Raw genomic sequence first — 56695 nt, 5'->3', positions numbered from 1 at the left:
CCGGTGGCAAAATGGTTCTAGTGTGGCGATAGGCCTGGATGCGGCAGTGAGTCGCAGTCGGTGAATGTGCGAGGAGTGAATTATGAGCGCAATCAAAGAGCCCAGTTTCCGTGAATCTGTTGATCTGATGTTCAACCGCGCTGTGGCGCTGATGGACCTGCCGCCCGGACTTGAGGAGAAGATCCGAGTCTGCAACGCGACCTATACGGTGCGCTTTGGTGTGCGACTGCGGGGGGAGATCAAAACTTTCACCGGTTATCGGTCTGTGCATTCGGAGCATATGGAGCCGGTTAAGGGCGGCATCCGGTTTGCGACTTCGGTCAATCAGGACGAGGTCGAGGCTCTTGCGGCTTTGATGACCTACAAATGTGCGCTAGTCGAAGCGCCGTTTGGTGGTTCCAAAGGCGGATTGTGCATCGATCCGCGCGAATATGAAGAACACGAAATGGAGCGCGTGACACGGCGGTTTGCCTATGAGCTGGCCAAGCGTGACCTGATCCATCCTTCGCAGAACGTACCTGCTCCCGACATGGGGACCGGCGAGCGCGAGATGGCATGGATCGCCGACCAATACGCACGGATGAATACGACCGATATCAATTCGCGCGCATGTGTAACGGGAAAGCCTCTCAATGCTGGCGGTATCTCGGGGCGTGTCGAAGCCACAGGGCGTGGCGTGCAATTTGCACTGCGCGAGTTCTTCCGTGACCCGCGTGATGTCGAGAAGGCCGGGCTTTCCGGTTCGCTGGACGGCAAGAAGGTGATTGTGCAAGGCCTTGGCAACGTGGGGTATCACGCAGCCAAGTTCCTGAGCGGTGAAGACGGAGCGGTCGTCATCGGCATCATCGAAAGGGATGGAGCCTTGGTCAATCCCGCAGGCCTGGACGTCGATGCGGTGCAGCAGTGGTTGTTCGCCAATGGCGGAGTAAAAGGCTTTCCGGATGCCACCTATGTCGAGGATGGTTCGAAGGTTCTAGAGGAGCCGTGCGACATTCTCGTGCCGGCAGCGCTGGAAGGCGTGATCAACCTGTCGAATGCGGCGAACGTGAAGGCGCCTTTGATTATCGAGGCGGCAAACGGGCCGATCACTGCCGGTGCGGATGAAATCCTGCGGAACATGGGCACAGTGATCATTCCGGACATGTATGCCAACGCAGGCGGTGTGACGGTATCCTATTTTGAGTGGGTCAAGAACCTCAGCCACATACGCTTTGGACGGATGCAACGGCGTCAGGAAGAAAGCCGTCACCAACTGGTGGTGGACGAGCTGGAAAAAATCAGTGCTGCGATGGGAGACCAATATAGTCTGACCGACAGCTTCAAGCAGAAGTACTTGCGTGGTGCAGGCGAGTTGGAACTCGTGAGGTCGGGTCTCGACGACACCATGCGCATTGCCTATCAATCGATGCGAGACGTCTGGCATGAACGCGCGGACGTAGAGGATCTGCGGACCGCGGCCTATCTGGTGTCGATTGACAAGGTGGCGGCCAGCTACAGGGCGAAAGGGCTTTGAGACATGGCCAAAACAGATATTGCGATAGCTTGCCGCTGCGGTGAGTTTGGCGCAGTTCTGAAAGATGCGAGCCCGAAAACGGGCTCGCATGTGCAGTGCTACTGCAAGGATTGTCAGGCAGGTGCCAAAGTTGTCGGTGCCGAAGACACGCTTATGCCGAGAGGCGGCACAGATATTTTCCAGACGCTTCCCGCCGGTATAGAAATCACCAAAGGCGCGGAGAAACTGGCGGCCTTCAGATTGTCGCCGCGGGGGCTTATCCGGTGGTACGCGGGGTGTTGTAGCACGCCTGTTTTCAACACGCTGGGCAACACCAAACTGTCTTTCGTAGGGCTGTTTGTGAACACGATGCAAGGCGAGGATGTCGGGAAATCAATTGGCAAAGTTATTGCTGTCAATTCCGTGGACGGGGCACGGCCCGGACCCGAAAAACTCAAGGAATATGGTTTCAATAAAGCCGGTTTCAATATTGTGGCCAGGCACTTTGGCGCACTTCTGCGGGGGGATGCCAAGAAAGGTCCCTTTTTTGATGACGCTGGGCAACCGGTGGTGGAACCACGGGTGCTGAGCAAGGAAGAACGGAAAGCCGCGACGCCTTAACAATTGAAAAGCCTTTTTTGTGTGATCCTGATCGGGAGGGATCGCGTAAGACGTGTAGGACCAGCACAGAAGGGAACCAACAGTGTTCAAGAAACTCGCCGCAGTTATGGTGTTTGCCGCTTTTTCGGCGCCAGCCGTCGCACAAACTTCCGGAGCACCGGATGGATGGGTCTTTCGGTTTGAAGGCGCCTATTTCCATCAGCAAAACGCCGATCTGAACACGGGTGGTCAGTTCAGCGTAGATCGCACTTATGGGCAATTTACCGCGGTCAACCGCAACCCGGACGGGATCAGTTTTGGCGTTTCTGCCAGCTTGGGGCAGTCGGATTATGACTTTGGCGGCGGCGGCCCTTGGGGAACGGTAAAGGAAAACTCGATTGCCCTGTCGTTCAGCGGTCAGATGGGGAACGGTGGGCGCTGGTTTGTCGCGCCGTCGGTACGTAGCCGGTATGACCGCGGCGCGTCCTCCAGTGATGGCAGGAGCGCCGGTTTGTTCGCCGGCATCAGTTGGCGGATCAACGACAACCTGATCATCGGCCCTGCCTTTGGTGCCTTTGAAGGGCTTGGAGGCGACAAGTATGATATTTTCCCGGCCTTGCTTCTGGATTGGCGGATATCGGATCGATGGAGCCTGACCACAGGCCCTACAATCGGCGCCAGCCAGGGGCCGGGTCTTTCACTGCGGTATGATGTGGCGCCGGACTGGGGACTCACCCTGTCTGCGCGGAGCGAGAAGAACCGCTTTGCACTTGCGGGCGGTGGCGTTGGCCAGGACAGTTCGATCCCAGTGGTTTTGAGCGTGAGCTATGATCCGAACCCGGGCATGAGCTTTGCGGTTTTCGCCGGTGCAGAGTTTGACGGGGTTTTGCAGGTGGAGACAGCAACCGGGGTGACCACCGGCAAGAGCCGCTATGACACGGCGCCGCTGATGGGCGTTGCTTTCTCGCTCTCTTTCTAAGCCAGTGATTGCAAAAAGCCCCTTTGCGACGCAGTCTGTCGCGGAGGGGCTATTCTTTGTCGAAAAACCGCAGAAGCCTGCGTAGGAGTGGCCCTAGCTTTTTTGTGACAGCGGGGCAGAGTCCTGCAAGCAGCAAAGGATAGAGCATGCGGTTTTCCGGCCTGAAGATTCTGGCGGAGGGATTGACCGGCAACAAGGGGTGGACGGCGCATTGGCGCGATGCCCAGCCCAAGCCGGAATATGACATGGTCATCATTGGTGGTGGCGGACACGGTCTTTCCACTGCCTATTACCTCGCCAAGAACCACGGCATGACCAACATCGCCGTGCTTGAAAAAGGGTATCTGGGTGGCGGTAATGTGGGGCGGAACACCACGATCGTGCGCGCCAACTACTTCCTGCAAGGCAACTCCGAGTTCTATTCCCATTCGTTGAAGCTCTGGGAGGGACTGGAAGAAGACCTCAACTACAATGTGATGCACTCCCAACGCGGGTTGATCAATCTGTTCCACAGCGACGGCCAACGCGACGCTTTTGCGAGACGCGGAAACATGATGATCAATCAGGGCGACGATGCGATCCTTCTGGATCGCGAAGGTGTTCGAAAACACCTGCCGTACCTTGATTTCGAGCAGACGCGCTTTCCAATTTATGGCGGTTTGTACCATCCGCGCGGTGGAACCGCGCGGCATGACGCCGTGGCTTGGGGCTACGCAAGGGGGGCGTCGGACAGGGGCGTCGACCTTGTTCAGAATTGCGAAGTGACGGGGATCGACATCGAAGCTGGCGTAGTGAAAGGCGTGCAAACCACCAAAGGGTCGATCCGGGCTAAGAAAGTCGGGATCATCGTCGCCGGCCGTTCGGGGCTCGTCGCCGGCATGGCTGGACGGAGGCTGCCGATTGAAAGCCATGTGCTTCAGGCATTTGTCACCGAAGGCCTGAAACCGGTTATCGACCATGTGATCAGTTTCGGCATGGGGCATTTTTATATCAGCCAGTCCGATAAGGGGGGGCTGGTCTTCGGGGGAGACCTCGATTTCTACGCATCCTACGCCCAGCGGGGGAATCTGCCCATGAAAGAACATGTCATGGAGGCAGGCATGACGCTTATGCCGATGATCGGCAAAGCGAAGGTCCTGCGTTCTTGGGGTGGGATCATGGACATGACGCCCGATGGCAGCCCGGTGATCGACAAGATGGAAGGAATTGACGGGCTGTTTATCGACTGTGGCTGGAACTACGGAGGGTTCAAGGCTGTGCCCGCTTCGGGTTGGTGTATGGCCCATCTGATGGCGACAGATCAGCATCATGACTACGCCGCCAAGTTCCGACTGGACCGTTTCCGGACAGGCGTCGGCATCATGGACGAAGAGGGCACCGGCTCTCAACACAATCTGCACTAGGGGGGGCGCCGTGAAACGAACTGCATTATCCGTTTTGTTTGTCGCGCTGGGCTCGAGCGTCTTGGCGGAGGGGCCGGATGCAGGTTGCTATGCGCGGGATTACAGCGCGGCGCATTTGGCAAAGCACCCCAAACAGGTGGTCGATGACGTGGTCCTGTGGATTTACGAAGACGAGCTTGGCAACAAGTTGGCCGACATGGACGTGACTTTTGCCAAGCAGGGGCATGTTGCAGCGAGCATGTTCGCTGGGCAAACCCTGAACCAGTTCCTGCTGTGTTTTGACAGCCGCGGTCGAGCAGGATGTGCCGTGGAATGTGACGGTGGCGCCTTTGTGGTCGTGAAAGATACGCCGGAGGCCATGACAATCGAAACGGAGTTCCTATTGGTAGGGGACACGGAAGAATGCGGCGGGGCCGTGGATATGGCTGAGGTTCCGGGCAAGGCGGTACGGTACCGGTTGAACAGGGTTGCGGCCTCACAATGCGAGGGCCTTGGTCAGCCGTTCCTCGCCACTGAGCCAAATGCGGACATCGAAGGGGACGAGGACAAATGAGGATCACCTGTCCGATATGTGGCGAAAGAGACCGCCGCGAGTTTTACTATGTGGGTGATGCCGTGGCTTTGCAGCGCCCGGACCCGGATGCGAGCGATGTTGTTTGGGACGACTACGTTCACAACCGTGACAACCCGGCGGGTGTTACACGCGATCTTTGGTATCACGAAGGTGGGTGCGGTGCGTGGATTGTAGTAACGCGCAACACGCTGACGCACGAGATTTCCAAGACGGAACTGGCTTCCAAGGTGAAGGAGGCGGGCAGATGAGACTTGCAGGATTGGGGCTCGTGGATCGTAGCCAGCCCGTCACTTTCACTTTTGACGGTCAGCCGGTTCAGGGCTTTGCCGGCGACACTGTGGCTTCGGCATTGCTGGCCAATGATGTCCGGTTGGTGGCGCGGTCGTTCAAATATCACCGACCACGCGGCGTGATGGGCGCGGGATCTGAGGAACCCAACGCATTGGTCACCGTGGGACGTGGCGCGCAGCAGGATCCGAACATTCGCGCCACTGTGCAGGAAATCTACGGCGGGCTTGAGGTGCAGAGCCAGAACCGCTGGCCATCGCTTGAGTTTGATGTTCTGGCTGCGAATGACTTTGCGGCGCCGTTTCTGGGCTCAGGGTTCTATTACAAGACCTTTATGTGGCCCAAAGCCTTTTGGGAAAAACTCTATGAGCCGGTCATTCGGCGTGCGGCAGGCTTGGGAGCATTGAGCAAGCAGCACAATCCGGATGCCTATGAAAAGGCTTTTGCGTTTTGCGATGTGTTGGTGATCGGCGCGGGACCGTCGGGATTGATGGCGGCTCTGACCGCGGCGCGTGCCGGCGCGGATGTTATTCTTGCGGACGAAGATAGCGTCATGGGCGGGCGCCTGAACAACGACTCTGTTGAAGTCGACGGTTTGAGTGGCGCAGGGTGGGCTGCGCAAGCTGTTGCCGAACTGACCGCGATGCCCAACGTACGGTTGATGCCAAGGACCACCGTGACTGGCGCCTATGATCAGGGCACATATGGAGCCTTGGAACGCGTCAGTCATCATCTGGCTCATGCGGGCGGGCGCCCGAAAGAGTGTTTCTGGCGCATCGTTGCCAAGCGTTCGATTTTGTGCGCGGGAGCGATTGAACGACCGATTGCTTTTGAAAACAATGATCGTCCTGGTGTGATGACCGCGAGCGCGGTGCGGACATATGTAAACCGGTATGGCGTGGCTCCCGGTAAATCGGTGACCGTGTTCACCAACAACGACAGCGGCCATCAAACCGCGCGGGATTTGATCGCCGCCGGTGTGCATGTGGCTCTGGTTATGGACAGTCGGAGAGATGCGCCGGATAGCGGTGACTACCGGATGGTCAAAGGGGCCGAAGTTTGCAACGCGGGAGGGCGCAAGGCGCTCGAGAGCGTGACGTTTCGGACGATGAGTGGTGAGGAAAAGGTCCAGACCGATTGCCTCGCCGTCTCCGGCGGGTGGAACCCGACAGTACACCTGACGTGCCACATGAACGGTCGTCCAGTTTGGCGCGAGGATATTCAGAGCTTTGTGCCAGTCGAAGGCATGATCCCCGGCATGACAACCGCGGGAGCGTGCCAAGGCACGTTTTCGACACATGGTGCATTGAGCGAAGGCGCACACGCAGCCGGCAAAGTGCTGGAAACCTTGGGCATGTCGTCAGGGTCGCCGGAGTTACCTGTTGCCGAAGATGCGCCTTATCGGATGTCGCCTTTGTGGGCGGTAGGAGGACATGGGCGCGCGTGGCTGGATTTTCAGAATGACGTGACCGTCAAGGATGTGAAGCAAGCGGCCAAGGAGAACTTCCGCTCTGTGGAACATATGAAGCGCTACACAACGCAGGGCATGTCTCCGGATCAGGGAAAGAACTCCAACGTGGCCGCACTTGCGGTTTTGGCAGACGCGACCGGACGCGGAATTCCCGAAACCGGCACCACGACATTCCGGCCGCCTTTTGTGCCTGTGAGTATTGCCGCCATGGGGGCGGGTGCTCAGGGCGACGGGTTTGCACCGCAACGCTTTACTACGAGCCACAGGGCAAGTGTGGATGCAGGGGCTCCGATGATCGAGGCCGGCCTTTGGTACCGGCCGAGCTACTATCCTGCAGCGGGGGAAACCACGTGGCGTCAGAGCTGCGACCGTGAAGTCAACATGGTGCGGGAAGCGGTCGGCATCTGTGATGTCTCGACTCTTGGCAAGATCGATGTTCAAGGGCCGGACGCGGCCGAGTTTCTGGATTTCGTGTATTCAAACATGTTCAGCACGCTAAAGGTCGGGCGGGTGCGCTATGGCCTGATGCTGCGCGAGGACGGTACGGTCATGGATGACGGCACCACGGCGCGCTGGGCAGAGAACCACTTTGTCATGACCACAACGACGGCGGCGGCCGGTCCGGTTATGCGGCATTTGGAGTATGTGTCGCAATGCCTGCGACCAGAGTTGAATGTCGCATTGATCTCCACGACCGAACAGTGGGCGCAATTTGCTGTTGCCGGTCCCAAGTCACGGGATCTGTTGAAAACGCTTGTCGATGAAGAGATCGACGATGACAGCTTTCCTTTCATGGCCTGCGGCGAGGTCACAGTGCAGGGCGTCAAGGGTCGGCTCTTCCGAATTTCATTCTCGGGCGAGCACGCGTACGAAATTGCTGTGCCGGCACGATATGGCGACAGCCTTTATCGCCAGATGGTTGCCAAGGCCGAGTCGATGGGTGGAGGTGCCTACGGCATGGAGGCTCTCAATGTGCTGCGAATTGAAAAAGGCTTTATCACTCACGCGGAAATCCACGGACGCACGACGGCCTTTGACATTGGTATGGGGCGGATGGTGAGCGCCAAAAAAGACTGTGTCGGTAAGACGATGAGTGAACGACCCGGTCTGAATGGAGACGAGCGTGAACAGCTTGTCGGCCTCAAACCGGTGGGGCCGGTCAAGCAGCTGACTGCCGGGGCACATCTCTTCTCGGTTGGCGATGAGCCGACCCGTGAAAACGAACAGGGCTACACCACATCAGTGGGATTTTCGCCGACTTTGGAAAGCTTCCTTGGACTTGCTTTCTTAAGAAACGGGCGTGCGCGCCATGGTGAGGAGGTGGTGATGGTAGATCATTTGCGTGGCATCACAACGCGATGCGAGGTTTGTGACCCCGTGTTCTTTGATCCTGAGGGAGGGCGAGTTCGTGGCTGAACTGATTGCTAAGTCACCCTGCGAGGGTTTGCTTCCGGTGCGGGCAGGTGACGTCACTCTAATCGAGCTGGACGCCGGTGCGATGACGTCGATTGCTCCATTCAAGGGGCAGGAAAAGGCCGTGTCCGATGCGCTCAAATCCGCACACGGAATGGCGTTTCCTGCGGCAAATCGAGCGACTGGAAAGGAAGGCGCTCGCGCGATCTGGTTCGGGCAGGGTCAGGCGATTTTGGTTGGTCCGGAAGCGGACGCATCACTTGGAGCGATGGCCGCAATGACAGATCAAAGTGATGCATGGGCTGTGGTTCGGCTGGAAGGCGAGGGGGCGGAAGACGTGCTCGCGCGGCTGGTGCCCGTAGATTTGCGGTCGAGCGTGTTCAAACGGGGTCACACAGCGCGGTCGATGTTGCAGCATATGATGGTGTCGATCACACGCGTGGGCGACAACGCATTTCAGATCATGGCTTTCCGGTCGATGGCTCGGACGTTGGTTCACGAGTTGGAGATCGCGATGAAAGGGGTTGCGGCCCGCGGTGCGGACTGACATTTTTGCAGCGCAACGACCTGAGGGGATGACCATGTCTGTTTCTGTTTTTCTGCGCGGTGTGACGGCTTTGGCGCTGGGCGTAACTCTGGTGATGCCGGCTTCGGCAGGCGAAAAAGAGGATACCTGTAAGCTGCAAGGCGAAGTTATGGGCGCGGTGCAGCAGGCGCGGCTTGAGCGCGTTAAGCAAGGCGATGTCGTCGACACCGTTATGGCAGCCAATCCCGATTGGCCTGCATCGATGGCCGCTGCGATGCCGCAGGTTGTTGATTTCGTTTATAGCCAGAAGCGCAAAGATCTAAAAAAGGTCGATCTGTCGCAAACCGCTGAGGCGCAGTGCCTTGAGAGTTGGGATCAGATCAAGCAGATGCAAGGCGGCTGATCTCCGCCGCATAGTCCGCATTTTTCTGAATTCAGGCGCGGCCGGGTCCATGGACTTTGGCCGTGCTGGCTATCTATACTAAGCGCCATGAGCCTGCCTCCCGGATTTCTTGATGAGCTTCGCAGCCGCACCAGCCTGACGCAGGTGGTGGGTCGCAAAGTCATGTGGGATCAACGCAAGTCCAATCAGGGCAAAGGCGACATGTGGGCCCCGTGCCCCTTCCATCACGAAAAAACCGCTTCGTTCCATGTGGATGACCGCAAAGGGTTTTACTACTGCTTTGGATGCCACGCCAAAGGGGACGCCATCAATTTTGTGAAGGAAACGGAAAACGTCGAATTCATGGAAGCCGTACGCATTCTGGCTGACGAAGCCGGATTGCAGATGCCGGAGCGTGATCCACAGGCCCAGCAGAAAGCCGACAAACGTACAAAATTGGCTGAGGTCATGGAGATGGCTGTCCAGCATTTCCGCCTGATGCTCAATACCGGCGCCGGCGGCCCCGCGCGAGACTACCTAGACAGGCGCGGCCTAAAGCAAGAAACGCGCGACCGTTTTGAAATCGGGTTTGCACCAGACGGCTGGCAGGGACTTTGGGATCATCTCACAGGCAAGGGGGTGGCGCCGGACCTTATTTTGGGCGCGGGACTTGCGAAGCCATCGAGCAAAGGTGGCAAACCTTACGACGTATTCCGCAACCGGATCATGTTCCCGATCCGTGATGCTCGGGGCGGATGCGTGGCCTTTGGCGGCCGTGCAATGGACCCCGATGACAACGCCAAATACCTGAACTCTCCTGAAACCGAACTTTTCGACAAGGGGCGCAACCTTTACCACCATGGCCCTGCGCGAGAGGCTGCCGGCAAGGGTCAGCCGCTTATTGTCGCTGAAGGGTACATGGATGTCATTGCCCTCGCCGAGGCAGGCTTTGGAGCTTCTGTTGCGCCGCTCGGCACAGCGGTCACGGACAACCAGTTGCAGCTTTTGTGGCGCATAGCTGACGAGCCGATTATCGCCCTGGACGGAGACAAGGCTGGCATCCGCGCGGCGATGCGTGTGATCGACCTCGCTTTGCCGGTGCTGGAAGCGGGAAAATCGTTGCGTTTTGCAATTATGCCTGAGGGGCAGGATCCTGACGATCTTATTCGCGCGAAGGGGCCGGGCGCAGTTCAGAAGGTGCTGGACGAGGCCGTACCAATGGTCAGCCTGCTTTGGCAAAGGGAGATCGAGGGCAAGGTTTTTGACAGTCCGGAACGCAAGGCTGCGCTCGACAAGGCCCTGCGAGAGAAGATCAAGCAGATCAAAGATCCGTCAATTCGCCAGCACTACGGTGACGCAATCAAGGATATGCGCTGGCAGCTTTTTCGGGGGCAGCGGAGCAGTGGCGCAGGTGGACGCACATTCAAGCGCGACGGCGGACGCTGGAAAGCCGGTCCCACGGTGCAGGCCCACACCAAAGCTTCGATGTTGGCGGGCGGGCAGGGCGCGGTGGAGCATCGCGTCCGTGAAGCCGTCGTACTTGCGGTGGCTTTGGTCACGCCCGAGGTTCTGGATGACTTTGATTATGCGATTGAAACGATGGAGTGTCTGGATGAAGGCAATGCCCGAATGCGGGACGTTTTGATGCGCAATGCCAACACTCCCGATCCGAGATCGGCAGTTGAGAACGCTTTGGGTCTGGAAGCCGTTGAAAACCTGTTGCGCCAACCCTATGTCGCGATCACCCCTGCCGTGCGAAACCCTGGCGACATGGAGCTTGCGCGCCTGACGCTGACCGAGGAGCTGGCCAAGCTCAAGACCGAGCGGGGGTTGAATGCAGAGATCGCAGAGGCCGAAGAAGACCTGTTGGGAGTGGCCGACGAGGCTGTGACCTGGAGATTGGGGCAAGCTGCGGAAGCCCGCAACAACGCGCTGATCAGCCGTCAGGAGGAGGGCGGAGATTTCGCTGTGGGGGCCAATGGAGCCCCTATTGATAAGGACGAACGCGCAGCGCTGGACGCGCTAAGAGACACGATAGATTTCTCCAGAGGCGGGCGACCGCGTCGCTCATAAGCCGCACTGGGGTAACACACATAGACGACTCAGTTGAAACGGGGTTGCGAATCACCTCGCAGCGGGGTTGATTCGGTAAAAACGAATCACTCCCAGCCCGCACTTGCAGGAGCACTACATGGCCGCCAAAGACACCGACGACCAGAAGCCCGCCGATCAGGACGCCGAAATTTCGCTCGACATGAGCCAAGCGGCCGTCAAAAAGATGATCGCTGAGGCCCGGGAGAAGGGCTACATTACCTATGATCAGTTGAACCAGGTTCTTCCGCCTGATCAGGTGAGTTCCGAACAGATCGAAGACGTGATGTCGATGCTTTCCGAAATGGGCATCAATATCATCGAAGACGAGGAAGCCGAGGAAGAAGAACAGAAGTCGACAGCCGTTGTGGACACGTCGTCCGCAAATCGTGGCGTGGCGCTGTCTTCCGGTGGCACCGAGAAGCTGGACCGTACAGACGATCCGGTGCGCATGTACCTTCGCGAAATGGGGTCGGTGGAACTCCTGAGCCGCGAAGGCGAGATCGCAATCGCGAAGCGCATTGAAGCCGGTCGGAACACAATGATTTCCGGGCTTTGCGAAAGCCCGTTGACGTTCCAAGCGATTACGATCTGGCGCGACGAACTTCTTTCCGAAGAGATTCTGCTGCGGGATGTGATTGATCTCGAAACCACGTTCGGCAACCAGATGGGCGACGATGAGGAAGAAGAAACTCCCGTTGCTGAAGCTGCCAATGTGACCTCTGCTCCAAAAAAGGAAGAAGAGACGCAAGAGCTTGATGCCGACGGCAATCCGATTGCCAAGGATGATGATGACGACGAAGACGAGCAGGCGAACATGTCGCTGGCCGCAATGGAAGCTGCGCTGAAGCCGCGGGTTCTGGAAACGCTCGATGTCATTGCCCGCGACTTTGCCATGTTGTCGGAAATGCAGGACGCTCGTATTTCGGCGACTTTGAACGAGGACGGCAGCTTCTCTGAAAAGGACGAGTCGACGTACCAAAAGCTACGCTCCGAGATTGTCGAACTGGTGAACGAGCTTCACCTGCACAACAACCGTATCGAGGCACTGATCGACCAGCTTTATGGCATCAACCGTCGCGTCATGCAGATCGACTCCGCGATGGTGAAGCTCGCTGACCAAGCGCGTATAAACCGTCGCGAATTCATCGAAGCCTATCGCGGTCGCGAGCTCGACCCGACGTGGCTGGAAGACATGAGCCAGAAAGCCGGTCGTGGCTGGCAGATGTTCATGGAGCGCTCAGTCGACAAAGTTGAAGAACTGCGCGCGGATATGGCTCAGGTCGGTCAATACGTCGGCTTGGACATCCCTGAATTCCGTCGCATCGTTCAGCAGGTTCAGAAGGGTGAAAAAGAAGCCCGCCAGGCGAAGAAAGAGATGGTCGAAGCCAACCTGCGCCTCGTGATCTCGATCGCGAAGAAATACACCAACCGCGGCCTCCAGTTCCTTGATTTGATTCAGGAAGGCAACATCGGCCTGATGAAGGCAGTGGATAAGTTCGAATACCGCCGCGGTTACAAGTTCTCGACTTATGCGACATGGTGGATCCGTCAGGCGATCACTCGCTCTATTGCCGATCAGGCCCGTACGATCCGTATTCCGGTGCACATGATCGAAACGATCAACAAACTGGTCCGTACCGGACGTCAGATGCTGCACGAAATTGGCCGTGAACCCACACCGGAAGAATTGGCTGAAAAGCTTCAGATGCCGTTGGAGAAAGTGCGCAAGGTGATGAAAATCGCCAAGGAGCCAATTTCTCTGGAGACTCCGATCGGGGATGAGGAAGACAGCCAGCTGGGTGATTTCATCGAGGACAAGAATGCGGTGCTGCCTTTGGACAGCGCCATTCAGGAGAACCTCAAGGAAACCACGACCCGGGTTCTCGCGAGCCTCACACCGCGTGAGGAGCGTGTCCTACGGATGCGCTTTGGCATTGGTATGAATACGGACCACACTCTTGAAGAAGTGGGACAACAATTCAGCGTGACCCGCGAGCGTATCCGCCAGATCGAGGCAAAGGCGCTGCGCAAGTTGAAACATCCGAGCCGCAGCCGAAAGCTGCGCAGCTTCCTGGATCAGTAAGCACGCAAAAAAGTTGATGGATCTGGGGGCTTCGGCCCCCTTTTTCGTGCGCGCTTCTCCGCCTAGGTCACGGAATTCTGACAAGCTGTTCATGGCGAACGGACGGTTGTGCGCGTAAAATCAGATCATTCACAGTTTTGTGGGGGCGTCATCCGCTTTAGTCGGGAAGACGTAACCTGAACTCAGGAGGATTTGAGAAATGAAAACTCGGCAGGTGATTTCAGTCGTCGTGGCTTTGGCCATCGCATCGCCGGTTCTGGCCCAGCGTTCGGCCTACAAGAACCCCGTCGTCGACTCGGGTGCAGGCAATTTTGCGATCGTAAATAAGTGGAACCAGCGCGACGATGACATCTGGTGTGGCGCCGCAAAAGCCGCGAGAGAGCGGGGCGCGGCCTGGTCAGACCGTCTTTACATCACGAATTACGCAGACGCCCGTACATCTGGCAACGGCAGCGTAACCGTGTCATTCACGTTCCGCCCAACTCAAGAGCAGTTGGCGCAGGCCAAGTCCGGCCGCAGTTCAATTCGCGGCGTTGGAAACAACATGACCATCAACTCGGCCAATCGCCGCTGTGTGCGCGAGATTGATTTCATTTGAACTTTAGGACGACTAACCGAAGCTTTGTAGGAGGAAATACCAATGTGGAAAATACTTGGAATTGGCATCGTATTGAGTGTTGCATCGGCGGGGGCGTCGATGGCGCAATCATCTTTGGGACAAAACAGCCCTACGGTTGACCTTGGCCCAGGCACTTTTGCCGTTGTAGACAAGTGGAATACAATCGACGACGACCTTTGGTGTTCGGCCGCAAAAGGTGCGCTGCAGCGCGGAGCCTCGTGGCGAGACCGAATTTATGTGTCTGACGTTGCGGGGGCCGGCCAATCCCAATTTGGCGCGGAAGCCATTACTTTTACATTCCGCCCGTCGCAAGAACAGCTGGCGCAATCCAGCGTTGGCAGCGGATCCGTCCGTGGAATTGGCAACAACTTGACGCTGCGCGCTGCCAACCGCCGGTGTCGCTTGGAACTCGAGTACTACTCGAGCAAACTCTGAAGCCTTTTACTTCAAGGAAAGGGAAAGCATGTTGAGATTTATCCTGTGCCTTAGCCTAGCTGGCGCAGTGTTCTCGGCACCAGCCGTGGCACAACAAAAATCCAGCGAGCGAAATCCAGTTGCGGACAGCGGTGCTGGAACGATTGCTGTCGTCAACCAGTGGGCGTCGCGCGACGATGACATTTGGTGCGTGGCAGCCAAAGCCGCCTTGCAGCGCGGCGCGGCATGGAGAGACCGTTTGTATGTTGTCGGCGTGGCCAGTGCAGCACAATCGCAATATGGCGCCGAAACGATTACCTTCACGTTCCGCCCTTCCGCCGACCAACTGGCTCAGGCAAAGTCCGGAAGCAGCTCAGTACGCGGGATTGGCAACAATCTGTCTATCAATGCTGCCAATCGTCGCTGTCAGCGCGAGCCGGATTTCTACTGATACACAATCCATGGGGCCGCCGTTTTTGGCGGCCCTTTTTCAATAAGGTGCCGGCATGAAAACAGTGGCTATAGCGGGATTGTTTGCTCTTTCGAGCGGTACGGTTCTGGCAAATACAAATGCATTGAAGAATCCGGTAAACGGTCTACCTGAGCCGGGAAGTTTTGAGGTGGTCACCAAGTGGACAGTGAAAACTGACTATATCTGGTGCGCAGCGGCGCAGGCCGCGTTGCAACGCGGGGCCCGCTACAAAGACCGGATTTACGTTGTTCATGGTTTGGGGCCAAGTCGCACAATGCCGGGCGAAAACGCAGTGGGCTTCACTTATCGACCGGACGCAAGTTTGCGTTCCCGTGCCACTTCCGGGAGTTCCTTGCAAAGCGTAGGGAACAATATGTCCGTCAGTCAGGGCAACCGCCGCTGTGTTCGCGAGCTGGATGGCTGAAGGAAGGCTACCTTCCTGTTGCGCGGTATTGAATGGTGTCTATGGTATCGCCATGCAAACCAGTTTCGAAATGTCGACGCGCGGGCCTGGCCTGTATGAGTTTACCTCGGACGTGGTGCAGTGGGTTGATGCGATTGGTGCGGGTAGCGGTTTACTGACGCTGTTTGTTCGACACACCAGTTGTAGTCTGCTGGTTCAGGAAAATGCCGATCCAGACGTACAGAAGGACTTACAGGCGTTTTTCTCCCGACTGGTTCCTCCGACGACCGACCCTGCGATGTCCTATCTCGTCCACACATACGAGGGACCCGATGACATGCCCGCCCATATCAAAGCGGCGATGATGCCAGTCAGCCTGTCGATCCCTGTTCAGAGAGGCAGGTTGATGTTAGGCACTTGGCAGGGGATTTATTTGTTCGAGCACAGAAACGCGCCGCACCTGCGTCAGGTTGCAGCGGCTTATACGGGGAGCATCGGGTGAGATGAGTTTTTTGAAGAGGCTGTTTGGCGGGGGTGAAACAGAGGAAGCGTCGGTTTCTGCCGATAGTCTTGAGTACGAAGGCTATACGATCACTCCCTCACCGATAAAGGAAGGTGGCCAATTCCGGGTGTCTGCCAAAATCGAAGGGTATGTCGACGGGGTAGCCAAGGAACACACGTTGATCCGCGCTGACGTCATCCGCGATCATGACGAGGCAGTCGAGATGTCGGTGCGCAAAGCCAAGCAGCTGATTGATCAAATGGGCGCGGCGCTTTTCTGACGCCACTTCGCCAAAACGCAAAATAAAACACCGTCACATCGCGACTGTGACGGCGTTTCTGCATGAATTGGAGGCTTGGAGAGGCCTTTGAAATTGATATAGGTGCGGCGGGGAAAATTGTAACAGGGGAATACTTCGAAATTTTTCCCTCTATACGAATACTGGCGCCTATCTTGGGGCGCATATTTGCCTCTACCCAAAGAATTGTAGCTGCCCTATAGTGCCTGTGGATAACTGGGGAAAAACCCCAACACAGGCGATACTTGGCGGTATCAAAGAGCAGACGAACGAAGGGAAGGCCCATGCGCTGTCCGTTTTGCGGAAATATCGACACACAGGTTAAAGACTCGCGCCCTGCTGAGGATCACGTTTCGATCCGGCGGCGGCGCTTTTGCCCGGCTTGTGGAGGCAGATTCACAACCTACGAGCGGGTTCAGTTGCGCGATTTGGTGGTGGTTAAGTCCAATGGTCGCCGCGAAGACTTCGATCGCGACAAGCTCGAGCGCTCTATTCGGATTTCTATGCAGAAGCGCCCTGTGGAACCAGAACGCATTGACCAGATGATCAGCGGCATCGTGCGCCGGCTTGAAAGTATGGGCGAGACAGACATTCAAAGCCATAAGATCGGCGAGATCGTCATGGAAGCGTTGGCGCGGATCGATACGGTCGCCTACGTGCGCTTCGCCAGCGTATACAAGAACTTTCAGGCTGCGGATGATTTTGATAAATTCGTCTCAGAGTTGCGTCCGGATACTCAGCCTGAGGAGTAATTTTGTCCGACAATCGGTATATGCGGCTCGCGTTGTCTTTGGGGCGACGCGGGCAGGGGCAGTGCTGGCCCAACCCCGCAGTGGGATGCGTCATTGTGAAAGATGGCCGCGTTGTGGGGCGTGGCTGGACGCAGCCGGGCGGGCGTCCTCATGCGGAACCAGTGGCTCTTTCGCAGGCGGGTGATGCCGCCCGTGGTGCAACGGTCTATGTCACTCTGGAGCCTTGTGCGCACCATGGACAAACGCCACCCTGCGCAGAAGCTCTCATTGCCGCTCAAGTCTCGCGAGTCGTGGTCGCGGTTGAGGACAGCGATGCCCGTGTTTCGGGACGCGGTCTGGCCATGTTGCGCGACGCGGGGATCGAAGTTGAAACCGGCGTGATGGCGGATGAGGCGGCTCGCGATCTGCAGGGGTTCTTCCTGAAAACCGATCTAGGGCGGCCGTTTCTAACTCTGAAACTGGCAAGCACACTGGACGGAGCGATAGCGACCGCGACCGGAGAAAGTAAGTGGATCACGGGGCCTGAGGCGCGCCGCGAAGTCCATGCGATGCGGATGCGACATGACGCGGTCATGGTCGGCGGAGGGACGGCGCGCGCTGATGACCCGTCTCTGACCGTTCGGGAACTGGGGGGGGAGCGTCAGCCTGTGCGCGTGGTGGTATCGCGGCGACTGGATCTGCCGTTTATGGGTACTCTGGCGCGCACGGCACGAGAAACCCCGGTGTGGATTGCTCACGGTGCAGACGCCGACGCTAACCTACTGAAGGCTTGGGAAGATCTCGGAGCGGAGTTGCTGCCCTGCGACCTTCACGGGGCGCAGATTTCCCCTGTGTCATTGTTGCAAGCCCTTGGCGCAAAGGGACTGACACGCGTCTTTTGTGAGGGCGGCGGTGCGCTGGCCGCGTCTTTGTTGTCTGCGGACGTTGTGGACGAACTCATCACATTCAACGCGGGTATGGTGTTGGGCGCAGAGGGATACCCCGCAATCGGCGCGATGGGCGTTGAGCGATTGGCGGAAGCCCCTAGGTTTGACCTTGTGTCCCAGCGATCTGTCGGGCGAGACGTCATGTCGGTGTGGCATCGGATCGAGCCGCACTAAGCAGGTTAGCGCCAGATCCAGCTATAGCTCGCCAAAAGCCCCTGAAGTTTGGACAGAGTTCTGTTTGACCAGCCGGGGTGAGGGATTTCACCGGTAGAAAGGCGTTCTAGGGCCACCTCAACCGCGCAAGGGAGGCCCGTTATCGGATCTCTGTAGCGCGGGTAATCTATCAGCGTTGCGTGCACCAACCCTTGCAGGCTTGGTTCCGCTATGCGTCGGGCTGGCACGTCGCCCAAATCTGTTGTCAGGCCCCAACCGGCGTAAAAAGGTGCTCCGAAAGTGGTTACTTTCTTGCCGCGAATGAGGGCTTCAAAGCCGGACAGGGATGTCATCGTCCAGACTTCGTCGATTTTCTCGAGAAGTGACGCCATGTCTGTGTTTGGCAATGTCATGTCCGCAATGTCCTGCTCGATGGCGCCCGCACGCAGGCCTGCCTCCACGTCCGGATGAGGTTTGTAAAGAATTACCGCGTCCGGATTTGCAGCGCGCGTGGCCTGCAGGAGATCGAGATTTGTTCTGATTGCGGAAGTACCGGCAACGATCGAAGCATCATCTTCGACCTGTCCGGGAACGAGTATGCGTCGCCCCGCCGGAAGGTCTGGTGTGTCACCACCTAGATTATATTTGCTCAAGCCTAGGTCACGCAAAGACTGGATCAGCCGATCGGCTCTGAGGTCCTGATCAGGGCGAAGAGTGGCGCGCTTCGCGATCAAACGCTCCAGTCGGCTTTCACCGGATGGATCGTAGTAGATACCAAGATCGTCACATACCAGCGACAGTGGCGGAACGAGTTCAGCTCCGAGACCACGGGAGCGCAGGAAACCGTCTTCGACACGAAGTGCACCTTCGGGACCTGCCTTGCTTGCCCAAACCATGGCCGGGCGGTCATCGCGCTGACGGTTGAATACCGGCGACTTTTCCGAGCCAAAGAAACTTTGCAGGGGTTTTCGCTTCCAAAGCCGCATACCGTGTGCGGTCCATCCATGTCGGTCTTCCCGCCAGGTGCGGGCCTGTGCGGCGAGTTGCTCGATAGCATCCTCGAGCTCGCACAATTGGTCACCGTAAGGATCATACCATGTGGGATATAGGATCATCGCGGCGGCAAAAAGTTGCGCGCGCGTCAGTTGGCGATGACGGCGGGGGAGGGGGTATTCGTCCGATGTAAGGCCCCAGCCGATGTAGAAAGGCTGACCAAAAACGCGTGGTTTGTGGCCAGCAAAAATGGCTTCGAAGCCCAACTGGGAAGAGAAAGTGTATACGCCGACGGCACCTTCAAACAGCTGCCATGGGCTGACCGGTTCCGAATAAAGTGAAACTCGGTCGGTTTCATCATCAGGTCCGAAGTATCCCGAACGCGCGCCATGTTGCGTTTCCGGATGGGTTTTGATCAGGACCGGGCACCCGGGGTGTTCTTCCTGCGCCATGATCAGCATCTCCCGGAAACGGCTCTCGGCGATGCCGTCGCCAGGGGCTGATGCGGTCACTGATGCGTCTCCGCGGGTCTGGTCGATCACCAGAACATATCCGGGCGCGGGGATGTCCTGATCGGTTTCAACCGCGCAGTATTTTGTGAGATGGGCTTCTTTGATGCGTTCTATTGCTCCGCGTGCACGGTTCAAAAGCGCGGTGTCATCAAGAGGGTGGTTCGCAAGCAACCTTTCGAGATCAGACGGTGTTGATGGATCAAAATGGGGTGCCTTGGCGTCTATCATTAGACCGACAGGGGGCTCTTTTTTTACGCGACCGGGATGTAGGGACCGCAAAAGCGCGTCCTCGAAATAAAGACAGTTTGCGCCGGTGCGATCTGATACGGCTTCGCCGCGATGGCTGGTCGGGCTTTGTCCCCAGATGGCGATAAGGTCGTCTTCGTCAGGTTTGCCGAATTTCAGCTCGTAGCCTGCCAGCTCGATGATGCGGCGCAGCCGTTTTTGCTGAAAGAACCCGCCGTTGAATGCAAAAAGCCGCCGGGGGTCGTTGGCCCCGGCGGCTTGGAGTTCATTCTCGTTGTGGCCTTTATCCACCTGTGCCAAGTCCGCCCACAGCCAACAGCGTATCCGCCGAGGTGAGTGTGCCAGTGATCGAAGCGATGGTTTTGTTCCAAGTGGTGATCGGCGCCTCGGTCACATAGAGCGTGTCGCCGTCGCGTACCACGAAATCGCGAGCCATGAACATTCCGTTCGGCTGCGTGAGATCGAGCACATAGACCATACGCTGCGCGCCACTTAAGTCGCCACGACCGAGAACCTGATTGGCAACAGGCTCTGCTTCGTTTCGGAAGACAAACACGCCGGTGGGATCACTTGATGTTGGCAACAGACCGCCGACTTGCGCCAGCGCTTCGATTGCGGAGAGGTCTCTGGAAAAGAAATTCACACGACTTTGGGTGCCGGTGGCGCCCAAAGCAGTAAATGCGCGGGTGTCCTCTTCAACCAAAATGCGGTCACCCCCACGCAGGGCGATGTCGAGTTGGGGATTTTCGTAGAGGTCCTGAAACCAGATCTTGCCGGATGTGCTTCCACGCAGAACGGTGATCTGCGCGATTTCAGGAACAATCGTTACGCCACCCGCATGAGCGAGCATTGTGGAAAGTGTTCGTGTCGGGCGTTCGATAGGGTAGACGCCTTGCGCACCCACCGTTCCGACCAAGGAAACCGTGGCGCCATCACCGGCAGCACGGCGCACCTCGACTTGTGGATCGGGGGTCTGTTCTTCGAGCTTGGAAGAAATGATGCGACGGATGCCCTCGGGAGTGTTCCCTGCGGCGCGAATACGACCCGCATAAGGCACAAAGATAAATCCGGAGCCATCGACCTGAACTTCTTCAAGGATCGCAGCAACTTGACCTTCCGGTCCCAAAAGCGGTTTGTCGACGTTCTCCCAGATCGTTAGCGAGAGAATGTCGCCCGGGCGGATCGTGTCTGATCCGAGCTGTCCGGCGTTTTTGAACCCGTCTGAGAAGCCAAGGGCCGGGACAACCGCTGTTGCGCGCGTCACACGGTCGTTTACCGCAACGATAAAGGCGTCGCCCTCTTGCTGGACGGATCCGGCGTAAATTTCGCGTTTGCTGGGTCCGGATCGTGGCACGAGAGTACAGCTGGCCACTGAGCAAGATATGGCCAGCGCACAGGCGCACTTCACCCAACGATTTTGGATGGATTTCACTGCTCGGTCTCCTCGACCTGTTATTGTTCTGCCTCAGGTTTTGACCGCAACTTAGCGGAATCCAAACCAAAAATCCAGCGCTAGACCTTGTGTCGGTCAGGTCACCAGTCGCAACTGTTGCCTTGGTGCCGCTGTGCCGGCCTCAAGGGCTTCGTAAGGATCGTGGGGCGAAAGCATCATATCAACCACTTGTCGCATCAGTTGGCGGCGGCCTGCGGAGGAATAAAAGCCGCCGGGCACTTGGCTGGTTTCCAATAGGAAGCGGCGGTAGATTTTGTAGGCTTGGTTGTCCGGACGGGTCGCGCCTGCGAAAAACTCCGGAAGCGGTTGCGTGCTGACGAATTCTGGTTGGTTGTAGACGGCGTCGCCGAATACCTTGAGCGGAATCCCGCGCCAAAGCACCTGCTGTGCGGCTGTGGAATTGACGGTTACCGCAGTGCGGGCGTCATTCAGAAGCTGGGCAAGTTTGCCTCCCCTGACCCAATGAACGCGATTGGAAATACCGTGTTGTTTTGCCAGGCGTTTGATCTCTTTGCGCAAGGGAGCCCGACCATCCTCCAGTGGGTGCGCTTTGAAAACAAGGTGGTGATGCTTGGGGGCTCCCGCCGCAAAATTCTCAACCAGCAGAGCGAGAAAATCCGTCATGCTGTCGAATGGCGAGTGTTTCTGGAAGCTGCTGTCATGTTCAAGTTGCAATAGCGCCAGATGGTAGGGGAAGCCGCCGAACCGAATGCGCAGCGTCGCGAAACGGCGTTCAATCGCTTGGAAAGGCATCAGCACAAGTCGTTTGATGTAGAGGGCAAACTCTTCTGCCACCGTCAGCGAGCGGTGCGGGCGGAAGTTCCGGTAACGCCAATTCGCGAACATCACAAAGAAGTGGTAGAGGGCGCCATAAAAGACGTGTTGCCGCATATCGCCCCAATGCGCAGGTGGCATCGGCGTGTCGAGGTCCGCCCCTTCCAGCGCTTTTGTCATTTGTGCGATGTCCATCGACATCAGTCGAGAGTGGCCATTTGATCCGCCACGCTCGTAGGTCACCCAATAAGGGCGCAAATAGCCCTCCTCGAAGACATGAACACACAAACCCATTTCTCGGGCGATCTCGATCGCCTGCGCGTGAATCGGGCGGACATCGCCGTAAAGAACGATGTCGGTGACACCTTTTTCAGTGGCGAGGTTTTGAAAGTGGGCGCGCCATCCTTCGAGGGTCCCGCGGTAAGCGTGAAATGTACTGCGGCTTGGCCAGAACACGCTGTCGCCAGCGTTAAAGCCGACCCGCAACACTTCTGCGCCGGAGCGTTGCAGCATCCTGGCAAGCCTGCGGAAGAACGGCCCGTGTGGGCCTTGCAGGAACATGAATACGCGTTTTGTGTCTGCTTCTCGGGTCATTGGAGCGCCGTTATAGTGCAAGCGTTTCAAAAGCGTTACCACTTTCCTGAGGCAGAATTACGGCAGACGGACGATACGCTGCGGATCAAAGGTCACGGGTTGTGTCGCGAGACGGGCGCGAGTAGGACTTTGGGCGATTTACATATCCGAGGAGCCCCAGAATGTTCACGGGAATCATCACTGATATTGGCGAAGTGCGCGAACTGGAAAAGCGTGGTGATCTGCGTGCGCGGATTGGCACGAGCTATGACACCTCGGGTATCGATATGGGAGCGTCCATCGCGAGTGACGGGGTTTGCCTAACGGTCGTGGAACTCGGGCCTGACTGGTACGACGTCGAGATCAGCGCCGAAACCGTTTCCAAAACCAACCTTGGGGATTGGGAAGAAGGAAAACGCGTCAACCTAGAACGCGCCCTGAAAGTTGGCGACGAACTAGGTGGGCATATTGTTTCAGGCCACGTCGATGGAGTTGCAGAGCTGATTGCCATGCAGGACGAAGGTGACAGTACCCGGTTTACTTTCCGCGCTCCCGAAGCGCTGGCAAAATTTATTGCGCCAAAGGGGTCTGTCGCGCTCAATGGAACCTCGCTGACGGTAAACGAAGTCGACGGTCGCGAGTTCGGTATCAACATCATACCGCACACCAAGGAAGTCACCACCTGGGGAAAAGCCAAAGTGGGAGACGCGATCAATCTTGAGATTGATACTCTGGCGCGCTACGTGGCCCGTCTTGCGGAGATGCAGGGCTAAATCACAGGGATGGTCCCGTCGAAACGTGCAAAGGCGCAAGGTTTCCTTGCGTTTTTGAACGAAATGCCGTCGCGCACGCACTTTCAATTGGACGGGGCATGGTCTATCTCGGCCCCAACAGACGGAGACTGCCAATGTCCTTTGAAAAACCCGGCCCGGTGGAGCAGAGCCTGCGCGATGCCATCAGCCCGATAGAAGACATCATTGCCGACGCTCGCAATGGCAAGATGTACATCCTTGTTGATCACGAAGATCGCGAAAACGAGGGTGATCTGATTATTCCGGCTGAGTTCGCCGACGCCGATGCGATCAACTTCATGGCCACGCACGGTCGTGGGCTGATCTGCTTGCCGATGACAGCCGAGCGCATCGACCGGCTCGGGCTGCCGATGATGGCGGTAAACAATTCATCCCGTCACGAGACCGCATTCACCGTTTCAATTGAGGCGCGCGAGGGAGTCAGCACCGGCATTTCAGCAGCGGATCGTGCACTGACGATTGCTACGGCGATCAATGAACAGAACACAATGGCCGCAATCGCAACGCCAGGACATGTGTTTCCGTTGAGGGCAAAACGGGGTGGCGTCTTGGTGCGCGCCGGCCACACCGAGGCATCGGTTGATATTTCCCGCCTTGCGGGCTGTCACCCAAGCGCTGTGATCTGCGAAATCATGAATGACGATGGTACTATGTCGCGTTTGCCGGAGCTGGTCGCATTCGCAAAAGAGCATGGCTTGAAGATTGGCACGATCAGCGATTTGATCGCTTATCGATCCCGCAACGACAACGAAGTTGTGCAGACCAAACAGGAAATGGTGCAGTCCGAATTCGGCGGCGAATGGGACATGCGCATCTTTACGGATCAGATTCACGGCATCGAGCACGTTGTCATGATCAAAGGCGATATCACAAATGACGAACCGGTTCTGGTACGCACGCATGCATTGCACGAAGCAAGCGATATCCTCGGGCTTGGACCAAAGTCAGCGCGTGAGCTACCTGCGGCGATGAAAAAGATTGCGGCAGAGGGGCGGGGGGCTGTGTGCCTGTTCCGAGAGCCTCGCCACAGTCTCTATGCGGACGAGGACGAGGGCCCGCGCACGGTCAAACGCACCGGTCTTGGCGCACAGATTTTGTCCAACCTCGGATGTTCGGAACTGGTGTTGTTGACCGATAGTCCGCAGACCAAATATCTGGGTCTGGATGCTTACGGATTGTCGATAGTGGGCACGCGCCCGATCCTGGCGGAGGAATAGAACATGGCTGGCTCAGAAAAACACTACATCATGCCCCGGGCGGAATTTGACAAGCCGGTCAAGCTGGCGATTGTGATGTCGCCTTACTACAAGGACATTGCAGACAACATGCTGTCCGGCGCTGTCGCGGAGATTGAGGCTTGTGGGGGCTCTTACGAAGTTGTCGAAGTGCCTGGAGCCTTGGAAATCCCGACTGCAATCGGCATTGCGGAACGGATGTCCAATTTTGACGGATATGTCGCGCTGGGTTGCGTGATCCGCGGCGAGACCACGCACTATGAAACCGTCTGCAACGACAGTTCGCGAGCGATCCAGCTGCTGGGCTTGCAGGGCCTTTGCATCGGCAATGGTATCCTGACAGTCGAGAATAGAAAGCAGGCGGAAGTTCGGGCCGATCCGGCGGATCAAAACAAAGGTGGTGGCGCTGCAGCTGCGGCCTTGCATCTTGTTGCGTTGAGCCGTAAGTGGGGCGCTCAGCGCAAAGGCGTGGGGTTCGTTCCCGATGCCGAGGAATACAAACTCGCTGGTCAATCCAAGGATACACCCACCGCATGACCCTTTCCGGTAACCAGAAACGCAAGATGAAATCTGCCTCCCGCCTGTATGCGGTGCAGGCTTTGTTTCAGATGGAAACCACCGGCCAGACGGTCGATCAGGTGCGTGTGGAGTTTCTGGATTTCCGGTTTGGTGCGGAAGTTGATGACGCGACCGACATGATCGAGGGAGATCACGATCTATTCGTGAAAACTCTCGGTGACGCGGTGAATTACCAGGCGCCGATCGACCAAATGACGGACCGTGCCTTGGTGGCCAAGTGGCCGATAAACCGTATCGATCCAACCTTGCGGGCTCTTTTCCGTGCGGCTGGTGCGGAGCTGTTGCAAAGCACCACCCCGCCCAAAGTTGTCATCACCGAGTATGTTGCCATCGCAGCTGCCTTCTTTCCCGAAGGCAAGGAAGGCAAGTTCGTGAATGCCGTTCTGGATCACATGGCGCGTGAGGCGAGGCCCGAAGCCTTTTGATCTAGCGCTGTTTCGTCGCGCTGACGTGATTTTCAAATCAGCTCAGGACATACTAAGCTTTCCCATAGGGAAAGAGGTTTTGTCATGCCCAAGTTGGTTCGTCTTTACATCACACAAGTCTTGATCGGGTTTGGTGTTTCTGCGGTCTTTGTCGCTCTGCTTTTGTGGCTCGACGTTGCAAACCTCGCACATCTTGTGATGCACACTGAAGGCGGTTTCCTTGCGCTTTTTGTGTTGTGGTTCCTGAATGGCATCGTGTTTGCCAGTGTCCAGTTTGCCTATTCGATAATGCGCATGGCGCATCACGACGATGGATCCGGTGGAGGCAAACGTGATGCCCTGCCTGTTCTGCTGAGCGATCCTGTTCCGGTTCCTGCGCGGAAAGTGCGCCGGCAGTCCTGAGACCGCTGGCGCAAGAGGGCACTCACTGCATGTCGTGCAGATTGAGCAGAAAGCCGTGCCAGCCTTTGTCGAGCGCCAGCACGAGGCCGTAGCCCTCGGAATCGGTGGGCAACTCACTGTGTTCAAGCGTCAATTTGGTGCCTCCGGGCGCATCTTCCAGACGCCACTCCACCGTTGTCATCGCGCCATTCATCGGGCCAACGGTGAAGCTCCATTTCATGTAGTCATACGGCGACATTTCCTGAACGGTTCCCCAACACATCCGATCGCCATCCTTCTGCGAGGTGAGCAGATAGTCCTCGCCCTCGGCCAGATCTTTCTGCGCCGGATGGAACCATTTGTTCAGAAGATCGGCTTTGGTCAGAAACTCCCACACGCGCTTGCGGGGCGCAGGGAGGTAGACCGATTTTTGAATTGCTGTGTCAGCCATTGTCATATCCAGTGTCATTGGCAGCGTCCTTTTCAATAGCAGATTTCAAAGCTTCCAAACGGTCGTCCCAGAACCGGTCAAACCAGCCAACCCAATCAAAAACAGGGCGCAAAGCCGTTGCGTTGAGGGAATTTATTGCTTCGCGGCCGCGTTTTTCGACGTGGATCAGGCCGCCATCAGACAGAACCACGAGGTGCTTTTTCACGGCTGCTCGGGTCATGTCAAAATGCTCTGACACCTGTGCGATGGTCATTGGAGTTTCCCCCAACATGCGCAGAATGTCGCGACGAGTTGGATCGCCAAGAGCGCGGAAGACGGGTTGCAGATCGGTCATTGGGCTGGCCTTGTGGTTAAAGTAATACCATTTGGTATTGCGAATCTATAAGATACCATTTGGTGTCATGTCAAGTTGGGTTTCTGCGTTGATGGTCCGCTGAGGGTCGCATTTGGACACTCGGCATGCCGCTGAACACAGCTAAGATTCTGAAAAAGAGGAGAGAACCATTGATCACGCGCGGCTTTTGCCTCTGTAAAAAAACCACTTGGGAATACGAGGGGGAATCCACGTGGGAGTGCTTCTGCCACTGCGATGATTGCCGCCGCAATTGCTCAGCCCCTGTTGTGGCCTGGCTTGGCGTGCCGCTGAGAAACTTCCGTTGGACAGGGCAGACGCCCAAGACTCTGGAAAGCTCCAAAGGCGTGTTCCGTCACTTCTGCGCCGACTGCGGCGCACCAATGGGGTTTGAAGCCGACCACTATGCCGGCGGGATGCACCTTTATGCGGCGTCGCTGGAAGATCCGACCAAGTTCACCCCGACCTTTCACGTGAATTGGAAAGGCAAGCTGCCGTGGCTGGTGATGGAGGATGATCTGACGAAATACGACACAACGCTTCTGCACGCGCCGGAGGATTTGAGTGACTATGAGTGAGCACCTTCGCTCGCTAGGTGCAAGCGGCGGACGGCGGTATTGAGCCCAACTTGTTCATAAGTCGAACCGAAGCGGACGCCCGTTCTCTGTTTTGAGGCAAATCCAAACCGACGACCAATCGTCACTGGAAAGCTTGATCCAAAGCTGCTTCGCAGTGGACCAGGGTCGTGTCGAACACCGGAACCGAGACGTTGCCTTGATTGAGCAGCATGCCAACTTCGGTGCAGCCGAGGATCAAACAATCCGCGCCTTCGTCACCAAGGCGGCTTGCAATACGCACGTACTCAGCTTCGCTGCTGGGCGTAGTGATGTCTTTGCAGAGCTCTTCATAAATGATGCGATGCGTTTCTGCTCGGTCGGACTCGTTTGGCAAGACCGGCTCAAGACCAGCTTCTCGTAGACGTCCCGTATAAAAGTCCTGCTCCATTGTGAAGGCCGTTGCCATGAGACCGGGACGCAATAGTCCCGCATCGCGAATTGCTTTTGCCGTTGCATCAGCAATGTGAAGCAAAGGAATCCCGACACCGGACATCATCTGATCTGCGAGCTTATGCATCGTGTTGGTCGCAAGTACCAGAATATCGGCACCGCCACGCTCGAGGGCTTTGGCCTCCTCATTCAAGATGTCTCCCGCTCGCTCCCAATTGCCCTTTGCCTGAAGCACTTCGATCTCGGCAAAATCCAAGGAACGGATGATCAATTGGGGCGAATGCAGGCCGCCAAGTCTATCACGGGTGAGCCTGCAGAGTTCGGCATAGTAGAGTTGCGTAGAAGCGGCGGACATGCCGCCAAGAATACCAATCGTCTTCAAATCTGCCTCGCTGCGAGTCTGCAATTTTGTGAGCATCACGATAAAGCTAAGCGGACATCAATTGAAGCACCGCTTTGTCCCGCGACCCGAACGACTCGGTCATTCTCCGGAAGAAAAGTGGCGGGCCCGCAAACGCAGCCGTGGGGTTATCTCATTCCCGAGGACCTGTATATACAGGTGGGCGCCAGGTAACCAGGCCAGGACCAGGACAGAGCCAGCTCCCTCGGAATTGCTTAAGGCCACCGGAATGCAACCGTATCACGAGAAGGGCAGCACCCGCCGTTGTCCTATCTAAGCGTCGATGCCAGTTCGTGCAAGGCCCGAGACGCGACGAACGGCTTGCTTTTTGTTCATGAATTGTTCACGGTGCTGGCATGGAAGATACATCGCTCCTCACTCTGCAACCCGGCCAACTTCTTGCGCGTGGCGTCAGCCGTCATTTGCGCAGCCATGGCTACGTCTCAATAGAAGAGTTCGTACCCGCGCGGGGCCTACGGGTGGACGTCATGGCGTTGGGTCCGAAAGGCGAGTTGTGGGTCGTCGAGTGCAAGTCGAGCCGGGCGGATTTTCAATCCGATACCAAATGGCAAGGCTATCTCGAATGGTGCGACCGTTATTTTTGGGCGGTTGATACGGAATTTCCCACGGATCTGTTGCCCGATGGCACAGGGCTCATCATGGCAGATGCCTATGACGCTGAAATCATCCGCATGGGGCCCGAGGACAAGGTTGCACCTGCGCGTCGCAAGAAGATGATCCAGAAATTTGCCACCGACGCCGCACGGCGCTTGCAGCGCTACCGCGACCCAAAACTTGTGCCGATGCCCGACGAGGACTGACGGGTGTCTTTCCGGTTTTAAATGTCTGCAGAGATTTGGCGCATCCCAAAAGGGATTGCTACAGCATGGATTTGTCAGCCGACGGAGCGGGCCGCGGTGGCCGCCGCGCGGATTTCGTCCGCGATCTCTTCTGCTTCTTCCGGATCGAAGTCCATGGGGATTTCGACACCATTGGCCTCAACAAATATCCGCACGAATCCCTGATCGGTGGGGCCGATTTGCAGGTTGGCTTCTAAGTCGCGTTCGGTGTTGATGCCCATGGCGGTTCTCCTGTGCTGGCAAATCGGGTAGCGTGAATGCACGACGAAGGCAAGTCACGCGAGGACAGGAGGGCATCGTGCGTGAATTCGAGGGGGTCAAATTGCGTCAATTCGAGGCGCGGGATCTTGACTGGCTGGTGGAGGCGCACGCAGAGCTTTACGCCAGAACAGAAGGGTTCGACGACAGTTTTGCATTTTTGGTTTCTGCGATTTTGACGGATTTTCTCGACCGTCAGGATACCGTTTGGGAGCGCGGCTGGGTGGCCGAAAGGGATGGCTGGCGTCTGGGCAGCATTTTCTGCGTGAAATCCGAACAATCCGACATTGCCAAATTGCGTCTGTTTCTGGTGCAGCCTGAAGCACAAGGCATGGGGTTGGGCAAACACTTGCTCGAGACCTGCATGGGGTTCGCACGGGATAGAGGCTATGTGGGGATGCATCTCTGGACCCACGAAAGCCACACAGCAGCCTGCGCGCTTTATGAGGCCTATGGCTTTGAAATGACCGCTGCCGAGCCGGTGCGGAATTTCGGCGTAGATCTGGTCGAACAAACTTGGAAAATTTCATTTTAGGCGCTTGCAATCGCCGACGCAGGGCGATACATCGCCCCTCACAGTGCCGCCTTAGCTCAGTTGGTTAGAGCGCTGGATTGTGGATCCAGAGGTCCCCCGTTCAAACCGGGGAGGCGGTACCATCACTCCTCATTGGAATTTTTAACCGGCTTATTCGGCGCCTTTCAGTTGTGGTGTCCGGTGAGTTTTTTCGGTCCTCACGCAGATACCATTTGACCAAAGGGCAAACGCGCGGTCACCATGTCTCGCAGCTCTGATTTTGGGGCTATCATGGGGAGTGGTCATGCGCATCGACGGGCTGCAATATGCCAATTGGTCCGAAAAAATCTTTCGGCAGATGCGCGAAGGCGGTGTCGACGCAGTGCATGTGACAATCGCTTATCACGAGACATTCCGTGAAACGGTGTTGAATTTCGAGCGCTGGAACCGATGGTTTGAAGCCCATTCTGACCTGATCATCAAAGGTCACAGTGCTCGCGATATTGACCGCGCTCGTGAAACTGGCCGAACGGCAATTTTCTTTGGCTTTCAGAATCCGAGCCCAATCGAAGACGACATCGGACTGGTGGAAATCCTGCACACTTTGGGCGGGCGGTTCATGCAATTGACGTACAATAATCAGTCGTTGCTTGCGACCGGTTGCTACGAGACGGAAGACAGCGGGATCACCCGAATGGGGCGGCAAGTCATCAAGGAAATGAACCGGGTGGGTTTGGTCGTTGATATGAGCCATTCGGCGGACCGCTCCACCATTGAGGCCGCAGAAATTTCCCAGCGACCGATCGCGATCACGCATGCCAATCCGCACGCGTGGTTTCCTGCGCTGCGCAACAAAAAAGACGCCGTGCTCCGGGCCGTTACGGAGAACGGGGGTATGCTTGGGTTTTCTCTTTATCCGCATCACTTGCGCGGAAAATCCGACTGCACGCTCCAGGATTTCTGCGCGATGATTGCGCGAACGGCCGATACTTTCGGTGTGGCGCACCTCGGGATTGGGTCGGATTTGTGCCAAGACCAGCCCGATAGCGTGGTTGAGTGGATGAGAACAGGGCGCTGGAGCAAAGAGGTGGACTTCGGCGAGGGATCGGCATCGTCGCCGGGTTTCCCGCCAATGCCGGATTGGTTCCAAGACAACAGGGACTTTGGCAACATTGAACAGGGGCTTTATGCCGTTGGGATGAACGCCGAAGAGGTCGCAGCCGTCATGGGCGGCAACTGGTATCGGTTCTTTGACGAAAACTTCGGGCCAGATGAAGGATGAAAGATACGCTGCCGCATATCGCGCTTCGTCCGCCGGAGCAGGTCATGCGGCTGAGCCGTTTGGGAAGTTCCCATCAAACCAGACTGAGTTTTATGCGCATCCTTTTGCGTCGGTTGTCGGCCGATCGATGGTCTTTTGAGCGGCAAACGTTTGAAATAGACGATAATGGCGTGGGGCGGGCTGTGTATCTCGCGAAGGGGCCGGAGCGCACCTATGCTTTGGTAGCTTTCGCTCATGATCTGCCGGACGAGTTGCGGTCCGATCGGGTGATTGCCGAAGCCTGGGATGCTACTTTTACCCTCTTTGACGGCATCCCGACTGATACCGATCTGGAGCGGCTGGAGCGCAACGTGCCTTTGCAAGAGGCGGGACGGGTTAGCGAACGTGAATTGACGCTGTCACGCGCCAACCGGTCCGCGCGCCTTTGGGAGCACGTGGTTTCGTCTCTGGCGAACGGAAATCAACCCGAAAAGCAGGTGCTGGAGGCCGTCGGATACCTTATGCGCACAACCGCCGTGTATGGATCCGGCAAATTCGGCGCTGCAGATCGTGAAGTCATAGCGGCACGAGCCGAGACCAGAGCGCCGTTTCAAGCTGAAATGCTGACGGTCTATCTGATCAGATGGTTTGTGCGCGAACTCGTCGAACATCTCGCCAAGGCCCGTGGCGGATCAAATGCAGTGCAGTTGGCTGATGACGCCGCGAAGGCACTCGGAATCGGCAATTCGACCGGTCTTGGTATGGCTCCTTTCCTGATCAACCATCCTGTCTTGTTCAACAACTGGATTGTCGCCAGAGAGGAGGCTTTGCGTCGGGTTCGATCCCTAGAAACTGTTGAGCAGGAAGACTTTTCCCTGTTTCGAGATCGTTTGGAAAGGGTCGGTGTTCTGTTGCAATCGTGGCGCTCGGAGCATCCTCTGCAACAAGCAAAGTTTGCTCAGCTAAAGGATGATTACCGTGCGATCTGCGTCCATCTCGAAACCTTTGATTTTCGGCAAGCGCTGTCTTGGAACAGGCTGGTTCAGTGGTCCCAGCAGGCTTTGAGCGAAGAGGGCCAGGAGCTGCTCAATGCGCTCGTACTAGAGCCCTATGGCGCGTTGGTCGACGATCTCTCCAAAAGCATGTCGGACGACGAGGCTGGCGCGCGGGTTCTTGATGGCGCCATGCGGGTTGGGGAAGTCTTGATGCTGCTTGAAAGTTCCTTCGGCTGGACCTCTACGCTTGACTGGGAGCAAAGGCCAAATTGTGCACGCGCATGGTACGTGTCTGAAGAGAAGCTCGAACCGAGATTGGGCGAACGTTTTGAGGAGCCTTTGGCCGAATTCGAACAGCCTTTGTCGCCGGCTCGAGATGCGGCGGCGGCCATTGAGGCTTTGAAAGGCTGGGCCGTCGATACGCCGGTCGCGGACTTCCTTCTTGCGTGTCCGGAGCACCGGCAGTCGGTTGAACGCGCGCAACTTACCCGCGTCGCGCCATATGGAGAAATCCGGGATAACACAATCGCCGCCGATGTGATGCCAATAGACATGCTGCGCGCCAAGCTCTCTTTCTTCGGGGCAACGCGATTTGACCCAAGGTCGGACCGATGGGTGCGGATCACGATGTTTGCGGGTGCTCCGTATCCCAACGCTCTTGATGACGATTTTGCTGATGATTGGGTTTTCCCGGAGCATGTGGCGTGAGTTTCTCTCTCAACGAAGTCGAGGCAATGGCTAAAAACGCCGCTCGAGGTGGTCACTACTCATGGGCAATGGCCAAAGAGGCCGGCCGCGCAACGCGTTGGTTGTGCGCGCAGGGGCAAGATGGTTGTGGCGCGCTGGCCGGCATGCTGCGCGTCCAAGAGGCGGAAAAACTTCTGCCGCCCAGTGTTAGAGGGGAGGAGTGGCGCGCAGATACCGGAAAACTGTGCCCTCTCAGCGTTGGCACAGCCGCTTCAGATCGCGCTGCGTCTTTGACTGGTCAAGTGACAGTTGTGCATGGCGTGGTCTTTCCGCTCTTGCTTATGCCATTTTTCTCCAGCGCGTCCCGAGTTTCCGGTCAGATTGTTTTTGCGCAAGTTGATGAAGCAAAGGCCAAGGTTGCAGCCGATGGGATAAGACTACAGGGCGCGTTTCCAGACGAGGCATCCCAAGTCATTATCACCTTTGGAAGTGGCAATTTTGAACCTGCCGAGAAACACACTCGGGCAATTCCGCGAGATGAAGATTGGCTTAGTTTGAAGTTCTTTGCTCATCGCACCTACGCGCCTGCGACCGAGGAGTCGCGTCGGCTTGGCGCGGGCGAAAGTGGCGGCTCAAGAAATTGAATGGGGAGGCAGATATGCAAACAAAAACTCTGACTTTGGAAGAAATCGAAGACATCAGTTTCCGAGCACTCGTCGCTGCGGGAACGTCGCCAGAGAACGCCCGTCCTCTGGCCGTCGCCACCGCCGCGACCGAGGCCGACGGCGTGGCAAGCCACGGCATGGCATATATCCCGATCTACTGCGAGCACGTTCAGTGTGGCAAAGTGGATGGGCAGGCACACCCTGATTTGCAGGAATCAGCGCCGGGGGTTTTGACGGTAGACGCGGCAACAGGATTTGCACATTCGGCAATCGACATTGGATTTGAAAGCCTCGTGCCGATGGCTCGCTCCCAAGGCATCGCAGCTTTGGCCATTCGCAACAGTTACAATTGCGGTGTTCTTGGATACCACACCGCAAGACTGGCCCGCGACGGGCTTTTGGCCATCGGTTTTACAAATGCGCCCGCTTCCATTGCTCCCTCTGGTGGGGCCAAGCCGGTCGTCGGCACCAACCCGATATCGATCGCGGCGTCAGGGGAAGACGGTGAACCGGCAATCCTGATTGACCAAAGCGCCAGTACGATTGCCAAAAGCGAAGTCATGAAACACGCGCGGGAGGGCAAGCCCATCCCCGAGGGTTGGGCGCTTGACGCGGACGGCCGTCCTACGACAGATCCGGAAGTTGGACTTAAGGGATCGATGGCGCCATCCGGCGGGTACAAGGGGGTCGGCGCGGCAGTCCTTGTCGAGTTAATGGCCGCTGCCATGACCGGAGCCACTTTGGGGATCGACGCATCGCCCTTTGCTGGTACGGCTGGGGGACCACCAAAGACAGGGCAGTTCTTTCTAGCAATAGATCCCGCGGTCACGTCAGGTGGCGGCTATGCTGCGAACGTAGCCCGATTGGTGGGTGCGTTTCAGGAGCAGGATGGCGCGCGCCTGCCCGGAGACGGACGCAAAGCCCACAGGCTACGTGCTCGTACCGAGGGTGTTGCTGTAAATGTGGCTACACTTGAGAAAATAGAAGCGATAATAGCCGGTTAGGGTCCGGTATAGGTCCATCGGTATTTGGGCGGTGTGGGGCCTTTGTTGCGGCCTCCTTGTTGTTGCTGTTCCCAGGCATGAGCGAGGATGCCCACAGATCGGGACAAGCAGAAAAGACCACGCGCTAGTGGAGGCTCGAAACCCAGTTCCGCGTAAATCACGGCTGTGGCACCGTCTATGTTCATCGGGATCGGACGTCCTTTTCGCCTCGCCAGGGTTTCTTCAATCTCTCGACCCACGGTCGCAAATGCACCTTCGCAAGCCCCGTTTGCGACGGCTTCACTCACCATTTCCATCAGGCGCGGAGCCCGAGGGTCGGTTGGTGAATGAAATCGGTGACCGAAGCCGGGAATGATTTTTCCTCTCTCCGAGGTCCAAATGTCGAGCGCAGCCTCCGTTCCGAGAGGACTGGCTTTAACCTGATGGTAGAGCTCAACTGCCTGTTCGCCGGCGCCTCCGTGAATGTCACCGAGCATGTTCACCGCAGTTGCCATGGCATTGTTTAGCGGCAACCCGCAGGTGACCGCCATCCGCGCAGCGGCAATTGAAGGCGCTTGCGGTCCGTGGTCCACGGCCGAGACCAATGCGGCCTCAAACAGGCGTGCTTGCGCGTCGGAGGGTCGGTCGCCACGCACCATGAGCCAGATCATCTCTGCAAATGACAGGTTGCCAATGAGATCCTGAATGGGGGTGCCCCGCAGTTCAATCCGCCCAGGTTCCATGTCTATGATCGCTGTCTGCCACCAGTCTGCGACGTCGTTCATAGGATACCCTCCGTTGACAGATTGGTGATTTCCGTCTCGGAAAGTCCAAGGCTGCTCCAGATTTCGAGATTGTCCTGACCCAGTGTAGGCGGCGGCATCTTGGGAGCAGGGCGTGTGCCGTCTGCGACAATGGGACTACCAGCCAAGAGAAGATCTTCTCCGTGAGTGGTGATTGTCTGGATCAGTCCCCGCCCTGCGATTTGCTTATCCTCCAACGCATCCTCAACGGTCAGGACAGGGCCTGCCGGAACGCCGAGCGCATTGAGTTCGCTGACCCAAACAGACGCGTCTCTTGTGGTGAGAACTGTCTCGATTTGTGCCCGCAAACGATGCCGGTTGGTCTTTCGGTCTTCCCGGGTTGCATAGTCCGGATGTTCCAAGAGGTCTTCGCGGCCAAGATGACGTGCCAGTGCCTGCCATTGCTCGTCGCGATTGGCTGCGATGTTGATGGGCATGTCCGCCGTCTGGAAGGTTCCGGACGGTGCGCTGGTTGTGTTTTCGTTGCCGTGAGCCGCCGGCGTGACGCCACCGATTAGGTGGTTGGAAACAACCCAGCCCATTGTGGATATCACCGCTTCGGTCATTGAAATGTCCAGAAATGCGCCTCTTGGCGAGGCGTTCAACGCAGAAGCCACGGCGAAGGCCGCCGTCAGACCACCGACTGTGTCTGCGAGTGGATACCCGACACGATAGGGGGCCGTTTCCGGCGCGCCTGTTATTGACATAACTCCGCTGACGCCCTGCACAATCTGGTCATACGCCGGATCTTTCTTGCGAGGCCCGTCCTGTCCGAAACCGCTGATTGCACAGTAAATCAGAAGCGGATTGACCTTCTTGAGCGTGTCGTATCCAAGTCCAAGCCTATCCATCACTCCCGGCCGAAAGTTTTCGACCAAGACGTCTGCGCCTTGCACAAGCTGCTTGAAAAGCGCCTTACCAGCTTCCGCTTTCATGTCGAGAGTGACTGATTTCTTGCCAGCATTCTGAGCCAGGAAACTGATGCCCATTCCCGCCTTGTTGCGAGCTGGGTCGGCTCCCAGAACGCGGGCGAGATCACCTGTGCCGGGGCGTTCCACCTTGATCACTTCCGCGCCCATCAGCGCGAGTTGATAGCAGCAGTAAGGGCCCGCAAGCACATTCGTGAGATCAAGGATACGCACGCCCGCAAGCGGTTCAGTCGCCATCTGCAACCCCTTCCTGACGGGCGCGAGCACGTCTGGCACGATAACTTGGCACGATGACCAGCAGAATTGCGATCACAAGCAAACCAAGCGTCATCGGGCGGTCCAGTATGAAACCAATACCGTCATACAACTGCATGGAGCGAGCGAAATTGTCTTCGAGCATGCGGCCGAGGATGAAGCCGATCAACAAAGGCGCGAGCGGATAGTCCGCAAATCGCAGAATTGTCGCGCAGACACCCATTCCCACCAATAACAAGAGTTCGGTCGCATTGTTCTGACCGATGTAGCTTCCCATCAAGGTGAAGAATAAAATGAACGGGATCAGGTAGTTACGCGGAATTGCCAGAACCTTGGCAATATAGGGGATCAGCGGAAGGTTAAGAACCAGCAGAACCAGATTGCCAATGTACATGGAGATGATGACAGCCCAAAAGATCTGTGGTTCATCAATCATCAATCTGGGGCCGGGCGTTACGTTGAGGGCAATCAGTGCGCCAAGAAGGATTGCCGTGGTACCGGAGCCGGGAATGCCAAGCGTAAGAAGCGGCACGAATGAGCCCGTGCAGGCTGCGTTGTTGGCGGTTTCCGGTGCCGCAAGGCCTTTGATGGAGCCTTTGCCGAACTCTTCTTGCTCTTCCTTGGTGGCGATATTGCGTTCGACTGCGTAGCCGAGGAACGAAGCGATGGTCGCACCTGCGCCAGGCAATACGCCAATAAAGAAGCCTTGAAGGGACTGACGTCCGATCACGGGGGCAATCTTGCGTCCTTCGTCACGGGTAATGCGCAGATTGTTGATCTTGCCGCCATCCCCGCCTTGGACAGATCTGGCGGGATTGAGAACCAGGAACAGCGCTTCAGGCAGGGCGAACATCGCCATTGCCAATGTGATGAAGCTGAAACCGGATTGCAGGTCCATAAGGCCCATCGTGAAACGCGGCATGTTAAAGAGAGCACCTTCGCCGACCGTCGCCATGATGAGCCCAAGAAGCGTCATCAGCACAGCCTTTGCCACATTGCCTGTGCCGGCAAAGGCTGCAATAGCCGAGAGACCCACCACCATCAGTGCGAAATACTCTGCCGAATGGAACAGCAGGGCGACCGAAGACAGCATTGGCGCAAAGATCATCAACAAAATTGCACCGATTGTGCCGCCCCCGAAGGAGGCGATTGCGGCGATGGTGAGCGCCTTGCCTGCTTGGCCTTTGCGCGCCATAGGATAGCCGTCAAAGCTGGTCGCTACGGTGCCGGCGACCCCCGGCGCGTTCAAAAGGATGGAGGACGTGGATCCGCCGAATATCGCGCCATAGTACACACCAGCCAGGAGGATGAGCGCTGCAGACGGGTCACCGATGGTGATCGCGACGGGGATCATGATTGCGATGATGGACATCGGACCCAAACCGGGAAGCATGCCAATGAATGTCCCGATCAGACATCCGGCAATGACCATCAACAGATTTTGTAAAGAGAATGCGGCGCTGAGGCCGATCAAAAGACCTTCGATCATGTCTCAGTTCCTCAGATGAAAAACGGCCAGGGGCGTAGAAAAATACCGAGAACCTGGTCGACCAGATACCACACAGCGAAGCTTGCAATGGCCGCAACCGGTAAAAGGATATGCAGCTTGCGTTCACCCAGAATTACGGCGCCGACTGTCAGAAAACCGAAAGTCGAGAAAAGGAAACCGGCTGGGCGCAAAAGCAGGGCATAGGCAACCATCAAAGCCAGCAACAAAAGTGCATGTGCAAGGTTGTATTGGCCAAGTTTTCTGTAGTCGATGTCACCGACTCCGTCTTTGTCTTCTTCGGGCTTTTCAAGGCCCAGAAGAATAACCAGCGCGGTCAATACGGCCAAAACCGAAAGGATCTTGGGGAATGTGCTCGGCCAGATCGGGTTGCGTTGCATGAACGGCGGCAAAAGCCCGTCCATGGTGAAGAATGCGGCATAGCCATAGGCCAGTGCGACACAAAGAATGACAAAAGCAATCCAGCGATCCAGCGCCATGATCCCCTCCCGTGGATAGTAAACGACCGGCCCAAGTCAAAGGCCGGCCGCAATAGTTGGAAAGACTTAGAGGAAGCCGAGCTTCTTCATCAGGTCACCAATGACCTTTTCCTGACCTTCGAGGAAGGTGCGGAAATCGTCGCCGGAGTTATGAATGTTGACCCATCCGTTACGGGCACGCACTTCTTCCCATTCAGGAGTGTCGTACATTTTGGCGATTGCGTCTTGATACATCGCCAGCTTGTCCTCAGGCAGCCCAGGAGCCGCAAAGAAGCCGCGCCAGTTTACAAAGGTCGTGTCGATACCTTGCTCCATCATTGTCGGGGCATCCGCATAGGCGTCAACACGTGCATCGGACGTCACGCCCAGGATTTTGACTTCGCCGGCTTGCGCCAGCGCAACGGCTTCGGAGAAACCGGTGGACAGAGCCTTGATTTCGCCAGAGAGCAACGCTGCCATGGCTTTGCCGCCCGCGTCATACGGAATGTACTTCACATTCAAGGCGTCTTTTCCGGCAGCTTCCATCACCATGGCCGCTACGAGGTGGTCCATTCCGCCAGGAACAGACCCGCCGCCGATCGCAGTACCTGAAGGATCCGCATCATATGCCGCCAGAAGGTCCTCCATCGAGTTCAGCGGGCTATCTTTGCCCACAACCAGTGCAGCGTAGTCACCGATCGTGCCGGACACCAAGGTCAGGTCGCGGAAGTTGTGCGGGAACACTCCAGTCAGCGAACGGATCACAATCGGTGTGGAGTTCACCATTAGGGTGCCATGCTGGCTGTCGGCGTTTTCGATCAGGTAACCAATTGCCTTGCCGCCGCCGCCGCCAGACATGTTTTCATAGGACGCGTTGCCTACGAGGCCAGCCTTTGTAAGCGCCTCGCCTGTGCCGCGCGCTGTGCCGTCCCAGCCACCGCCGGCGCCGCCGGGGATCAGAAAGTGAATGCTGTCCATGACCTTGTGTCCGTCGGCCATTGCGGGACCGGTCAGGGCGAAAGCTGCCGCAGCAGCAAGCAGGGCGCGACGGCCCAGTTCGAATGTCATCAGATTTTCCTCCCATTTGACATTGGCGGATCGCTCCGCGCATGACAGGGGAGATTGAAGAGCAAACCTGACACGAGCCTGACACGGTCGTATCTCGGTGATGCGGGGAGAGGAACAGATGCGGTTTCTGTTGATTGAGGACACGGAAACGCTTGCGCAGGCGGTGGTCGACCGAATGTCGCTGGATGGGCATGTTGTGGATCATGCGGCTGATCTCGGCACGGCGTGGGAATTTGTTGCAACAACTTCTTACGATTTGATTTTGTTGGATATTATGCTCCCAGACGGGGACGGTAGAGCCTTTCTGGAACGACATCGAACAGCGCAGGAACGCACGCCGGTGATCGTTTTGACAGCCCGTTCAGAGGTTTCGGATCGCGTTGGCATTCTCGATCTTGGGGCAGACGACTACATGGTCAAACCGATCGATTTTTCCGAGTTGGAAGCGAGATGTCGCGCCGTATTGCGGCGACGCGGTGGTGAGGCGCACAACCTGATCCGCTATGGCGATCTGGGGTTTGATTCGCGCGCCGGCATCCTTCAAGTGGCCGGTCAGGATGTGCAATTACGCACCCGCGAACTCCGTCTTTTTGAGGTTTTTATCCACGCGCCCGGCCAGATTTTCTCCAAGGGCGCGCTGGTTGATCGGTTGTTCAGCTATGACAAAGACGTCTCGGAAAATGCAATCGAAGTCTACGTTGGGCGCTTGAGGCGGCACTTGAAACCCTCTTCTGTGAAAATCACAACAGTCCGCGGGCTCGGATACAAGTTGGAGGCTGCATGAGCGGGCCCAACCAGCAAGGATCGATACGGCGCAGGTTGCTGTTATCTTTGATGGCGGGCGCGGCTGTATTGGCAGTTGTGGTCTATTTCGTCGTTCAGTCGGTGGCACGGCAAGTGGCGCAAGAAAGTCAGGATAACGTGCTGGCCGCGTCGGCATTGTCCATTTTGGACAGCGCGCGGGTATCTGGCGGACAGGTGGGGGTCGATTTTCCCTATTCCGCACTTTCAATGCTCGATAGCGTCACTGACGAGCGGGTTTTCTACAAAATCCGACTGGAAGACACCTTTTTGAGCGGATACGCGGAATTGCCAAGTGCGCAAGGCGATGCATCAGACATACCGTCTTACCTTTCGTCCAATTTCCTTGGTGTTGATGTGCGTGTGGCAACCGTTCAACGGGCGGTCTCAACCGATGTCGGACAAAGCTTCCTGCAGGTTTCAGTGGCGCAGACACTGACTGGCCAGAAGGAGACTCTTTCACGTATTTCTCGCACTGCCTTGGCCGTGGGGATGGGGTTCTTCGTCGTTAGCGCGTTGTTGGCGGTGCTGGTGGCACAATCCGCGATCCGGCCATTGGATCGGCTGACCATTTCGGTATCGCGTCGCGGCCCAAAAGATCTTAGGCCCGTCGCCGCGCCAGTTCCAAGCGAGATGGTGCCCCTTGTCGCCTCGCTCAACAGTCTAATGGGGCGGTTGCAAAAGTCCCTGACACGTTCTGAGGAGTTTATCGCAGAAGCGGCGCATAGGGTTAGGACACCATTGGCGATTGTGAGAACGAAGGCCGAGATAATCGCGCGACGATCAGAGGACACCGCCACTCAGGAAGCGCTCTCCGAGATGATCCATGCCATTGACGATAGTTCCCGGACGGCCGGTCAGTTGTTGGACCATGCAATGGTGACTTTTCGGCTTGATCATTTGTTGAAGGAAGACATCTCGCTGCCTCAGCTGATCAAGGAAACCGTCGAGCGATTGCGGCCGGTTGCGGATATCAAAGACATCGAGCTTCGTACCGGAGAGTTGCCGGAGCTATCGGTTAAGGGAGACCGTATTTTGTTGCAAAATGCGTTGCTCAACCTGCTGGATAATGCCTTGAAATATGCGCCATCAGGTGCCGAAGTATCGGTCACTTTGGCGAGCAAAGGCTCAAATTCCGTGATTGGAATTTCCGACAGCGGGCCAGGATTTCCAAATGCGGAACTTGATCTTTTGACCGACAGGTTTGCGCGAGGTCAAAATGCACATGGCATCGTTGGCTCTGGACTTGGACTGACAATCGCGAAAGAGGTCGTGGAAGCACACTCCGGCAGTCTCACAATTTCAAACTCTACAGGAGGTGGCGCGTGCGTAACTTTGTCTTTTCCTTCGGCCTGATTTTCTGGGCTTTGGGTGCACAAGCCTTTGAAATAGAGGACAACCAGCGTTTTGGGTCCGAGGTTGCCGAGCAGGAATTGCGTATTTTGTCGACCGCTGACATCCGCTTTTTTCAGCCGGTCATCGCTGCGTTCCTTGAGGCCAATCCGGAGGCCGCGATTGACTATACCGTGGCAAGTTCGTCCGACGTTCTGGCGGCAGTTCAATCCGGTGAAGCAAGGTTTGATCTGGCGATTTCGAGCGCAATGGACTTGCAAACCAAGTTGGCAAATGACGGATGGGCCAAACAACACGTGTCAGCCACCACAGAAAACCTCCCCGAATGGGCAGTTTGGAACGATATGCTGTTTGCGTTTACGCAGGAGCCAGCAGCCATTGTTGTATCCAGAAAGGCTTTTGAGGGAAGCGCTGTTCCGCAAGGCCGGCACGATCTTATCAACCTCCTCCGCCAAGATCCGGAGCGGTTTCGGGGCCGTATAGGGACCTATGATGTGCGGCAATCCGGCCTTGGATATCTGTTTGCCACTCAAGATACTCGGGCTTCTGAGACCTATTGGCGGCTGACAGAAGTCTTTGGCAGTCTTGGTGCGCGCCTCTACTGCTGTTCCTCAGACATGATTGACGCTGTCAAAAGCGGAGAACTATTGATCGCCTACAATGTTTTGGGAAGCTACGCGGTGGCACGTGAAGACAGCGACGAATTTGCAATCGTTCTGCCAAGCGATTTCACAACAGTCATGTTGCGCACGGCGATGATACCGCAAAACGCAGAGAGCCCGGAAATGGCCGGAAGGTTCATCGATCACATGCTTGCGCGTGCGCATGGGAGAGGCGGTGCCCTGTTGACCGATCCGGTTCTCGGTATGGATGACGCGGCAACAGCGCTGAACCGTATCCGCATCGGACCTGGCTTGCTGGTTTTTCTGGATCAATTGAAGCGTCAGGCATTCCTGTCAGAGTGGGAAAGCGCGATTTTGCAGAAATAGGCGCTAAAGGTCTGCGTTCCGGATTGCCGCCAAAGCTTCCGCCTTTGCCGTGGTCCAGTCCGGTTCTTTTGCCCGTTCGACCTGACGCAGACACTCCCATTGGTTGCCAAGGCCCAGAACAGAGGCCGCTCCTACCAACATGTGTGCTTCTTGCGCGAGGTCCTCGCTTGGCGAATGCGCATCAGAAATACGCGCCTCGAAAGCTCTTAGGTCGCCTTTGAATTCGTCGAGTGCCGCGTCGTAGCGCTCTTGCCCCAGCAGCGCGATTATCTCGTCTGGTCCGGCTTTTTCCTCTTCGGACGTTGCAGAAGCAACAATAAGCTTGGCAATGGCGCGCTGCGTCAGTGGCTTGGTAATAACGCTTTCAAAACCAGCCGCTAGAATACGCTCTTTGTCTTCCGGCGCAGCGTGTGCGGTCAGGGCAACGATGCGTGTTTCCTTGTTCGGCCCATCGCCTGCGCGTATGCGCGCCAGCGCTTCCAATCCATCCACTTCCGGCATGCTGATGTCCATCAGGATCAATTCAAACGCACGCTTTTGACTCTGCTCGATGGCGTCCAATCCGCCAGTCGCCTCGAACACTTCCACGCCCCGCGACCTTAGCATGTCCGCAGCAATCATCCGGTTGATGGAATTGTCGTCGACGACAAGACAAGTGATTGCTGTGATGTCGGACTTGGCGTTGATCTCTGGTGTGGCATGGGCGCCTGCCTCTACCAGGGGTAGGGGGATTTGCATTGTAAACAGGCTGCCTTCGCCTTCGAAGCTATCTGCAAAGATTGACCCGCCCATACCGGTGACGAGCCGTTTGGTAATTGCCAGGCCCAGTCCGGTTCCGGAGTCTCGCCGCGCATAGCCGGAGTCGATCTTTACAAAGTCCTCGAATATTCTTTCGAGGTCCGCTTCCGCTATCCCTATGCCGGTGTCTGACACGCGGAACTCGACGATATCCGGGTTGGACTTCTGTCTCTCGATCTCCAGCGAAATCTCACCGTTTGTTGTGAACTTGTTCGCATTTCCAAGCAAGTTGAGCAGGCACTGCTTGAGGCGCAGTTCATCGCCGGAAACTGTGGTCAGATCATCAGAGCAAAGTGACAGGTTCAAGCTGTTCCCGCGGGTTTTGGCATTGGCCAACAAACTATCCAGAAGCGCCTGTGCCATTTTCGATAGTTCAAACGGCGCCGTTTGAGGTGCGTCGTCCATTGCATCCAGGCGTGATACGTCCAAAACGTCATTCACGTGCCCCAAAAGCAAGTCGCCGGATACTTTGATGGCCTCTAGATACCGCATCTGATCAGCGCTGAGATTGCCGCGATCGATAAGGTCCAACGAACCCAGAATACCGTTTAGCGGTGTGCGCATTTCGTGGCTCATTACTGTCAGAAGCTCGGCTTTGGCTTGCTCACCTGCCTGAGCTTCGTCGCGCGCGCGCACCAGCTCCGCTTCGTCTTCAACTTGCTTGGAGATATCTCGAAGGAAGGAGACGAGTACCGTTCGGTTTTGGTGTTCGGCGGCAGAAATCGACAATTCCACCGGAAAGATGCGACCAGACTTGTGCAAAGCTTCCAAGCGCACGCGACCGGCACCGATGACCCGTTTTTCGCCTGTTGTCAGATACCGTTGCATGCCTTTGGTATGGGCTTCGCGCAAGTGTTCCGGCACGATAAGATCAGCCATGTTTTGTCCCATGGCCTCTTCCCGTTCATAGCCGAAAACTTCGGTAGCCGCGCCATTGAAGGCGATAATTTGTCCTTTGGGGTCAATCACAAGAATGGCGTCCAGCGACGAGCTGACCATTGCCTCGAACCGGTTGCGCATCACTTCGTTCTCTTCGGCGGCTATTTTCCCGCGCCGGTACATCCGCAGAAGAATTACCGCCGTGCCCGACAGGGCTGCGATCAAAGCCAGTGTGGATAGCCCGAGTTTAATGAGGGTTGACGACATCTCGCCGCGCGTACGTTCGTCGGTCTGAGCAAATATACTGACACCCTCAAGCGCAAGCGCTCGTACATCGCGATGCAAAATGTCTGACGCCGCAAGTAGATCATCCATGCGCGTCAGGAGAATTTCGTCAGGGCCGTCCACCAACGGGATGGCTTGATCCAGATAAGCTTTGAAGTAACGAAGACGCACTTTGTTTCGCGCGTTCTCACGCAGTTCCGCATAGATTGGGCTTTGCGAAATGATGGCATGCCGGCTGTAGAAGATATCGAATCTTTTGCGCATTTCCCGCAGGGCAGGGATACCCTCGACGTTGGCCCTTTCCATGGCCAGTTGCAGTTGAAGTAGATCAACCTCAATCTGGGCAAGGTTCCACTGAACATTGTCTGTGCGCGCAGTGGCCAGTCGGTCCAATTGCTCCCGAACCACACGCCCAAGCACAATCGACTGGGTCAAAAAGACCACAACCATCGCGCCAAGGAGTATGGTTCTGAGCCAAACGGAACGTTTCGAGGGCTGTTCAGTAGCGATCGGCGTCTTCCTCACTGAGCAGGAATGACCTCGATCCGGTCAAGCTGCCAAATGCTTCGGGAATAGTAGGTTTCTGATTTGTAGCTTGGATTGGTGTCGTAAGGATAGATAATCCAAAGCGGACCCTTGTCGCGCAGCGACATTTCGGCTCCGTTGTGCAGATAAGCCACGATTGGACCGCCCTCGACAGCATCAGTCACTGGGATTTCGACGGCGTAGTCGTTCACGGCGTAAGCCTTAAGTGTGCCGGCTTCCACACCGAGCGCGGTCGTGATTTCATGCAACGGCGTGCCAACAAAGGTTTGCGAGCCTTCAGTCCAGATGGTCTCTGTTACCAACTCTACGGCCGGCAGTCCTTTGATCATAGCTAGGTCAAATTGCGCCGTACCCCCGGCATTCACCTGTGCGAGTTCACCGCTGACAGTAAGAATGACTTCATTCTCAGGTGACGCCAAAGGCGCGGCCCAAGCGGTGGTGGAAAGGCACAATGTCGCTGCGGTGAGCAACGTTCCTAAGGTTCTTTTGAACATGTTTGTCTCCCCAAAATCTTTGTCCGGCCATAGGTATATCAGCCCCTTGCATCACAATTTGCGTGCAAAGGGTCATCAAACTAACCTTTCGTATAGGACTTCTGCGCTAAGGCGTTTAACTCTGCACCATTGGGGAGGAACCCATGTCTCAAGTTCGTTTTTATCATAATTCCTCGGGGGAAATCGTATGAGGAACACCCAATGCAACCTTCGCGAGACTTTTCTAATCAGGCATCTAGCGTCAACTCCTATGCTGCCGTACACTCCAGTTCATTGATTAAAGAAACGGGACCAACTGTTATGCGGGTTCTTATTGCAGACGACCACGGAATGGTGCGGGATACGATAGCCGCATTCCTTTCGAGCGAAGGCGACGTTCAGGTTACTACAGCCCAAGACCTCGATAGCGCTTTTGAAATTTTGAAGGATCAAGGACGCTTTGATCTGGTGCTCCTGGACTTTAATATGCCGGGCATGAACGGGCTTGCGGGCTTGCAGCGCAGTACCGAGCGTTTTCCCAATCAGCCATTTGCCATATTGAGCGGTTCCGCCCCGAACCGAACCGCGCAAGAGGCGGTCAATGCCGGTGCTATGGGGTATCTGCCAAAATCCATGGGCGCCAAATCGCTTTTGAATGCGATCCGCTTCATGGCGAGCGGAGAGACATACATTCCCGCCGATTTGCTGCGGTCTGAATCGGAAACGCCGGATCATCCGCTGAAATCGCAACTTTCCAGCCGCGAGATCGAAGTACTTAACGGTTTGTGCCGTGGCCTCTCCAACAAGGAAATTGCGCGCGAACTTGATTTGCAGGAAGTCACGATCAAGCTGCATGTGCGCACGCTTTGCCGCAAGATCGAGGCCAAGAACCGCACCCACGCGGCCATGATTGCCAAGGAGGCTGGTCTGTTTTGACCAGCCTCCCAGCATTTTTCGTTTAAAACAGGATCGCATCGTACAACGCTGCCAGATCGTCGTTTCCGCTGAGCCCTTCAAACAGAACCGTAGTACCCGATAGGTTAAGGGCGATACCATTGCTCTGCTGGTTGGTGGCATCTGAGAACCAAGCGGACAAATCAGGCTCGCTGTCGTCCAGACTAAGCTGTCGCAAATCCAGCCAATCACGTTCGTCAAACGAGAAGTCTGTGATCGCATTGGAGCCGCCGTCCAGGTCGGAGGACCGGAACACAAAGCGGTCTGCGCCAAGTCCACCGGTTGCGACATCGTCGCCGGACCCGAGGTACAGTCTGTCTCGACCTTCTCCGCCGTCCAGAGTGTCGTTTCCGCTGGCACCGTTCATGTAGTCGTTGCCGTCGCCGCCGTTCAGGGCGTCTGAACCAGAGCCTCCCTTGAGCGTGTCATTTTCCGACCCGCCGGAAAGCACGTCATTTCCAGTACCGCCGTTCAAATCATCCTGATCGGCTCCGCCGGAAAGTACATCGTTGCCAGACCCGCCTTTGAGTTGGTCATTCCCGGCGTCACCATCCAACGTGTCGTTTCCGCTGCCGCCATCCAAAGCGTCTTCGCCGTCATCACCGGAAAGTTCGTCGTGTCCGGATCCGCCCGACAGGGCGTCTGCACCGCCGCCACCGTCAAGAGAATCGTCCCCTGAACCGCCAGCCAAGTCATCTGCATCGTTTCCGCCGAACAGAACGTCGTTACCCGAACCACCGGTCAGGACGTCTTCTCCACTGCCTCCGGACAGCGTGTCAGTATCGCTTCCACCATTGAGAGTGTCGTTGCCCGTCCCGCCGACAAGGTTATCCCAACCCGAACCGCCGTTAAGAACGTCGTTTCCGGCGCCACCGTCCAGACTGTCGTGCCCGGCAGAGCCGCTCATTACATCATCACCGGTTCCCCCGAGCAGATAGTCATCATCTTCAGGTAGGAGGTTGCCGTATTGGTCATATCGCAGACCATCGTCGTCGTATGTGGAAACGATATCGGAGTTTCCGCTCGGCCCCGCGCCACCATGTAGTTCGTCGTTCCCGGTTCCGCCCATGATGGTGTCGCCCAGGCTGCCACCGATACCGACATCGTCGCCGATGCCTCCGTCTATCGTGTCTTGTCCGCCTTCACCGACAAGACTGTCATCGTAGGTGAGTTCGCCTTCGGTTGTCGCGACTAGGCTTAGATCTCGAACAAGGACGGCTGATTCCAGGTCGACTTCGGCAAAAGGGCTCAGGGCACGTGGATCGGCGGCTCCATCATTGGAACTCGATTTGGGCGCATCTGCGAGAAGCTCCAGAGACGCTGTTCCTGAGTCTTCATCAAATGTGACCCGATATATCCCGCCGGATGAATTGGTGCCGTCGTTCATGTCGTGGTCGCCAGAGTTCCCACCGACATAGAGATTGCCGTCACCGTCATAGATCGAAGCGCCGAACGTCATTGCCGGAGCACCAACCAGCGTCACACCATCCACGACAGTCGATGTGACTGGGTAGGTGGAAAACACAGGGCTTCCGGACGAAATATCGATGCGCAATAAGGTGGCGTTTTCGCCTTCCGCTGACGGACGCGCAACGCCGGAGAAAGTCTGTGTCGCGGCATCAAAAGCAACGTCATACACCCGCAGGTTCACAAGTTCCTTGGGCAACTTGAACACCGTTGTTTCGGGGTTTCCGTCAGCGTCAAAGCTGTCGACATCTATGACCGCAATATGATCCATGCTCGATTGGAACGACCAAAGATTCCCCTGGTCATCAAAGTCTCCAGTCCACGACCGATAGGGCGTTTCGCCGACACGATATGTGTCGCCATGAGCATCAATCATGACCAGATCAGCACGGGACACAGCATTGCCAAGACTATCGGTCCCGTTCCCGACAGCGATCGCATAAAGCATATTGTTTTCAACGTTGAACCCAAGAGAGTTAACGTTCACCGTTGCTGAGCTGCCTGCCAAATCATAGGTCTGCGACTCGGTGTCGAAAACATGCAGGGTACCGTTTAACACCTGATAAAGGTTCGCCTGTCCCTCAGCGAAGGCTGGTACGGTGACCACAGTCCCGCCAATGTCTATTTCTGTTTCATAAGTATAGACTGGGCCCGAGGTGTCGATGGGGGGACCTGAGTCAGGCCCGTCTATCGAGCGCAACGTGATCTCGGTTTCGGTTCCCGATGCGGTAATTTGCAAAAGGTGTTCGCTGAATGCGCCGCTGTCTGAAGTCAGGGTTTGGACCACCACGCCATTCACGAGAATTTCCACCCCGATACTCGTCACTCCGGCAGCAAAGTTAGACGCAAGTTCAAGCGACATTTCGTACACGCCGCCTATTTCGGTTTGAACGGTCTGTGACATCGATTGATGGCCGCCATCCAGTTGCGTGACGGCCCAGTTTCCGGTTGCGGCATAGTCACCGAAGCCTTGATTGCCTTCAGAGCCTTCAAGAAGGTTCTCCGAGGCGTAGTCACCGATCAGAACATCGCCTTCAGCCGCGCCAGTTATCGTGTCATCGCCGGCATTGCCGGCAATAACGTCTGTTTCGTTTGTTCCGGTAAGGACGTCGGAAAGACCGGTTCCGGTTTGCGTGATATCGGGTGTTGTAGACATGATTAACCTTTACTTTTCAGTGGGTAACGTTGGGCTTTTACCAGCCGATTCCGTTCACAACGACAGACTGTGGTTCGATCTCGTCAAAGAGACGGACCAGATCGATGACCGGCTTGCCGGAAGCTTTGGCAGCCGCTCGGTAGGTGTCATTTGCATGGCAAACGATCAGCACTTCCGCTTCGTCCGTCAGAGCATCAAGATCTTCGACGAGCATCTCCGGCAGGTCTTCGGCCAGCTTGGTCAGTCCGGGATTGCCGTGTTTGACGTAGCCGAGTTGCGCATGGATCGGCGTTTCTTTTGTAATTGCCAAATCGTGTCCAATGACTGTGGTTCCGTCCGCCTTCAAAGCAGCCATCACGTCGAGGATTGGGCTTTCACGGAGGTCATCCGTGCCGGGTTTGAATGCGAGGCCGAGAACGCCGATCTTCTGTGCACCAGAAGCGCGCGCCATGGACACAGCCTCTGCGATCTGGGCTTGATTGGACCGATCCAGGTTGCCGATCATTGGCAGGTCAACGCCCGCCGCCTTTGCCATGTGCGTGACCGCGCGAACTTCCTTAGGGAGACAGGAGCCGCCATAAGCAAACCCCGGACGCAGATAGTAGGGCGACAGATTGAGCTTTGTGTCCTGAACAAAGATGTCCATAACCTCGTGGCTGTCGATCTCAAGAGGCTTGCACAAGCGGCCGATTTCATTGGCAAAACACACTTTGGTGGCATGCCATACATTGTCGACATATTTGACCATTTCAGCCGCTTCGATGGTGGTTACGATCGGATTGTCGTCAACCGGATCATAGATCGCCTTCATAATGTCGGCCGTGCGCAGATCAGTGGCGCCAATTACTGTTTTCGGCGGATTGTGGAAATCCGCGATTGCGACGCCTTCACGCAGAAACTCCGGGTTGAAGCAGATACCGAAATCGCGACCGGCTTTCATGCCTGAGATTTTTTCAATGATAGGCGCCATTACGGACATGGTCGTGCCTGGTGGGATGGAACAGCGCATTGCAAAGACGTGGAAGCCGGACTTGCGGCGCAGGCCGAGACCCATGCTGCGAGCTGCGGACTTGATATAGCTGTAGTCGCATCCTCCGTCTGCCGCTGTCGGGGTGCCAACGGAAATGAAAGTGACGTCGGTCTGGGAAACCGCCTCTACCAGGTTGTCCGTTGTAGTGATCAGGCCAGCTTCGACACCTGCGGTCAGGGTTTCTTCGAGATCTTTCTCATGGATCGGGCTCTCGCCGCGACCGACAGATGCGATCTTTTGCGCGTCCAGATCCACACCGATAACCTCGTGGCCGAGGCTGGAAAGGCAGGCTGTTGATACGGCGCCGACGTAGCCGAGGCCGACGATGCTGATGCTGGGTTTTGCGGTTGTTGGGGCAGGTACAAACTGTGCCTGGGTGAAGTCGATTTTCTTGAGTTCCATGGGATGTCCTCCGTTATTGAACTCAAGATAAGTTGTTGAAAAATTGTGATATATGTCGCGGGAGGTCAGAAAGCGGTGGCGAATTCGCCTTGGGCTATCCTTTGGGTCAGGACGGCGCAAATTTGCGATTTCCGATTGTCAAAAGGTCGGTGATCCAAACAAAAAACCGCCCGGAGGCGGCTGTCTGCAAAACGTCGGTAGTGCGTCGGTATAACGTCGGTTGCGAATCTCTCAGAGAAACGGGAGGTCGATCAGGCCAACGTAAGCCATCAACGCGACGAGAAAGGCGCCTGTGGCTGTGACCAACTGGAACTTTGCGAAGCTGTTGCGAACCGTCTCGCGCCAGCCCGAGCCACCGCCGGAAGACTGGTTGCCGCGATTGGACCACTTCTGCTTTGAGAGATGGAAGATCATGTAGATTTTCACCGACGCGTTGATGATCTGGTTCAGGTACAGAATAAACGGCCAGCTCATGTCGGCGCGACGTGCATAGCCAAACAAGAACAGGCTGAGCACACAGCGTGAGAACAGCACCCAAATCACGCAATTCCAGAAATAGCCCGGAGCGATAATGGTCCCGAGAACCGCCATTACCGGGCTAACCATCATCGTCCACATCGCGAGCCGCTGGTCCACGAGACACCACCAGATAAAGAACGGCATTGCGCGAGGGCCAAGGGCAATTGCGCGGGCGCCGTTGCGCAGCATGTTGCCGGACCAGCGGCGGAAGTTCTGGACCATGCGACCCAGACCGTTTTCCTTGATGACCTCGATTGTATAGACGGTCGCGTCGGGTACGTAGGTCATCTTGCAGTTCAGTGAGAGCAGGCGATACCAGCTGCTTTTGTCGTCACCTGACAGAAAGCGAAAGCGCCCCCAGAGCCAATGGTCCAGATGGTCCGCCTCAATGTTGCGGATGAAGGCCTCGGTCAACACGTGTTCGCCGCGAAACACGCTCATGCGGCCAGTCAAAGTCAGCACGCGATTGGAAAGCGCGTGGCTTTGCATTGCAAGACGACGCTGGGCAAAGCGCATGTCGAGCCAGTTGGCGATCCATTTGGGTCCATACACAATGACTTCTTCGTCGGTGGTCAGGGCCTGAAGCTCCGGATCTTCGGCAAACATCGGAAGGGTCTTGCGAAGGACGTCATCGCCAAACAGCGCGTCTCCGTCCATGAAGATCACCAGGTCATCAGGATGCGGCATCGAACGGCAGATGGCGCGCAGGACCAGACCGATCGCCATACGTTTTCCAGGTTGGTTCTGGCGGATGAACACCAGCGATGCGAGGTCATCAGGGATGTCCTGAGCGTAGGTTTCCACGAATTGACGAATGATGAGTTCATCATAGGACGAGCCGGTTCCGATATAGATCGTCGTCGGGATTTTTTCGCGCCGGATTTGACCCAGAACGGAGCCGATCACACGTTTGGTGATGGCGGGCTCCTCGAAATAGGTTGTCATCTGAATGTGGAGCCGGCGTGGCCGCCAGCCATCGGCCCAAAGTGCATCTGCGCGGCTGCGCATGCCGGGCCATTTAAAATTCGCATAGATGCGCGCACGCACCGCATGTGTGAACCACCAGCCGAACCGCCACAAACCAAGTGTTCCGAGCGCCACGGTTATGTGCATGACAGATGGGTTGAAAAACCGGTTGGGGACATTGGCCAACAGCCAAAGCAGCCCCATGAACACGACAAGGAAGAACGAAAAGTGTCCGATCGACCATTTGCCAAAGAAATTCGGGGCAGGGCCTTTGAAATGGCTCAACCGGTTGGTCAGGTCCTTGTCAAAGGCGTATTCGCTTTCTGGTTCATGCATCGGGGGCGGTCCGGGATGAGATCCAGCGCTTCAATCGCGGGAAGGTTTGACGGGATGCTTCCAGATTCACCGGAGCGCCGACCCGCAATTGGGCGCGGGCGTCAGTGACGGACAGGTCGTTCGGCTCCACGAACACCAGAATGCCGTATTCGCCCGGACGCTGCGGATTGTTGTCGGCTTGCAGATCGACGATTGTGCCCGTGAGCCGCTGGCGTGTTCCATCGGTGTTGAAGCCAATGGTTGCGGGCATGCCGATGTAGAGGGTTTCGGCAAACTTCTCGGAAACCCAGCCAACTGTTTGGCGCATCTCATCGGTTTCAAAGGTCAGGACCGGAGTCCGGCGAGGCAAAAACTGACCTTTGGAGATCAGAACCTCGCGAACGATTCCGTTGGCTGGGGCGACGATCTGGGTGGACTGGACAAAGTCGCGCCGCCCCAGCACATCCGCGCGACGTTTCTTAACGTCAACGGCGCGAATATCCCGTTCTTTGAGAATTGCGCTGCGCAGGATCACAGCCGGATCATAGGGCGCAGCCGCCGCCGGTGTATTTGATGCGATCCGCTGGAAACGGGTGTTCACATCTTCAAACCGGCGTTTCGGTAAATAGCTTTCAAACAAAAGGGCCAGGCCTGCGTCGCGCAGCGCCGGGTCGAGTTCCTGCGTGAGCGCATCCAGACGGGTCAGATCATCTTTCACCGCCTGATGTGCGTCTTTGGCAGGCCCGAGCAAATTCTTTGCCTTGTTCAGCTCAGCCTCGCCCTTGCGATTGCGCAGAGTGACGAGAACATCCCCTTTTTCGACGGCCTGACCGGCGGTGACGTTGACGTACTTCACTTCGCCGTCGGCGAGTGCCTGGACCTCGGTTGTGACGTTGGCCACGCGGCCGTGCTGGATATCAATCCGGTTGAGGTTGGTCAGGATGTTCTGGCCCACGACACCCACAATTGCCAAGGCCAGAGCCATATAGACCACGACATTCAAGACGGCCCGTAAGGTGCGGACAGCGCTCGGTTTTTCAGTTGCAGCCTTTTCGCTCTCGGTCTCTTCCATCGGGACGAGATCGAGCGGCGTGTCGAGGCTGGTGATAACCTCGGCGGAGCTGGCCATCTTGCCTGAAAGCAGCGAACGGTAAAACAGCGCAAGGGTTTCGCGCTGGCGACCTGAAAGTCCGCTGAGGCAGAGTTCGCCCGGGCGATCCGGAGCGGGTTTGAGACGCACAGGAAAGCGGACATCCACGCCTTGAAAGGGAACGTTCAGAGTGCCGGTTTTCGGCGCTTCGCCTGCATCTTCAGGCCAGGCGAGCGCGGCCAGCGACCAATTCTGGATCGTTACCTGAGTGCCGCACGGTTTTTCAAACAGCAGTGGGGCTGTCACCATGGGCTCTGTGGCCGGATCTGGAGGTTGATGATGCACTTGCATTCTAGGCTCGGGTTTGTGGGACTGGCCTAAACCTAGTCGTCGCACGCCGCTCTCGCGTCGGAGCGGAGGGCTAGTGACACACGCATTGGCGCGGCCCGCTGACCGAAAGGATAGTTCGTTTCCAAAATGGCGCTTTTGGTGTCATTCACCGCAATTTGTTTCCGAAATCGCGGCTAATTGGTTGACCTTAGGTCAAAAGGCTTGCGTAAGGTCATAAAAACAAGGACATTTGTTGCGTTAACTATTTTAGCACTACGCATTTCGATCAGCGGGTCGACAAACAGGGGGCTGCCATGTTCTTCCCTGCGACAATTCGAAATATGCGTGCCGGACTATTGGGGGCGTTTTGCCTGTTGCTGGCCTTTGGCGGCAACAGCAGCGGCGTTCGACTGTCTGCAGAAGTGGATCCGTTAAACGCGCCTTATGAACTGGTCCCGTTTTCCGGTGAAGACACGCTCCGGGATTTCACAGCCAGACATCTCAATGATCCCGACCTTTGGCCGACCGTACTGCGCATAAATGACATGGCATCCGTCGCTGAGCTGGCACCCGGAGATGTGTTGCAAATGCCGGTGGTTCAGGTTGCCTTGGCGGATGAGGCGTTGGCGTTGTCATTGGCGGCAATCCAGCGGGCAACAGCAGAAGGCGCGCGCTTGTTCGCACCGACCCAGATTGGCGACGCGTTGGCAGATCGGGACACAGCTGTGGAAAGCCGTGGAGAAGGGGAATGGCGCGATGTTGTGACCTTTGCCGGATCCAGCACGGAGCATGCAGAGGAGGCGTTCGAGATTGCGGTGGCCCAACGTGACCGGGCCGCAGAGGCGCTGATCACCGACATTCACGGTCGTGTCGAAGGGCGCGATCCAACGGAGGCTGCATGGTCGGATCGTGCGCTTGACGACATCCTCGTGGAGTTCGAGCGGGTCCGGACGCTTACCAACTCGACCACGCAGGTGACATTTCGCGATCTGAGCAGGCTGCGCCTGAACCCCAATTCCAATGCCACCATCCAGCGCATGCGCTCCGATCCCCTGACGGGCAAGGAGGTTACCAAAGTCAGCCTGCAGAGCGGCGACTTTTACGCTTTGCTCAACCAGCTGAGCGATCAGGACAGTTTCGAGATTGATGTGCCGGGTATCCAGACCACCACAGAAAGCGACGATTTCTGGATCAAGAAGGAAGACGACAGCGCTTTGTTTGTGAATTACGACACCGCGGCTTTGGACATCGAAAGTGGCGCAGCGAAAGTGTCGCTTGGACAGGACGAAGGAGTGGTGATTACGGATGCGGGCGTGGCCGCTCGGGCAGAGGTGCTTGACCGAACTTTGTTATCGGGTCCGATGGATCAGGCGGAAGTGTTCGGCTCGGGAGTTGACTTGGCGTGGCAGGCATTTCCGGAAGCCAGCGGATACTGGTTTGAGGTTGCTGCCGACGCTGGCTTCAACCGGATGATCACAACTGAATGGGGGGTCAAGGAAACCGGTTTTAGGGTGGAGGGCTTGACCCCCGGCGTGCATTTCTGGCGCGTGGCGGCATTGGATACTTTGGGTTTGCCGGGAAAATGGTCTGAAACGCGCGCTTTCGAGTTGCGAATTGACGAGACGCCGCCATTTCTGACCGTGCTGACACCAAGCGATGCTGCATTGGTGGAAGCAGACACTGTGGAGGTGCTGGGCGCATCAGAGGTTGACGCCGTTTTGGAGCTGAACGGGCAAGCCATAGAAATAGACGCTGACGGCAGTTTTGTTGTGCAGGTTCCTCTTGTCGAAGGAGAGAACCCCCTTGTGCTGGTTGCGATGGATGCGGCCGGCAACAGGTCGGAAAAGCGACGCAATGTGATATATGTCCCCCGGGAAGGCGTCGACATTTCACTTGATGAAGGGCTCGCGCGAGAGGGAGACGTATTGGTAAGTCGCACAGCGGAGATGACCGTCACGGCCGCAACCACAGCGCAACCCGGTTTGGAAGCCGTTCTTTGGGACGCAACCGGGGCCGAGATAGGGCGGACACGCATTGGCGCGGATGGACGTCTGGCAATGACGGTTCCGGCCCGGCACGAACCTGCGTCCTTTAGGATCGAAGTGCTGTCGCGCGGTGGCGCTAGCGTCGGCGAGATTGGCTTTGCCGTGCAGCTGGATGACGAAGCGCCACAGATTGTTCTTGATGTGCCTCCACCGCGGGCCACCTCCGAAAAAACTCTGGATCTTACCGGCGTGATCGGTGTCGCCACCAGCCTGAGTATCGATGGGGAAGATATTGAAATATTTGATGATTTCTTCGCTACACAAGTGGTTTTGAGTTCTGGTCGAAATGTCTTTGAAATGCGTGCGGAAGATGCTGCAGGAAACGTCGGCGTTCTATTGGTTGAGACTTTGCTTGATCTCGAACCGCCTGTGATCAACCAGGCCGAGATGTCGCGCCCGCAAGGTGATGCCGGGCCCATTGAGATTGTGGTTACAGCACAGGACGAAGGTGGTCTGCGGCAAGCCGCACCATACCTCGTCGAAGTCGGAGATCGGGAATTTGAGGGATACCTGCGGTGCGACAGTCGCGCGGGTGTTTGTCGGGCGAGCCTACCGGCCACCCAAGGCGCGATGACGCTGATCGAGGTGGTCGTTCTGGACTACGCGGGAAATGAGGCCTTCAGGTGAGGGGGCGGAAGCGGGGATGGTGAGGATGTTGAAACGCGTAACGCGTCTGTTCTTGGCGGGTTTGGTTTTGCATGGCGCTTCTTGGGCCAATGCACAGGATGTGGCACCCCCGGCGGATCAGGGATTGTTGGTTGTTTACGGTGTTCTGGCACCGACGAGAGAAGGTGATATCGATCACAGGGAAACGATCTTTTTCAGTGTTCCCAATGATTTGAGAGACCGAGTTTACGTCCGGATTTTTGATCCCGAGATGAGCGGGGATCATGATTTCCGCTATGGTCGATATGGTGCAACCGAGACCGTTTACCGGATTGTCGGGGGGGACGGAGCGCGCACAGGCATAGCGATGCCCGAGCCAGTTGAGGATGGGGCGAAACCCCAAAAAGCAAA

55 protein-coding genes and 1 tRNA gene (1 of these 56 cut by a window edge) are annotated in these 56695 nt (G+C 56.7%); 38 read left to right on the top strand and 18 right to left on the bottom strand.

The features are described 5' to 3' along the window. The first annotated feature begins 82 nt into the window (after nucleotides 1-82). The 19 genes from BXY66_RS09780 (at nucleotide 83) to ribD (ending at nucleotide 17865) form a co-directional block, all read left to right on the top strand. A complete protein-coding gene (locus BXY66_RS09780) occupies nucleotides 83-1513 on the top strand; it encodes a Glu/Leu/Phe/Val family dehydrogenase (protein ID WP_132859925.1) in 1431 nt (476 codons plus the stop codon). A 3-nt stretch (nucleotides 1514-1516) separates the two neighbouring features. Continuing rightward, on the top strand, nucleotides 1517-2113 hold the full coding sequence (locus tag BXY66_RS09775; protein ID WP_132859924.1) for a DUF6151 family protein: 597 nt from the start codon (nucleotides 1517-1519) through the stop codon (nucleotides 2111-2113). Nucleotides 2114-2195: 82 nt separating this feature from the next. Beyond that, nucleotides 2196-3071 (top strand): hypothetical protein, encoded by an 876-nt coding sequence (locus BXY66_RS09770; RefSeq protein WP_132859923.1) that lies wholly within the window; start codon nucleotides 2196-2198, stop codon nucleotides 3069-3071. Between the two features lie 146 nt (nucleotides 3072-3217). Continuing rightward, nucleotides 3218-4474 carry a sarcosine oxidase subunit beta family protein gene (locus BXY66_RS09765; RefSeq protein ID WP_132859922.1) on the top strand — a complete coding sequence of 419 codons (1257 nt, stop codon included), beginning with the start codon at nucleotides 3218-3220 and terminating at the stop codon, nucleotides 4472-4474. 10 nt (nucleotides 4475-4484) lie between these two features. Then, on the top strand, nucleotides 4485-5027 hold the full coding sequence (locus tag BXY66_RS09760) for a hypothetical protein (RefSeq protein WP_132859921.1): 543 nt from the start codon (nucleotides 4485-4487) through the stop codon (nucleotides 5025-5027). Further along, a complete protein-coding gene (locus tag BXY66_RS09755) occupies nucleotides 5024-5296 on the top strand; it encodes a sarcosine oxidase subunit delta (protein WP_132859920.1) in 273 nt (90 codons plus the stop codon). The genes BXY66_RS09760 and BXY66_RS09755 overlap by 4 nt, the downstream gene beginning before the upstream one ends. Next, nucleotides 5293-8223: a sarcosine oxidase subunit alpha family protein gene (locus tag BXY66_RS09750; RefSeq protein ID WP_132859919.1), complete on the top strand. Its 2931-nt coding sequence runs from the start codon at nucleotides 5293-5295 to the stop codon at nucleotides 8221-8223. The genes BXY66_RS09755 and BXY66_RS09750 overlap by 4 nt, the downstream gene beginning before the upstream one ends. Then, nucleotides 8216-8767: a sarcosine oxidase subunit gamma gene (locus BXY66_RS09745; protein ID WP_132859918.1), complete on the top strand. Its 552-nt coding sequence runs from the start codon at nucleotides 8216-8218 to the stop codon at nucleotides 8765-8767. Before BXY66_RS09750 ends, BXY66_RS09745 begins: the two co-directional genes overlap by 8 nt. 34 nt (nucleotides 8768-8801) lie before the next feature. Further along, complete coding sequence (locus BXY66_RS09740) at nucleotides 8802-9149, top strand: hypothetical protein (RefSeq protein WP_243694337.1); 348 nt, start codon at nucleotides 8802-8804, stop codon at nucleotides 9147-9149. An 87-nt stretch (nucleotides 9150-9236) separates the two neighbouring features. Then, on the top strand, nucleotides 9237-11201 hold the full coding sequence (gene dnaG, locus BXY66_RS09735) for a DNA primase (RefSeq protein WP_132859917.1): 1965 nt from the start codon (nucleotides 9237-9239) through the stop codon (nucleotides 11199-11201). 118 nt (nucleotides 11202-11319) lie between these two features. Continuing rightward, nucleotides 11320-13305 (top strand): RNA polymerase sigma factor RpoD, encoded by a 1986-nt coding sequence (gene rpoD, locus BXY66_RS09730; protein WP_132859916.1) that lies wholly within the window; start codon nucleotides 11320-11322, stop codon nucleotides 13303-13305. 199 nt (nucleotides 13306-13504) lie between these two features. Then, nucleotides 13505-13903: a hypothetical protein gene (locus BXY66_RS09725; protein ID WP_132859915.1), complete on the top strand. Its 399-nt coding sequence runs from the start codon at nucleotides 13505-13507 to the stop codon at nucleotides 13901-13903. 42 nt (nucleotides 13904-13945) lie between these two features. After that, nucleotides 13946-14359, top strand: coding sequence for a hypothetical protein (locus BXY66_RS09720; protein ID WP_132859914.1), 414 nt, complete (start codon nucleotides 13946-13948; stop codon nucleotides 14357-14359). A gap of 28 nt (nucleotides 14360-14387) precedes the next feature. Beyond that, on the top strand, nucleotides 14388-14789 hold the full coding sequence (locus tag BXY66_RS09715) for a hypothetical protein (protein ID WP_132859913.1): 402 nt from the start codon (nucleotides 14388-14390) through the stop codon (nucleotides 14787-14789). 55 nt (nucleotides 14790-14844) lie between these two features. Beyond that, complete coding sequence (locus BXY66_RS09710) at nucleotides 14845-15234, top strand: hypothetical protein (protein ID WP_132859912.1); 390 nt, start codon at nucleotides 14845-14847, stop codon at nucleotides 15232-15234. Nucleotides 15235-15286: 52 nt separating this feature from the next. Further along, nucleotides 15287-15715 (top strand): secondary thiamine-phosphate synthase enzyme YjbQ, encoded by a 429-nt coding sequence (locus BXY66_RS09705; RefSeq protein ID WP_132859911.1) that lies wholly within the window; start codon nucleotides 15287-15289, stop codon nucleotides 15713-15715. A gap of 1 nt (nucleotide 15716) precedes the next feature. After that, nucleotides 15717-15995: an HlyU family transcriptional regulator gene (locus BXY66_RS09700; protein WP_132859910.1), complete on the top strand. Its 279-nt coding sequence runs from the start codon at nucleotides 15717-15719 to the stop codon at nucleotides 15993-15995. A gap of 302 nt (nucleotides 15996-16297) precedes the next feature. Then, a complete protein-coding gene (nrdR, locus tag BXY66_RS09695) occupies nucleotides 16298-16765 on the top strand; it encodes a transcriptional regulator NrdR (protein ID WP_132859909.1) in 468 nt (155 codons plus the stop codon). A gap of 20 nt (nucleotides 16766-16785) precedes the next feature. Further along, a complete protein-coding gene (ribD, locus tag BXY66_RS09690) occupies nucleotides 16786-17865 on the top strand; it encodes a bifunctional diaminohydroxyphosphoribosylaminopyrimidine deaminase/5-amino-6-(5-phosphoribosylamino)uracil reductase RibD (protein WP_132860408.1) in 1080 nt (359 codons plus the stop codon). A gap of 5 nt (nucleotides 17866-17870) precedes the next feature. Here ribD and BXY66_RS09685 read toward each other — a convergent pair whose 3' ends face one another. The 3 genes from BXY66_RS09685 to BXY66_RS09675 form a co-directional block, all read right to left on the bottom strand. Further along, complete coding sequence (locus tag BXY66_RS09685; protein ID WP_132859908.1) at nucleotides 17871-19886, bottom strand: capsular polysaccharide biosynthesis protein; 2016 nt, start codon at nucleotides 19884-19886, stop codon at nucleotides 17871-17873. Continuing rightward, entirely contained in the window at nucleotides 19879-21027 is a 1149-nt protein-coding gene (locus BXY66_RS09680) for a polysaccharide biosynthesis/export family protein (protein WP_207911300.1), read from the bottom strand. Before BXY66_RS09680 ends, BXY66_RS09685 begins: the two co-directional genes overlap by 8 nt. 96 nt (nucleotides 21028-21123) lie before the next feature. After that, on the bottom strand, nucleotides 21124-22416 hold the full coding sequence (locus BXY66_RS09675) for a capsule biosynthesis protein (protein ID WP_132859907.1): 1293 nt from the start codon (nucleotides 22414-22416) through the stop codon (nucleotides 21124-21126). Between the two features lie 161 nt (nucleotides 22417-22577). Here BXY66_RS09675 and BXY66_RS09670 point away from each other — a divergent pair, with 161 nt between their 5' ends. The 5 genes from BXY66_RS09670 to BXY66_RS09650 all read left to right on the top strand — a co-directional run bounded on the left by BXY66_RS09670 (nucleotide 22578) and on the right by BXY66_RS09650 (nucleotide 25848). Beyond that, the gene (locus BXY66_RS09670) at nucleotides 22578-23168 is read left to right on the top strand and encodes a riboflavin synthase (RefSeq protein WP_132859906.1); all 591 of its coding nucleotides are present in this window, start codon (nucleotides 22578-22580) and stop codon (nucleotides 23166-23168) included. Nucleotides 23169-23302: 134 nt separating this feature from the next. After that, the gene (gene ribB, locus BXY66_RS09665; protein WP_132859905.1) at nucleotides 23303-24424 is read left to right on the top strand and encodes a 3,4-dihydroxy-2-butanone-4-phosphate synthase; all 1122 of its coding nucleotides are present in this window, start codon (nucleotides 23303-23305) and stop codon (nucleotides 24422-24424) included. 3 nt (nucleotides 24425-24427) lie between these two features. Further along, nucleotides 24428-24979 (top strand): 6,7-dimethyl-8-ribityllumazine synthase, encoded by a 552-nt coding sequence (locus BXY66_RS09660; RefSeq protein WP_132859904.1) that lies wholly within the window; start codon nucleotides 24428-24430, stop codon nucleotides 24977-24979. Further along, complete coding sequence (gene nusB / locus BXY66_RS09655) at nucleotides 24976-25446, top strand: transcription antitermination factor NusB (protein ID WP_132859903.1); 471 nt, start codon at nucleotides 24976-24978, stop codon at nucleotides 25444-25446. Before BXY66_RS09660 ends, nusB begins: the two co-directional genes overlap by 4 nt. Nucleotides 25447-25530: 84 nt before the next feature. After that, nucleotides 25531-25848 (top strand): hypothetical protein, encoded by a 318-nt coding sequence (locus BXY66_RS09650; RefSeq protein WP_132859902.1) that lies wholly within the window; start codon nucleotides 25531-25533, stop codon nucleotides 25846-25848. A gap of 22 nt (nucleotides 25849-25870) precedes the next feature. Here BXY66_RS09650 and BXY66_RS09645 read toward each other — a convergent pair whose 3' ends face one another. Both BXY66_RS09645 and BXY66_RS09640 read right to left on the bottom strand, forming a co-directional pair. Continuing rightward, nucleotides 25871-26296, bottom strand: a complete 426-nt coding sequence (locus tag BXY66_RS09645) for an SRPBCC family protein (RefSeq protein WP_132859901.1) — start codon at nucleotides 26294-26296, stop codon at nucleotides 25871-25873. Then, on the bottom strand, nucleotides 26271-26612 hold the full coding sequence (locus tag BXY66_RS09640; protein WP_132859900.1) for a metalloregulator ArsR/SmtB family transcription factor: 342 nt from the start codon (nucleotides 26610-26612) through the stop codon (nucleotides 26271-26273). Before BXY66_RS09640 ends, BXY66_RS09645 begins: the two co-directional genes overlap by 26 nt. A 170-nt stretch (nucleotides 26613-26782) precedes the next feature. Between BXY66_RS09640 and BXY66_RS09635 the strand changes: the two genes are divergently transcribed. Then, nucleotides 26783-27208 carry a GFA family protein gene (locus BXY66_RS09635; protein ID WP_243694336.1) on the top strand — a complete coding sequence of 142 codons (426 nt, stop codon included), beginning with the start codon at nucleotides 26783-26785 and terminating at the stop codon, nucleotides 27206-27208. A 121-nt stretch (nucleotides 27209-27329) separates the two neighbouring features. On the opposite strand, the gene BXY66_RS09630 is transcribed toward BXY66_RS09635, so the two are convergent. Further along, the gene (locus BXY66_RS09630) at nucleotides 27330-28055 is read right to left on the bottom strand and encodes an aspartate/glutamate racemase family protein (protein ID WP_279432491.1); all 726 of its coding nucleotides are present in this window, start codon (nucleotides 28053-28055) and stop codon (nucleotides 27330-27332) included. Nucleotides 28056-28393: 338 nt separating this feature from the next. Here BXY66_RS09630 and BXY66_RS09625 point away from each other — a divergent pair, with 338 nt between their 5' ends. Continuing rightward, complete coding sequence (locus BXY66_RS09625) at nucleotides 28394-28858, top strand: MmcB family DNA repair protein (protein WP_132859897.1); 465 nt, start codon at nucleotides 28394-28396, stop codon at nucleotides 28856-28858. Between the two features lie 74 nt (nucleotides 28859-28932). Here the strand turns inward: BXY66_RS09625 and BXY66_RS09620 are convergent, their stop codons facing one another. Next, complete coding sequence (locus BXY66_RS09620) at nucleotides 28933-29118, bottom strand: DUF6324 family protein (protein ID WP_132859896.1); 186 nt, start codon at nucleotides 29116-29118, stop codon at nucleotides 28933-28935. 77 nt (nucleotides 29119-29195) lie between these two features. Between BXY66_RS09620 and BXY66_RS09615 the strand changes: the two genes are divergently transcribed. The 6 genes from BXY66_RS09615 to BXY66_RS09590 all read left to right on the top strand — a co-directional run bounded on the left by BXY66_RS09615 (nucleotide 29196) and on the right by BXY66_RS09590 (nucleotide 34281). After that, on the top strand, nucleotides 29196-29690 hold the full coding sequence (locus tag BXY66_RS09615) for a GNAT family N-acetyltransferase (protein WP_132859895.1): 495 nt from the start codon (nucleotides 29196-29198) through the stop codon (nucleotides 29688-29690). A gap of 45 nt (nucleotides 29691-29735) precedes the next feature. Next, nucleotides 29736-29812 (top strand) — tRNA-His (locus BXY66_RS09610). A gap of 161 nt (nucleotides 29813-29973) precedes the next feature. Then, nucleotides 29974-30951, top strand: coding sequence for a membrane dipeptidase (locus tag BXY66_RS09605; protein ID WP_132859894.1), 978 nt, complete (start codon nucleotides 29974-29976; stop codon nucleotides 30949-30951). Continuing rightward, the gene (locus BXY66_RS09600; RefSeq protein WP_132859893.1) at nucleotides 30948-32633 is read left to right on the top strand and encodes a hypothetical protein; all 1686 of its coding nucleotides are present in this window, start codon (nucleotides 30948-30950) and stop codon (nucleotides 32631-32633) included. The genes BXY66_RS09605 and BXY66_RS09600 overlap by 4 nt, the downstream gene beginning before the upstream one ends. After that, nucleotides 32630-33256 (top strand): DUF3726 domain-containing protein, encoded by a 627-nt coding sequence (locus tag BXY66_RS09595; RefSeq protein WP_132859892.1) that lies wholly within the window; start codon nucleotides 32630-32632, stop codon nucleotides 33254-33256. The genes BXY66_RS09600 and BXY66_RS09595 overlap by 4 nt, the downstream gene beginning before the upstream one ends. A 14-nt stretch (nucleotides 33257-33270) precedes the next feature. Beyond that, nucleotides 33271-34281, top strand: coding sequence for an Ldh family oxidoreductase (locus BXY66_RS09590; RefSeq protein ID WP_132859891.1), 1011 nt, complete (start codon nucleotides 33271-33273; stop codon nucleotides 34279-34281). Here the strand turns inward: BXY66_RS09590 and BXY66_RS09585 are convergent. The 5 genes from BXY66_RS09585 to BXY66_RS09565 all read right to left on the bottom strand — a co-directional run bounded on the left by BXY66_RS09585 (nucleotide 34278) and on the right by BXY66_RS09565 (nucleotide 39280). Then, nucleotides 34278-35045, bottom strand: a complete 768-nt coding sequence (locus BXY66_RS09585; RefSeq protein WP_132859890.1) for a citryl-CoA lyase — start codon at nucleotides 35043-35045, stop codon at nucleotides 34278-34280. The two genes, BXY66_RS09590 and BXY66_RS09585, sit on opposite strands and share 4 nt — an antisense overlap. After that, the gene (locus tag BXY66_RS09580; RefSeq protein WP_132859889.1) at nucleotides 35042-36229 is read right to left on the bottom strand and encodes a CaiB/BaiF CoA transferase family protein; all 1188 of its coding nucleotides are present in this window, start codon (nucleotides 36227-36229) and stop codon (nucleotides 35042-35044) included. Before BXY66_RS09580 ends, BXY66_RS09585 begins: the two co-directional genes overlap by 4 nt. Beyond that, nucleotides 36219-37736 carry a tripartite tricarboxylate transporter permease gene (locus BXY66_RS09575; RefSeq protein WP_132859888.1) on the bottom strand — a complete coding sequence of 506 codons (1518 nt, stop codon included), beginning with the start codon at nucleotides 37734-37736 and terminating at the stop codon, nucleotides 36219-36221. Before BXY66_RS09575 ends, BXY66_RS09580 begins: the two co-directional genes overlap by 11 nt. An 11-nt stretch (nucleotides 37737-37747) precedes the next feature. After that, nucleotides 37748-38233: a tripartite tricarboxylate transporter TctB family protein gene (locus BXY66_RS09570; protein WP_132859887.1), complete on the bottom strand. Its 486-nt coding sequence runs from the start codon at nucleotides 38231-38233 to the stop codon at nucleotides 37748-37750. Between the two features lie 66 nt (nucleotides 38234-38299). After that, complete coding sequence (locus BXY66_RS09565; protein WP_207911299.1) at nucleotides 38300-39280, bottom strand: tripartite tricarboxylate transporter substrate binding protein; 981 nt, start codon at nucleotides 39278-39280, stop codon at nucleotides 38300-38302. Between the two features lie 118 nt (nucleotides 39281-39398). Here BXY66_RS09565 and BXY66_RS09560 point away from each other — a divergent pair, with 118 nt between their 5' ends. Genes BXY66_RS09560 through BXY66_RS09550 form a run of 3 tightly spaced genes read left to right on the top strand, consistent with a single transcriptional unit; the run spans nucleotide 39399 to nucleotide 42423 of the window. Continuing rightward, entirely contained in the window at nucleotides 39399-40064 is a 666-nt protein-coding gene (locus BXY66_RS09560) for a response regulator transcription factor (RefSeq protein ID WP_132859886.1), read from the top strand. Next, a complete protein-coding gene (locus BXY66_RS09555) occupies nucleotides 40061-41437 on the top strand; it encodes a sensor histidine kinase (protein ID WP_132859885.1) in 1377 nt (458 codons plus the stop codon). Before BXY66_RS09560 ends, BXY66_RS09555 begins: the two co-directional genes overlap by 4 nt. Further along, entirely contained in the window at nucleotides 41407-42423 is a 1017-nt protein-coding gene (locus tag BXY66_RS09550) for an ABC transporter substrate-binding protein (RefSeq protein ID WP_132859884.1), read from the top strand. The genes BXY66_RS09555 and BXY66_RS09550 overlap by 31 nt, the downstream gene beginning before the upstream one ends. Before the next feature lie 3 nt (nucleotides 42424-42426). Here BXY66_RS09550 and BXY66_RS09545 read toward each other — a convergent pair whose 3' ends face one another. Both BXY66_RS09545 and BXY66_RS09540 read right to left on the bottom strand, forming a co-directional pair. Beyond that, nucleotides 42427-44835, bottom strand: a complete 2409-nt coding sequence (locus BXY66_RS09545; RefSeq protein ID WP_165929143.1) for a hybrid sensor histidine kinase/response regulator — start codon at nucleotides 44833-44835, stop codon at nucleotides 42427-42429. A gap of 71 nt (nucleotides 44836-44906) precedes the next feature. Next, a complete protein-coding gene (locus BXY66_RS09540; RefSeq protein WP_132859882.1) occupies nucleotides 44907-45425 on the bottom strand; it encodes a putative pterin-binding protein in 519 nt (172 codons plus the stop codon). Nucleotides 45426-45725: 300 nt separating this feature from the next. On the opposite strand from BXY66_RS09540, the gene BXY66_RS09535 reads away from it, so the two are divergent. Continuing rightward, nucleotides 45726-46340: a response regulator gene (locus BXY66_RS09535; RefSeq protein ID WP_132859881.1), complete on the top strand. Its 615-nt coding sequence runs from the start codon at nucleotides 45726-45728 to the stop codon at nucleotides 46338-46340. Between the two features lie 22 nt (nucleotides 46341-46362). On the opposite strand, the gene BXY66_RS09530 is transcribed toward BXY66_RS09535, so the two are convergent. The 4 genes from BXY66_RS09530 to BXY66_RS09515 all read right to left on the bottom strand — a co-directional run bounded on the left by BXY66_RS09530 (nucleotide 46363) and on the right by BXY66_RS09515 (nucleotide 53612). Next, a complete protein-coding gene (locus BXY66_RS09530; protein WP_132859880.1) occupies nucleotides 46363-48981 on the bottom strand; it encodes a calcium-binding protein in 2619 nt (872 codons plus the stop codon). A 37-nt stretch (nucleotides 48982-49018) separates the two neighbouring features. Continuing rightward, entirely contained in the window at nucleotides 49019-50413 is a 1395-nt protein-coding gene (locus BXY66_RS09525) for a nucleotide sugar dehydrogenase (RefSeq protein WP_132859879.1), read from the bottom strand. Nucleotides 50414-50644: 231 nt separating this feature from the next. Further along, on the bottom strand, nucleotides 50645-52234 hold the full coding sequence (locus tag BXY66_RS09520; RefSeq protein ID WP_132859878.1) for a glycosyltransferase: 1590 nt from the start codon (nucleotides 52232-52234) through the stop codon (nucleotides 50645-50647). Continuing rightward, nucleotides 52227-53612 (bottom strand): HlyD family secretion protein, encoded by a 1386-nt coding sequence (locus BXY66_RS09515; RefSeq protein ID WP_165929142.1) that lies wholly within the window; start codon nucleotides 53610-53612, stop codon nucleotides 52227-52229. The genes BXY66_RS09520 and BXY66_RS09515 overlap by 8 nt, the downstream gene beginning before the upstream one ends. A gap of 362 nt (nucleotides 53613-53974) precedes the next feature. On the opposite strand from BXY66_RS09515, the gene BXY66_RS09510 reads away from it, so the two are divergent. Then, complete coding sequence (locus tag BXY66_RS09510) at nucleotides 53975-56305, top strand: FecR domain-containing protein (protein ID WP_165929141.1); 2331 nt, start codon at nucleotides 53975-53977, stop codon at nucleotides 56303-56305. A 25-nt stretch (nucleotides 56306-56330) separates the two neighbouring features. Beyond that, nucleotides 56331-56695, top strand: the beginning of a protein-coding gene (locus BXY66_RS09505) for a PKD domain-containing protein (protein WP_165929140.1). Its footprint extends 4504 nt past the window's final position; 365 of the gene's 4869 nt are visible here — the first part of the coding sequence; the start codon lies at nucleotides 56331-56333; its stop codon lies beyond the right edge, outside the window.

The organism is Shimia isoporae (genome assembly GCF_004346865.1).
Lineage (GTDB): Bacteria > Pseudomonadota > Alphaproteobacteria > Rhodobacterales > Rhodobacteraceae > Shimia > Shimia isoporae.
Note: the sequence above shows the minus strand (reverse complement) of the source record. Positions and strands in the feature narration are given on the sequence as shown.

Bases quoted from the DNA above. Each gene is read 5' to 3' on its own strand.
- ribD (WP_132860408.1), top strand. From the start codon at position 16,786: ATGCGGCTCGCGTTGTCTTTGGGGCGACGCGGGCAGGGGCAGTGCTGG.
- BXY66_RS09725 (WP_132859915.1), top strand. From the start codon at position 13,505: ATGAAAACTCGGCAGGTGATTTCAGTCGTCGTGGCTTTGGCCATCGCA.
- BXY66_RS09620 (WP_132859896.1), bottom strand. From the start codon at position 29,118: ATGGGCATCAACACCGAACGCGACTTAGAAGCCAACCTGCAAATCGGC.
- BXY66_RS09700 (WP_132859910.1), top strand. From the start codon at position 15,717: ATGAGTTTTTTGAAGAGGCTGTTTGGCGGGGGTGAAACAGAGGAAGCG.
- BXY66_RS09740 (WP_243694337.1), top strand. From the start codon at position 8,802: ATGTCTGTTTCTGTTTTTCTGCGCGGTGTGACGGCTTTGGCGCTGGGC.
- BXY66_RS09540 (WP_132859882.1), bottom strand. From the start codon at position 45,425: ATGTTCAAAAGAACCTTAGGAACGTTGCTCACCGCAGCGACATTGTGC.
- BXY66_RS09705 (WP_132859911.1), top strand. From the start codon at position 15,287: ATGCAAACCAGTTTCGAAATGTCGACGCGCGGGCCTGGCCTGTATGAG.
- nrdR (WP_132859909.1), top strand. From the start codon at position 16,298: ATGCGCTGTCCGTTTTGCGGAAATATCGACACACAGGTTAAAGACTCG.
- BXY66_RS09570 (WP_132859887.1), bottom strand. From the start codon at position 38,233: ATGGCGCTGGATCGCTGGATTGCTTTTGTCATTCTTTGTGTCGCACTG.
- BXY66_RS09575 (WP_132859888.1), bottom strand. From the start codon at position 37,736: ATGATCGAAGGTCTTTTGATCGGCCTCAGCGCCGCATTCTCTTTACAA.
- nusB (WP_132859903.1), top strand. From the start codon at position 24,976: ATGACCCTTTCCGGTAACCAGAAACGCAAGATGAAATCTGCCTCCCGC.
- BXY66_RS09710 (WP_132859912.1), top strand. From the start codon at position 14,845: ATGAAAACAGTGGCTATAGCGGGATTGTTTGCTCTTTCGAGCGGTACG.
- BXY66_RS09530 (WP_132859880.1), bottom strand. From the start codon at position 48,981: ATGTCTACAACACCCGATATCACGCAAACCGGAACCGGTCTTTCCGAC.
- dnaG (WP_132859917.1), top strand. From the start codon at position 9,237: ATGAGCCTGCCTCCCGGATTTCTTGATGAGCTTCGCAGCCGCACCAGC.
- BXY66_RS09590 (WP_132859891.1), top strand. From the start codon at position 33,271: ATGCAAACAAAAACTCTGACTTTGGAAGAAATCGAAGACATCAGTTTC.
- BXY66_RS09775 (WP_132859924.1), top strand. From the start codon at position 1,517: ATGGCCAAAACAGATATTGCGATAGCTTGCCGCTGCGGTGAGTTTGGC.
- BXY66_RS09675 (WP_132859907.1), bottom strand. From the start codon at position 22,416: ATGACCCGAGAAGCAGACACAAAACGCGTATTCATGTTCCTGCAAGGC.
- BXY66_RS09645 (WP_132859901.1), bottom strand. From the start codon at position 26,296: ATGACACTGGATATGACAATGGCTGACACAGCAATTCAAAAATCGGTC.
- BXY66_RS09580 (WP_132859889.1), bottom strand. From the start codon at position 36,229: ATGGCGACTGAACCGCTTGCGGGCGTGCGTATCCTTGATCTCACGAAT.
- BXY66_RS09755 (WP_132859920.1), top strand. From the start codon at position 5,024: ATGAGGATCACCTGTCCGATATGTGGCGAAAGAGACCGCCGCGAGTTT.
- BXY66_RS09765 (WP_132859922.1), top strand. From the start codon at position 3,218: ATGCGGTTTTCCGGCCTGAAGATTCTGGCGGAGGGATTGACCGGCAAC.
- BXY66_RS09630 (WP_279432491.1), bottom strand. From the start codon at position 28,055: ATGCTCACAAAATTGCAGACTCGCAGCGAGGCAGATTTGAAGACGATT.
- BXY66_RS09670 (WP_132859906.1), top strand. From the start codon at position 22,578: ATGTTCACGGGAATCATCACTGATATTGGCGAAGTGCGCGAACTGGAA.
- BXY66_RS09715 (WP_132859913.1), top strand. From the start codon at position 14,388: ATGTTGAGATTTATCCTGTGCCTTAGCCTAGCTGGCGCAGTGTTCTCG.
- BXY66_RS09515 (WP_165929142.1), bottom strand. From the start codon at position 53,612: ATGGTGACAGCCCCACTGCTGTTTGAAAAACCGTGCGGCACTCAGGTA.
- BXY66_RS09520 (WP_132859878.1), bottom strand. From the start codon at position 52,234: ATGCATGAACCAGAAAGCGAATACGCCTTTGACAAGGACCTGACCAAC.
- BXY66_RS09545 (WP_165929143.1), bottom strand. From the start codon at position 44,835: ATGGTTGTGGTCTTTTTGACCCAGTCGATTGTGCTTGGGCGTGTGGTT.
- rpoD (WP_132859916.1), top strand. From the start codon at position 11,320: ATGGCCGCCAAAGACACCGACGACCAGAAGCCCGCCGATCAGGACGCC.
- BXY66_RS09750 (WP_132859919.1), top strand. From the start codon at position 5,293: ATGAGACTTGCAGGATTGGGGCTCGTGGATCGTAGCCAGCCCGTCACT.
- BXY66_RS09625 (WP_132859897.1), top strand. From the start codon at position 28,394: ATGGAAGATACATCGCTCCTCACTCTGCAACCCGGCCAACTTCTTGCG.
- BXY66_RS09640 (WP_132859900.1), bottom strand. From the start codon at position 26,612: ATGACCGATCTGCAACCCGTCTTCCGCGCTCTTGGCGATCCAACTCGT.
- BXY66_RS09535 (WP_132859881.1), top strand. From the start codon at position 45,726: ATGCGGGTTCTTATTGCAGACGACCACGGAATGGTGCGGGATACGATA.
- BXY66_RS09560 (WP_132859886.1), top strand. From the start codon at position 39,399: ATGCGGTTTCTGTTGATTGAGGACACGGAAACGCTTGCGCAGGCGGTG.
- BXY66_RS09555 (WP_132859885.1), top strand. From the start codon at position 40,061: ATGAGCGGGCCCAACCAGCAAGGATCGATACGGCGCAGGTTGCTGTTA.
- BXY66_RS09605 (WP_132859894.1), top strand. From the start codon at position 29,974: ATGCGCATCGACGGGCTGCAATATGCCAATTGGTCCGAAAAAATCTTT.
- BXY66_RS09525 (WP_132859879.1), bottom strand. From the start codon at position 50,413: ATGGAACTCAAGAAAATCGACTTCACCCAGGCACAGTTTGTACCTGCC.
- BXY66_RS09650 (WP_132859902.1), top strand. From the start codon at position 25,531: ATGCCCAAGTTGGTTCGTCTTTACATCACACAAGTCTTGATCGGGTTT.
- BXY66_RS09600 (WP_132859893.1), top strand. From the start codon at position 30,948: ATGAAAGATACGCTGCCGCATATCGCGCTTCGTCCGCCGGAGCAGGTC.
- BXY66_RS09780 (WP_132859925.1), top strand. From the start codon at position 83: ATGAGCGCAATCAAAGAGCCCAGTTTCCGTGAATCTGTTGATCTGATG.
- ribB (WP_132859905.1), top strand. From the start codon at position 23,303: ATGTCCTTTGAAAAACCCGGCCCGGTGGAGCAGAGCCTGCGCGATGCC.
- BXY66_RS09510 (WP_165929141.1), top strand. From the start codon at position 53,975: ATGCGTGCCGGACTATTGGGGGCGTTTTGCCTGTTGCTGGCCTTTGGC.
- BXY66_RS09660 (WP_132859904.1), top strand. From the start codon at position 24,428: ATGGCTGGCTCAGAAAAACACTACATCATGCCCCGGGCGGAATTTGAC.
- BXY66_RS09585 (WP_132859890.1), bottom strand. From the start codon at position 35,045: ATGAACGACGTCGCAGACTGGTGGCAGACAGCGATCATAGACATGGAA.
- BXY66_RS09720 (WP_132859914.1), top strand. From the start codon at position 13,946: ATGTGGAAAATACTTGGAATTGGCATCGTATTGAGTGTTGCATCGGCG.
- BXY66_RS09565 (WP_207911299.1), bottom strand. From the start codon at position 39,280: ATGACATTCGAACTGGGCCGTCGCGCCCTGCTTGCTGCTGCGGCAGCT.